Annotated in this window: 54 protein-coding genes, 5 tRNA genes and 1 rRNA gene (1 of these 60 cut by a window edge); 19 read left to right on the top strand and 41 right to left on the bottom strand. The window is 61.9% G+C overall.

Annotated features, from left to right (window positions below; genetic code table 11):
• The 13 genes from RTI28_RS07780 to RTI28_RS07720 all read right to left on the bottom strand — a co-directional run.
• On the bottom strand, positions 1–420 hold the beginning of the coding sequence (locus tag RTI28_RS07780) for an ArsO family NAD(P)H-dependent flavin-containing monooxygenase (RefSeq protein WP_316919917.1). Its footprint begins 663 nt before the window's first position; only the first 420 of its 1083 coding nucleotides appear in the window; it begins with the start codon at positions 418–420; its stop codon lies off the left edge, out of view.
• Positions 421–445: 25 nt separating this feature from the next.
• Positions 446–943, bottom strand: coding sequence for a cyclin-dependent kinase inhibitor 3 family protein (locus RTI28_RS07775; RefSeq protein WP_316919916.1), 498 nt, complete (start codon positions 941–943; stop codon positions 446–448).
• Between the two features lie 10 nt (positions 944–953).
• Complete coding sequence (arsH, locus tag RTI28_RS07770) at positions 954–1667, bottom strand: arsenical resistance protein ArsH (RefSeq protein WP_316919915.1); 714 nt, start codon at positions 1665–1667, stop codon at positions 954–956.
• Between the two features lie 23 nt (positions 1668–1690).
• Positions 1691–2161 (bottom strand): arsenate reductase ArsC, encoded by a 471-nt coding sequence (locus tag RTI28_RS07765; protein ID WP_316919914.1) that lies wholly within the window; start codon positions 2159–2161, stop codon positions 1691–1693.
• Positions 2162–2175: 14 nt separating this feature from the next.
• Positions 2176–3459 carry an arsenic transporter gene (locus tag RTI28_RS07760; RefSeq protein ID WP_316919913.1) on the bottom strand — a complete coding sequence of 428 codons (1284 nt, stop codon included), beginning with the start codon at positions 3457–3459 and terminating at the stop codon, positions 2176–2178.
• Between the two features lie 29 nt (positions 3460–3488).
• Complete coding sequence (locus RTI28_RS07755) at positions 3489–3845, bottom strand: metalloregulator ArsR/SmtB family transcription factor (protein WP_316919912.1); 357 nt, start codon at positions 3843–3845, stop codon at positions 3489–3491.
• A 108-nt stretch (positions 3846–3953) separates the two neighbouring features.
• Positions 3954–5198, bottom strand: a complete 1245-nt coding sequence (locus RTI28_RS07750; RefSeq protein ID WP_316919911.1) for a hypothetical protein — start codon at positions 5196–5198, stop codon at positions 3954–3956.
• Between the two features lie 9 nt (positions 5199–5207).
• On the bottom strand, positions 5208–8339 hold the full coding sequence (locus RTI28_RS07745; RefSeq protein ID WP_316919910.1) for an outer membrane lipoprotein-sorting protein: 3132 nt from the start codon (positions 8337–8339) through the stop codon (positions 5208–5210).
• An 84-nt stretch (positions 8340–8423) separates the two neighbouring features.
• Complete coding sequence (locus RTI28_RS07740) at positions 8424–9992, bottom strand: AMP-binding protein (RefSeq protein WP_316919909.1); 1569 nt, start codon at positions 9990–9992, stop codon at positions 8424–8426.
• 80 nt (positions 9993–10072) lie between these two features.
• A complete protein-coding gene (locus RTI28_RS07735) occupies positions 10073–10924 on the bottom strand; it encodes a phosphate ABC transporter ATP-binding protein (RefSeq protein ID WP_316919908.1) in 852 nt (283 codons plus the stop codon).
• Positions 10925–10926: 2 nt separating this feature from the next.
• Positions 10927–11796 carry a phosphate ABC transporter permease PstA gene (gene pstA, locus RTI28_RS07730; RefSeq protein ID WP_316919907.1) on the bottom strand — a complete coding sequence of 290 codons (870 nt, stop codon included), beginning with the start codon at positions 11794–11796 and terminating at the stop codon, positions 10927–10929.
• Positions 11793–12686 (bottom strand): phosphate ABC transporter permease subunit PstC, encoded by an 894-nt coding sequence (gene pstC, locus RTI28_RS07725; RefSeq protein ID WP_316919906.1) that lies wholly within the window; start codon positions 12684–12686, stop codon positions 11793–11795. Before pstC ends, pstA begins: the two co-directional genes overlap by 4 nt.
• 24 nt (positions 12687–12710) lie before the next feature.
• Positions 12711–13571, bottom strand: coding sequence for a phosphate ABC transporter substrate-binding protein (locus RTI28_RS07720; RefSeq protein WP_316919905.1), 861 nt, complete (start codon positions 13569–13571; stop codon positions 12711–12713).
• Between the two features lie 181 nt (positions 13572–13752).
• Between RTI28_RS07720 and RTI28_RS07715 the strand changes: the two genes are divergently transcribed.
• The 8 genes from RTI28_RS07715 (at position 13753) to RTI28_RS07680 (ending at position 20838) form a co-directional block, all read left to right on the top strand.
• Positions 13753–14601, top strand: a complete 849-nt coding sequence (locus RTI28_RS07715) for a ferritin-like fold-containing protein (RefSeq protein WP_316919904.1) — start codon at positions 13753–13755, stop codon at positions 14599–14601.
• 40 nt (positions 14602–14641) lie between these two features.
• Complete coding sequence (locus RTI28_RS07710) at positions 14642–15571, top strand: permease (protein WP_316919903.1); 930 nt, start codon at positions 14642–14644, stop codon at positions 15569–15571.
• 24 nt (positions 15572–15595) lie between these two features.
• A complete protein-coding gene (locus tag RTI28_RS07705; protein WP_316919902.1) occupies positions 15596–16024 on the top strand; it encodes a hypothetical protein in 429 nt (142 codons plus the stop codon).
• The gene (locus RTI28_RS07700) at positions 16021–17229 is read left to right on the top strand and encodes an SDR family oxidoreductase (protein ID WP_316919901.1); all 1209 of its coding nucleotides are present in this window, start codon (positions 16021–16023) and stop codon (positions 17227–17229) included. The genes RTI28_RS07705 and RTI28_RS07700 overlap by 4 nt, the downstream gene beginning before the upstream one ends.
• Positions 17216–18280: a hypothetical protein gene (locus tag RTI28_RS07695; RefSeq protein ID WP_316919900.1), complete on the top strand. Its 1065-nt coding sequence runs from the start codon at positions 17216–17218 to the stop codon at positions 18278–18280. The genes RTI28_RS07700 and RTI28_RS07695 overlap by 14 nt, the downstream gene beginning before the upstream one ends.
• Before the next feature lie 117 nt (positions 18281–18397).
• A complete protein-coding gene (locus tag RTI28_RS07690) occupies positions 18398–19081 on the top strand; it encodes a response regulator transcription factor (RefSeq protein ID WP_316919899.1) in 684 nt (227 codons plus the stop codon).
• A 206-nt stretch (positions 19082–19287) separates the two neighbouring features.
• A complete protein-coding gene (locus RTI28_RS07685; protein ID WP_316919898.1) occupies positions 19288–20163 on the top strand; it encodes a hypothetical protein in 876 nt (291 codons plus the stop codon).
• Between the two features lie 276 nt (positions 20164–20439).
• Complete coding sequence (locus tag RTI28_RS07680) at positions 20440–20838, top strand: hypothetical protein (protein ID WP_316919897.1); 399 nt, start codon at positions 20440–20442, stop codon at positions 20836–20838.
• An 87-nt stretch (positions 20839–20925) separates the two neighbouring features.
• Here the strand turns inward: RTI28_RS07680 and RTI28_RS07675 are convergent, their stop codons facing one another.
• The 4 genes from RTI28_RS07675 to RTI28_RS07660 form a co-directional block, all read right to left on the bottom strand.
• The gene (locus RTI28_RS07675; protein ID WP_316919896.1) at positions 20926–22377 is read right to left on the bottom strand and encodes a nuclease PIN; all 1452 of its coding nucleotides are present in this window, start codon (positions 22375–22377) and stop codon (positions 20926–20928) included.
• A complete protein-coding gene (locus RTI28_RS07670; protein ID WP_316919895.1) occupies positions 22377–24263 on the bottom strand; it encodes an SIR2 family protein in 1887 nt (628 codons plus the stop codon). The genes RTI28_RS07675 and RTI28_RS07670 overlap by 1 nt, the downstream gene beginning before the upstream one ends.
• A gap of 359 nt (positions 24264–24622) precedes the next feature.
• Positions 24623–24698 (bottom strand) — tRNA-Thr (locus RTI28_RS07665).
• Between the two features lie 56 nt (positions 24699–24754).
• Positions 24755–25171, bottom strand: coding sequence for a pilin (locus tag RTI28_RS07660; RefSeq protein WP_316919894.1), 417 nt, complete (start codon positions 25169–25171; stop codon positions 24755–24757).
• Between the two features lie 212 nt (positions 25172–25383).
• On the opposite strand from RTI28_RS07660, the gene RTI28_RS07655 reads away from it, so the two are divergent.
• Genes RTI28_RS07655 through yacG form a run of 4 tightly spaced genes read left to right on the top strand, consistent with a single transcriptional unit; the run spans position 25384 to position 28287 of the window.
• Positions 25384–26589: a type II secretion system F family protein gene (locus RTI28_RS07655; RefSeq protein ID WP_316919893.1), complete on the top strand. Its 1206-nt coding sequence runs from the start codon at positions 25384–25386 to the stop codon at positions 26587–26589.
• A 2-nt stretch (positions 26590–26591) separates the two neighbouring features.
• Positions 26592–27461, top strand: a complete 870-nt coding sequence (locus RTI28_RS07650; RefSeq protein ID WP_316919892.1) for an A24 family peptidase — start codon at positions 26592–26594, stop codon at positions 27459–27461.
• Complete coding sequence (gene coaE, locus RTI28_RS07645) at positions 27461–28084, top strand: dephospho-CoA kinase (protein ID WP_316919891.1); 624 nt, start codon at positions 27461–27463, stop codon at positions 28082–28084. The genes RTI28_RS07650 and coaE overlap by 1 nt, the downstream gene beginning before the upstream one ends.
• Positions 28081–28287: a DNA gyrase inhibitor YacG gene (gene yacG / locus RTI28_RS07640; RefSeq protein ID WP_316919890.1), complete on the top strand. Its 207-nt coding sequence runs from the start codon at positions 28081–28083 to the stop codon at positions 28285–28287. The genes coaE and yacG overlap by 4 nt, the downstream gene beginning before the upstream one ends.
• On the opposite strand, the gene RTI28_RS07635 is transcribed toward yacG, so the two are convergent.
• On the bottom strand, positions 28284–28967 hold the full coding sequence (locus RTI28_RS07635) for an energy-coupling factor ABC transporter permease (RefSeq protein WP_316919889.1): 684 nt from the start codon (positions 28965–28967) through the stop codon (positions 28284–28286). The two genes, yacG and RTI28_RS07635, sit on opposite strands and share 4 nt — an antisense overlap.
• Before the next feature lie 139 nt (positions 28968–29106).
• On the opposite strand from RTI28_RS07635, the gene RTI28_RS07630 reads away from it, so the two are divergent.
• The 3 genes from RTI28_RS07630 (at position 29107) to RTI28_RS07620 (ending at position 31467) form a co-directional block, all read left to right on the top strand.
• The gene (locus tag RTI28_RS07630) at positions 29107–29736 is read left to right on the top strand and encodes a DUF1780 domain-containing protein (protein WP_042127451.1); all 630 of its coding nucleotides are present in this window, start codon (positions 29107–29109) and stop codon (positions 29734–29736) included.
• A gap of 177 nt (positions 29737–29913) precedes the next feature.
• Complete coding sequence (locus RTI28_RS07625; RefSeq protein WP_316919888.1) at positions 29914–30087, top strand: DUF3094 family protein; 174 nt, start codon at positions 29914–29916, stop codon at positions 30085–30087.
• Between the two features lie 84 nt (positions 30088–30171).
• On the top strand, positions 30172–31467 hold the full coding sequence (locus RTI28_RS07620; protein WP_316919887.1) for an NAD(P)/FAD-dependent oxidoreductase: 1296 nt from the start codon (positions 30172–30174) through the stop codon (positions 31465–31467).
• A 43-nt stretch (positions 31468–31510) separates the two neighbouring features.
• Here RTI28_RS07620 and RTI28_RS07615 read toward each other — a convergent pair whose 3' ends face one another.
• The 8 genes from RTI28_RS07615 to rluD form a co-directional block, all read right to left on the bottom strand.
• Positions 31511–33535: a multicopper oxidase family protein gene (locus RTI28_RS07615; protein WP_316919886.1), complete on the bottom strand. Its 2025-nt coding sequence runs from the start codon at positions 33533–33535 to the stop codon at positions 31511–31513.
• A 247-nt stretch (positions 33536–33782) separates the two neighbouring features.
• A tRNA-Pro gene (locus RTI28_RS07610) sits at positions 33783–33859 on the bottom strand.
• A gap of 98 nt (positions 33860–33957) precedes the next feature.
• A tRNA-Lys gene (locus RTI28_RS07605) sits at positions 33958–34033 on the bottom strand.
• 5 nt (positions 34034–34038) lie between these two features.
• Positions 34039–34115 (bottom strand) — tRNA-Pro (locus RTI28_RS07600).
• A gap of 10 nt (positions 34116–34125) precedes the next feature.
• Positions 34126–34201 (bottom strand) — tRNA-Asn (locus tag RTI28_RS07595).
• Between the two features lie 293 nt (positions 34202–34494).
• Positions 34495–37059, bottom strand: a complete 2565-nt coding sequence (gene clpB / locus RTI28_RS07590; RefSeq protein ID WP_316919885.1) for an ATP-dependent chaperone ClpB — start codon at positions 37057–37059, stop codon at positions 34495–34497.
• A 125-nt stretch (positions 37060–37184) separates the two neighbouring features.
• Positions 37185–37925, bottom strand: coding sequence for a peptidoglycan editing factor PgeF (gene pgeF / locus RTI28_RS07585; RefSeq protein ID WP_316919884.1), 741 nt, complete (start codon positions 37923–37925; stop codon positions 37185–37187).
• On the bottom strand, positions 37922–38884 hold the full coding sequence (rluD, locus tag RTI28_RS07580) for a 23S rRNA pseudouridine(1911/1915/1917) synthase RluD (RefSeq protein ID WP_316919883.1): 963 nt from the start codon (positions 38882–38884) through the stop codon (positions 37922–37924). The genes pgeF and rluD overlap by 4 nt, the downstream gene beginning before the upstream one ends.
• Before the next feature lie 151 nt (positions 38885–39035).
• Here rluD and RTI28_RS07575 point away from each other — a divergent pair, with 151 nt between their 5' ends.
• Positions 39036–40052, top strand: a complete 1017-nt coding sequence (locus tag RTI28_RS07575) for an outer membrane protein assembly factor BamD (RefSeq protein ID WP_042127438.1) — start codon at positions 39036–39038, stop codon at positions 40050–40052.
• Between the two features lie 105 nt (positions 40053–40157).
• Positions 40158–40388: a PP0621 family protein gene (locus RTI28_RS07570; RefSeq protein WP_042127436.1), complete on the top strand. Its 231-nt coding sequence runs from the start codon at positions 40158–40160 to the stop codon at positions 40386–40388.
• A 15-nt stretch (positions 40389–40403) separates the two neighbouring features.
• Here RTI28_RS07570 and thiO read toward each other — a convergent pair whose 3' ends face one another.
• Genes thiO through pilV form a run of 5 tightly spaced genes read right to left on the bottom strand, consistent with a single transcriptional unit; the run spans position 40404 to position 43435 of the window.
• Positions 40404–41507, bottom strand: a complete 1104-nt coding sequence (gene thiO / locus RTI28_RS07565; RefSeq protein WP_316919882.1) for a glycine oxidase ThiO — start codon at positions 41505–41507, stop codon at positions 40404–40406.
• Between the two features lie 29 nt (positions 41508–41536).
• Complete coding sequence (locus RTI28_RS07560) at positions 41537–41947, bottom strand: type IV pilin protein (RefSeq protein WP_316919881.1); 411 nt, start codon at positions 41945–41947, stop codon at positions 41537–41539.
• Positions 41947–42438, bottom strand: a complete 492-nt coding sequence (locus RTI28_RS07555; RefSeq protein WP_316919880.1) for a hypothetical protein — start codon at positions 42436–42438, stop codon at positions 41947–41949. Before RTI28_RS07555 ends, RTI28_RS07560 begins: the two co-directional genes overlap by 1 nt.
• Positions 42435–43073 carry a hypothetical protein gene (locus RTI28_RS07550; RefSeq protein WP_316919879.1) on the bottom strand — a complete coding sequence of 213 codons (639 nt, stop codon included), beginning with the start codon at positions 43071–43073 and terminating at the stop codon, positions 42435–42437. Before RTI28_RS07550 ends, RTI28_RS07555 begins: the two co-directional genes overlap by 4 nt.
• 5 nt (positions 43074–43078) lie before the next feature.
• Positions 43079–43435 carry a type IV pilus modification protein PilV gene (pilV, locus tag RTI28_RS07545; protein WP_316919878.1) on the bottom strand — a complete coding sequence of 119 codons (357 nt, stop codon included), beginning with the start codon at positions 43433–43435 and terminating at the stop codon, positions 43079–43081.
• Positions 43436–43541: 106 nt separating this feature from the next.
• Here pilV and RTI28_RS07540 point away from each other — a divergent pair, with 106 nt between their 5' ends.
• Positions 43542–44045 (top strand): GspH/FimT family protein, encoded by a 504-nt coding sequence (locus tag RTI28_RS07540; RefSeq protein ID WP_316919877.1) that lies wholly within the window; start codon positions 43542–43544, stop codon positions 44043–44045.
• Here the strand turns inward: RTI28_RS07540 and ispH are convergent.
• The 6 genes from ispH to murJ all read right to left on the bottom strand — a co-directional run bounded on the left by ispH (position 44038) and on the right by murJ (position 51373).
• Positions 44038–44985 carry a 4-hydroxy-3-methylbut-2-enyl diphosphate reductase gene (ispH, locus tag RTI28_RS07535; protein WP_042127422.1) on the bottom strand — a complete coding sequence of 316 codons (948 nt, stop codon included), beginning with the start codon at positions 44983–44985 and terminating at the stop codon, positions 44038–44040. The two genes, RTI28_RS07540 and ispH, sit on opposite strands and share 8 nt — an antisense overlap.
• A gap of 14 nt (positions 44986–44999) precedes the next feature.
• Positions 45000–45437: an FKBP-type peptidyl-prolyl cis-trans isomerase gene (fkpB, locus tag RTI28_RS07530; protein WP_042127420.1), complete on the bottom strand. Its 438-nt coding sequence runs from the start codon at positions 45435–45437 to the stop codon at positions 45000–45002.
• Positions 45430–45945 carry a signal peptidase II gene (gene lspA, locus RTI28_RS07525; RefSeq protein WP_316919876.1) on the bottom strand — a complete coding sequence of 172 codons (516 nt, stop codon included), beginning with the start codon at positions 45943–45945 and terminating at the stop codon, positions 45430–45432. The genes fkpB and lspA overlap by 8 nt, the downstream gene beginning before the upstream one ends.
• The gene (gene ileS / locus RTI28_RS07520; protein ID WP_316919875.1) at positions 45938–48769 is read right to left on the bottom strand and encodes an isoleucine--tRNA ligase; all 2832 of its coding nucleotides are present in this window, start codon (positions 48767–48769) and stop codon (positions 45938–45940) included. The genes lspA and ileS overlap by 8 nt, the downstream gene beginning before the upstream one ends.
• Positions 48766–49716: a bifunctional riboflavin kinase/FAD synthetase gene (gene ribF, locus RTI28_RS07515; protein ID WP_316919874.1), complete on the bottom strand. Its 951-nt coding sequence runs from the start codon at positions 49714–49716 to the stop codon at positions 48766–48768. The genes ileS and ribF overlap by 4 nt, the downstream gene beginning before the upstream one ends.
• Positions 49717–49834: 118 nt before the next feature.
• Complete coding sequence (gene murJ, locus RTI28_RS07510; protein ID WP_316919873.1) at positions 49835–51373, bottom strand: murein biosynthesis integral membrane protein MurJ; 1539 nt, start codon at positions 51371–51373, stop codon at positions 49835–49837.
• Positions 51374–51625: 252 nt separating this feature from the next.
• Between murJ and rpsT the strand changes: the two genes are divergently transcribed.
• A complete protein-coding gene (rpsT, locus tag RTI28_RS07505; protein ID WP_009403531.1) occupies positions 51626–51898 on the top strand; it encodes a 30S ribosomal protein S20 in 273 nt (90 codons plus the stop codon).
• Positions 51899–52012: 114 nt separating this feature from the next.
• On the opposite strand, the gene RTI28_RS07500 is transcribed toward rpsT, so the two are convergent.
• The 4 genes from RTI28_RS07500 to rrf all read right to left on the bottom strand — a co-directional run.
• Positions 52013–54319: a PqiB family protein gene (locus RTI28_RS07500; protein WP_316919872.1), complete on the bottom strand. Its 2307-nt coding sequence runs from the start codon at positions 54317–54319 to the stop codon at positions 52013–52015.
• Positions 54312–54935, bottom strand: a complete 624-nt coding sequence (locus RTI28_RS07495) for a paraquat-inducible protein A (RefSeq protein WP_316919871.1) — start codon at positions 54933–54935, stop codon at positions 54312–54314. Before RTI28_RS07495 ends, RTI28_RS07500 begins: the two co-directional genes overlap by 8 nt.
• Positions 54922–55581 (bottom strand): paraquat-inducible protein A, encoded by a 660-nt coding sequence (locus tag RTI28_RS07490; protein ID WP_316919870.1) that lies wholly within the window; start codon positions 55579–55581, stop codon positions 54922–54924. Before RTI28_RS07490 ends, RTI28_RS07495 begins: the two co-directional genes overlap by 14 nt.
• Positions 55582–55732: 151 nt before the next feature.
• Positions 55733–55828, bottom strand: a 5S ribosomal RNA gene (gene rrf, locus RTI28_RS07485); the annotation flags it as partial.

The raw sequence follows: 55828 nt of genomic DNA, 5'->3' as shown, positions 1-55828 counted from the left end.
CGGAACATAGGGCTTGCTCCAGGTCCCCGTAGCGCTGATGACGGTACGGGCTTCCCAGTCGCAGTCCTTCGAGCGCACACGAAGTCCACGTGCGGTCCGCTCCACCGTCGTGACGCTAACGGGGCGAACGATAGGAAACCCGTAGCGCGCCTCGTACTGCTCCAGATAGCTGACCACGTGATCCCTACCGGGATTGCCTTCGATGACTGGTGGCATCGGCCATCCCGCGATCGAACTCCAGGCCGAGGGCGAGAACAGCGTCAGCGAGTCCCAGCCATGGCGCCAGGCCCCGCCCGCTGCCTCTTCGGCATCCAGCAGCACGAACGACAGCTTCGCCCGCTTCAGAAAATAGGCCACCGTCAGCGCGGACTGCCCGCCGCCAATCACGATGACATCGAGTAGTTCGCCGTCGGTGGCCATGGTTTCTCCCATCAGGCTGGAGCGTTCAGCCTTCGCCGAACTGGTTGATGTAGTTGAGGTGCGCAGGCTTCTGAATCGCCCGTGGACGCAGCTCCTGCACCCACGCAATGGCCTCGCGGCGCGGCATTCCGGACTCGATAAGCAGACGTGCAGCGAACAATCCGGTACGCCCGGAGCCGCCCTTGCAGTGGATGGCCAGGGCTTTGTTGGATGCGAGCAATGCGTCCAACTGGTGGCGAATCTCTCCCATTCGGGCCTCGAAGTTTTGATCCGGAGCCTGATCATCCTCGATCGGCAATTGGTACCACACCAACCCATGCTGCCTGGCCGCGACACCAAGCTCGGCAACGCCGTTTTCCTGAAGCTCTGTATCCGACATCAGTGTCACCAGCGCCATGGCGCCAGCCTGCTTCAGCGTCTCCAGGCTTTCAGCAAGATCGCTGGCCTGGGTGCCCGGGCAGGGTGTGAAAATCAGGCTGCCGGGGCTGTGCGGCAAGGACTTAAGCGAGTAAGGGTGTGACATGTCGTTTGCCTCAAATGGATCGCTGGTTGACGCGCCTGGACAGCTCCTCCGCCGACTCCTTGCGCTCGGAGTAGCGGTCCACCAGGTAGTCCTGGCGGTCGCGCAGCAGCAGGGTGAACTTCATCAGTTCTTCCATCACATCGACCAGGCGATCGTAGAAGGAGGACGGTTTCATCCGCCCGGCGTCATCGAACTCCAGGAATGCCTTGGGTACCGAGGACTGGTTGGGGATGGTGAACATCCGCATCCAGCGGCCCAACACGCGCAATTGGTTCACCACGTTAAACGACTGCGAACCACCACACACCTGCAGCACCGCCAAGGTCTTGCCCTGGGTTGGACGAACGGCGCCCATGGCCAGCGGAACCCAATCGATCTGCGCCTTGAACACAGCGCTCATCGAGCCGTGACGCTCGGGCGAACACCACACCTGGCCCTCGGACCATTGCATCAGCTCGCGGAGCTCCAGCACCTTCTCGTGGGAGTCCGGTGCGTCATCCGGCAACGGCAGGCCGGAAGGATCGAAGATACGGGCTTCGGCGCCGAACTCTTCCAGCAGGCGCGCAGCTTCCTGGACTATCAAGCGGCTGAACGAGCGCTCGCGGGTCGATCCGTACAGCAGCAGGATGCGCGGTTTATGCGTGGAAGGACCCTTCGGTTCCAGCCGCTCCAGCGACGGCAGGTCAAGCAGTTCTGGCTGGACATTTGGCAGGTGGTCGTTCATTTCGGTCTCCATTGATCCAGGGCCTACAGCGCGCCGATGCGGGCAAGCTCGGCTTTCAGTTCGTCCTGGCTCAGTTGCGGGAAAGGCAGCGCAATGAAGGCGCGAACGCGCTCATTGATCTTCGCCAAAGTGGTCTGGAAGGCTTCTTCGATTTCCGCCTCGCTCCCGGTAACCGCCGAAGGGTCGGCCAGGCCCCAGTGAGCCTTGAGCGATGGGCCGAAGAAGATCGGGCAGGCTTCGCCAGCAGCGCGGTCGCATACCGTGACGACGATGTCGGGAGGGGAGCTCTCGAAGTCGTCCGAGGCCTTGCTCGAAAGGCCAGCGGTGGAGATTCCGGCGGCTTCCAAGGTCTTCAGTGCCCGCTCATTGACCTTGCCGCTAGGGAAGCTGCCCGAGCTCACCGCTTCCATACCCTCGGGGGCCAGGTGATTGAACAGCGCTTCGGACAGGATGCTGCGGCAGCTGTTGTGGGTGCACATGAACAAGACTTTCATCAGGTATCTCCGGTTCAAAAGCTCAGGCGGATGGCCAATGCGGCCAGGGTGGCAAGCAGGATCGGCAGCGTCAGAACGATGCCGGTGCGGAAGTAGTAGCCCCAGGTGATGACGATGTTCTTGCGGGCCAGCACGTGCAGCCACAGCAAGGTGGCCAGGCTGCCGATGGGCGTGATTTTCGGGCCGAGGTCGCAACCGATGACGTTGGCGTAGATCATGGCCTCGCGCACGATGCCGGTGGCCTCGGCGGAGTGGATCGACAGGGCGCCTACCAGAACGGTGGGCATGTTGTTCATGACCGACGAAAGGCCAGCGGCGAGCAGCCCCGTCCCGAGAGACGCGCCCCAGATCCCGTAGCCGGCGAAGACATTGAGAATCTGCGTCAGGTAGTCGGTGAGACCAGCGTTACGCAGGCCGTAGACAACGAGGTACATGCCCAGCGAGAACACCACGACCTGCCAGGGCGCGTCCTTGAGCACCTTGCGGGTCGAAATCACGTGCCCGCGCGCGGCGATCAGGTAGAGGATCAGCGCACAGGCGGCAGCGATGGCGCTGATGGGCACGCCCAGCGGCTCAATGGCGAAGAAGCCGACCAGCAGCAGCGCCAGCACCCACCAGCCGGCAACGAACGTCGCCTTGTCGCGGATAGCGGCTTCGGGAGCCTTCAACTGGTCGAGTTCGTAGGTACGCGGCAGGTCCTTGCGGAAGAACCACAGCAGCATGCCCAGAGTGGCGGCGATGCTGACCAGATTCACCGGCACCATGACCGAGGCGTACTCGCTGAAACCGATGCCGAAGTAGTCGGCGGAGACGATGTTCACCAGGTTGGACACCACCAGCGGCAGGCTCGCGGTATCGGCGATAAAGCCTGCTGCCATGACGAATGCCAGCGTCGCGGCCGGGGAAAAGCGCAGGGCCAGCAGCATCGCGATGACGATCGGGGTCAGGATCAGTGCCGCACCGTCGTTGGCGAACAACGCCGAGACGGCGGCACCCAGCAGGATGATGAAGGCGAACAGCTTGCGGCTGCTGCCCTTCCCCCAGCGCGCCACGTGCAATGCCGCCCACTCGAAGAACCCCGCCTCATCCAGCAGCAGGCTGATGATGATGACGGCGATGAAGGTGGCGGTAGCGTTCCAGACGATCTGCCAGACCACGGGGATATCGGACAGGCTCACGACGCCCGCCAGCAGCGCCACGACGGCCCCCAGTGCGGCGCTCCAGCCCACACCCAGGCCTTTGGGCTGCCAGATGACGAGAACGATCGTCACCAGGAAAATCAGAAATGCGATCAGCATGACTACAACTCAATCAGCGAAGGGAAGGATCAAGCACAAGCCGCAGGGCTCTGCGGCCGCTCGCCCATTTCGGCGAGGCGCAGCGCATCGGGGCTCAACCATTCCTGGTTCGCATCGACCACGCCCTTCAGCATGGCGTCCACCCACTGCGGCAGTTCGGGATGCAGTCGGTAGTACACCCACTGGCCTTTGCGGCGATCCATCAGGATTCCAGCCTCACGCAACTGGGCCAGGTGCCGGGAGATCTTCGGCTGGCTCAGTTCAAGCGCGTGGGTGAGTTCGCAGACACAGAGTTCGCCTTCGCGGGCGATCAGCAGGGTCATCCGGGCCCGGGTGTCGTCAGCCAGGCATTTGAAAACGATGGGGGGAGTCAGGGCTTCCGGCATGTAGCCTCCTGGAGGCCGCCCACCGGGCGGCTGAAATATCTGGAAATCCGAATATATGCCAATTCAAATATATGGACAACCGGATATTTCTATCGCACCCATCGGGCCTCACCAGAGATAGCTCGCCTCCACGAACGTCAGCGAGTTCGTTCGCAGGTGCCCCAGGAATGAATCCTGCGGCCCCCGGAAAATGTCGAACCCGGTGCTAACCCGCCATGAGTCGGTCACCGCGTACTTCAGGCGGCCCCGGAGCATCCAGTCATTGCGGGGTTCGGTCCACACGGCGAACAGGTCCAGGTCGGCCTTCGAATCGAACAGTGGCCTGGCGTAGCGCAGCGTCAGCCCGTACTGGTCCCGATCCAGTTCGTTGCTGATCAGGGCCTGAGCCGCCTGCACCTGGGCCATCAAGGGATCGTTGGCGATGCTCGATACCGAGCGCAAATGCCGCCAGAAGCCTTGCAGGGAAACGGTTTCGCGATCACCGATGTACCACTCGGCGCCGCCGATCGCCGAGGTGTAGGGCTGCCGGCGTGCCACCGCCGGGTCGGACGACTGTTCGAAGTCCACCCAGGCGATTTCTCCCCGGTAGGCCATTTCGCCGCGAACAATCGTAAAGTCGCCGCCGACCATCCGCATGCGGGTTGCATGCTGACCGAGGGTCACGCCGGCAGGCGTGGCACTACGCACCGCGAAGGTTGGAAACAGGTCGTGCCCATCGATCACGCTGATCGACCAGTCCGCGTCCGAGCCCAGTACGTCGTACTTCACCGCCACCGTTGGGCGGACATCCGGGTCTTGCTCGCGGAAGGTCACGCCAGGCGTTTTCTCCAGCGGCACTTCGTTGAAGCGGAAGCCGTCCAGCACATGGACCTGCAGCTTTCCGGCACCGGCGGCGCAGTCCAGGTGCAGCCCCCAGTTGCCGGTGCGCTGATCCGTGGTCTCCGGGGTCAGGCGCCTGTAGTTGCTGGGAGACACCTGGTCGGTGGGGTTGATCCCATCGGCCCGCCCCCACATCACCAGCTTCTTGCCCAGTGCAGGCGCACACAGGGTTTCGCTGTTTTTCACATACAACTCGTTGACCCCGGCATCTTCCCGCCTGCCGTCCAGTCGCTCAGGGGACGACAGGGCCCAGACCTCGCTGCTGAAGGCCAGGCTCTCGCTGGCTTGCCAGTCGAGCTTGAGCTTGGCGCGATTGGAGGAAATCGTGTGGCGGTCATCCAGCATCCGGTTCGATGACCAAACCCCTGCCGCGACTTCGCCAGTGACTTCAGCCACGTCGGCGACGGCGCCCACCGAAAAAACCAGGGGCACGACGGCACCAGCCCACCAGCCGGGGGAAAAAGACCCGCTCATGTCCTCTCCTTAGCGCGAAGCCATGTTGCTCGCCGAGAAGAGGCTGTCGCTCAACGCCTCACCCACCTTGAAGTTGGAGAAGGTGATGGTGGTGGTATGACCGCTCTGCAGGTTCTTGCCCTCGGTCTTCATGGGCTGCCACTTGCCGTTGGCGGTATCCACCAACTGGATATCGGTGAAGGAGAACTGCTTGTACGGCGCCCCGCTGACGTCGGCCGCTTCCACATAGGTGGTCGCGAAGTTGTCCTTGCGGATCCAGGTCAGGCGCTTTGCGTAGCCAGAGTTGGTGCGCACGCTGTCCTCGGCGGGCAGCGACTCGATGACGTAGTGCTCGACGCCGTCACGGGTCTCCTGCCTGACCAGGGTGTGCTTCCAGTCACTGACCTTGTGCCCCATCACGTCGCCGTAGCTGAAGTCGGTCCCGATGAAGCTGTCCTTCTTGTTCGAAGCCACCAGACGTCGGACTCGCTTCATCGCCGGCAGGTAGACCCACATCTCGTCGTCCTGGGCGGTCCGCTCGACCAGCAAGGTAGTAGTCCCGCGAATGTCCGCAGGCGCTTCGAAGCGCACCAGGCGCATAGTGTCCTGTCCGTTGTCCTGAAGCTTCGAGGCCATGTTGGACTTGCGGGTCCGCTGGCTGCCGTCCTTGGTCTGCAGCACGAACTCGGCATCAGCCTTGGAGGTGCTAAAACGGGTGACCGCCGCGTTACGCTCCATGATCTCTTTCGCTTCCAGTTCCGCAGACCAGCCGACCTGCGAATACGTCAGGAAGCCGATGGCCGCCAGGATGATCAGCAGCACGGCGCCACGGTCACCGGAGCGGCGCTGGAAGATGAAGCCGGGTTTGAAGGCCAGGATGGCGCTCGGGATCAGGGTCAGGGTTGCGAGAACGCTCGCCAGCATCGCCAGCACGATAAAGGTAGAAAGCCACATATGAACCTTGTAGTCGTAAGAGAACATTAGGACGGCATACCCCCCGGCCACGGCGGTGGCGACGAACAAGCAGGCCTTGCCGGCGGTTTTCATCGCCATTTCCACGGCCTCGGGCAATGCCTTGCTCTGGGCCGTGTATTCGCTGATGCGGTAGATGAGGTAGATCGCGTAGTCGGCGCCGATACCAACTGCCATAGCCGAGATCAGCGAGTTGGGGATATTCAGCGGCACGCCGAAGTAGCCCATGACGCCAAACACCAGCGACAGCACCACCAGCAACGGCGACAGCACCAGCAGACCGGCGATCACCGAGCGGAACGCGATCACCGACACCGCGAAGATCACGCCGAGGATCTGGGCAATGTTGAGCAGCTTGCTGTGCACCATCACATCGGTGACCGCCAGGGTCTGCGCGACCTCACCGCCGAACGACACGGTGACATTGCCGGGGAAATGCTCGCTCGCGACCTGGCGCAGGTCGTTCACCAGGTGATCGATCTCGGCGTTGCTGTTGGTGCGCAACATGATCGCGATCTTTGCCCGCCGGTATTCGTAATCGACATGGGCCGAGAAGTCCTCCGGATCCCCTGACATCGAGTAGAGGAACAGGTACTGGGCAATCAGCTCGCGGTCATCAGGAAGTGGCGTAACAGCGCCCGTGTCGCCCGACGCCGCTTCGTGCATGCGCTGGAGGAAGTCGTCGATGGATAGCGTCTTGCCCACGATCGGGCGCTTCGCCGCGTCCGCCTGCAGGTAGCGGATCGCATCCAGCACCCGAGGGTCCTTCACCCCGTCCGCTTCGCCGGTATCGACCATCACGTAGAGCACGTTGGTCCCACCGGTCTGGGTGTTCAGCAGGTTGTCATCGCGTTGCAGGGGCAGCGAATCCGAGAAGAAGCTCTTGCTGGAGTTATCCACATGCACCAGCGGCCAGCCGGCAACCGCCACACCAATCAGCACCACGAAACCGCCGAGAATCCAGTTCCGGCTGCGAGGGGTCACTACCAGGTGAGCAATGCGTGCGCTGAGGCGATCCCAGATCCGAGGCTTGGTCTCGGTGTCGATCTGCGCTGCCGACGGCGGCTTGAGGCCGGCCCGCACTGCCGGGGTAAAGGTGAACTCCAGCAACACGGCCGCCAGGATGCCGATGCCGGTGAATATGCCGAATGCCCGCACGGTTTCCAGCTCGAACACCACCAGCGAGAAGAACCCGAGAGCCGCGACACCGCCAGCGATCACCAGCACCGGGCCGACCGCCGCCAGCGACTGGATCGTCGCCAGCCGGTTGGCCACCACAGGATCCATCTGCTGACCGTTCACCAGCTCGATGAAGCGTTCGTAGTAGCGCTTGAGCAACTGCACGGCATGTCCCGCCGCCACCGCGAGGATCAGGATCGGCGTCGGCGAGTTGAAGATGTCCATCGGGACCTTCATCAACCCCATGATCCCCACGCCCCAGACCACCGACAGCAGCGCCGTCACCAACGGCAGAACCAGACCCTGGCGAGTCCGGAATGCTTCGTAGTGCAACAGGCCGATGACCAGGACCGCGATCGGGAACAGCCAGTTGATCCGGTCGGCGAACACCTCCGCCTGATGCAGGAAGACAGGGTTGCCGCTCAGGGAGATCTCGATGCCCGGCGTGTTCTCCTGGCTCAGGATCTGGTGGACATCGGACAGCATCGCGCCGAAGCCGTTGGGGTTTTCCTTGAGCTCCAGCATGATCGTCGCGGTGCGCCAGTCACTGGAGATCACTGTGTCCCGGTACACCGGGTTGGCGTTGATCGCGGCCTTCAGTTCGTCGATCTGCGCCGTGCTGGACGGCAACTGGTCTCCCAGCAGCGGCCTGGCCTCGAAACCGTCGGCATTGCCACGAATGCTCTTGGCCTGCCGCGATGACAGGCTGAGCAGCGTCTGCTTGGTGACCGACGGCGCGGCATAGAGCTTGTCGGTGATGCGCTTCACCGCCTCCAGCACCTGGGGCTGCAGGGCGTCGCCCTGGGTCGGGGTCAGACCAATCACCACCAGGTACTTCGAGCCGAAGATCTTCTCAATGGTGTTGGTCGCTTTGATGTACGGGTGGCTCTGCGGCACCACGGCAGCCGGGTTGATGATGACCTGCTGCTTGGCGGCAAAGAACGCAAAGAACGCCGACAGCGCCAGCACGATGGCAATGACCCACCGCCGATGGTCCACCACCCAGGTCACGTACCGCTCCAGAGGCAGCGAGCTCTTCAGCCCGCTCGTATGCACAGAATCTACCGCTGCGGTTTTCGATATTTGCGTCATAAGTCAGGCATCAGCACGTGAAGGAAGGGTTGGGGCAACATCGCTTTCGTTCTGGGGAGCGATTTGTGCTTTGAGGAGGTGTTTCTGGACCTTCGCCGAGGCGGTGTAGGGGAACGCATCCACGACGGTGCACCGGGTCGGGCACCAGCCCTCGAAGGCTTGCGCCAGGACCGCCTGCAGTTCGGCAACAACGACGGCAGGCTCGGCATCGGACGCCGCGACCCAGGCCAGAACACTGCGACCGCTACCCGGCTCGCAGATCACCAGCGCCGCGTCCGCGACGCCTGGCACCTGTCTGGCCCGGTACTCGACCAGGGCGGAACTGAGGGGAGCGCCACCGACCAGCAGCGAGTCGCTCAGCCGATCGCTGACATCGAGCCCCGCATCGGCCTGAAGGGTCGCGAAGTCGCCGGTCGCCAGCCATTCGTCCCGCTCGGCGCCGACGGCTACCCAGTGCCCACGTACCATGAGCTCGCCGGTACCTTCAGCCACGCACACAGCATCGTCACCTCGCACCGCCAGCTCGATCCCGAACACCGGCTGGCCATGTCCCAGCGCAGTCGCGCTGCTATCGAACCGTTCAATGGTGGCCAGCGGCGAGGTCTCGGTCATGCCCCAGGCGTGACATACCTCGACGCCCAGTCGCTCCTGAATGAAGTACGCCACCTCGAACGGCAGGCGTGTTCCTCCGACTACAGTCCGGCGAAGGGTGCTGAAGCGCTGCCCAGTGACCTGCATGTAGCGAGCGAGCGCCAGCCAGTGAGCCGATACCGCACCCAGCACGGTGACCTGATGCTCTTCGATCCATTGGAACCATTGGGCCGGATCACGGGTTGGCGGAACCAGGATCAGCTCCGCGCCCACCATCGGACACACGAACGGAGCGCCCCAGGCGCTGGCATGGAAGTTTTGCATCAGCGGCATGACCCGGTCGGCGCCAGTCAGGCCCATTGCGTCCGGCAAGGCGCAAGCCCAGGTGTGCAGCAACGTCGAACGGTGCGTGTACTCGACGACTTTTGGCGTGCCAGTGGTGCCGGACGAGTAACAAACGTGGGAAAGAGTGTCCTCTGGAAACTGTGCCGACACATAGCCGGCCGCTCCCTCCGCATTGCGATGGGTCATCGACCGCACCGCAGATCCTGACAATAACCCCTGAAACGCCTGAACCGCGCCGGCAGTAGCGGCGTCATGCAGCACCAGCTTCGGGCGGATCTGTTGGAGGAAGAGCCCCAGGTCTTCGGGGCGATGTTGAGGGTTCAGCAGATGGGTGACCACGCCTTGGTCGAGTGCCCCGTAAAGCCAGGCCATCTGATCGAGCGAGCTCAGGCCAAAGCTGACGAGCGCATCGCCTGGCTGGAACCCGAGGGCATGGAGTTGCGCGGCGCAATCACGAGCGGAATCGGCAAGATCTGCGTAGTTCTGGCGTTCGACTGCGCCATCGAGAGCGATGGAAGTTACTTTCACTGCGGCGTGCACCCTTGCCGCATGCTTGAGCACATCATGGACATGGAGCGGGAGGATTTTCACTCTCGCGGTCGGGTATTGCACGGGTTTAGCAGAGATAGTGTTCATGCGGCCATGGTAGAAATCGCCGCGCTTTGCCCACAATGGAACCGATGTACCATGGCGTCCTGCCACGCCAACTGCTCGGTTCAGGCAAATTGCAGATAGGCCTGGGTCAGCTCGTGACGGGGTCGCTCGAACACCTCTCGCGCCTTGCCGCATTCGATCAGCCGTCCCACGCCCTCGACCTTCCAGAACACCGCCACCTGATCGGCCACCCGGCGGGCCTGACTCAGGCTGTGGGTGACCAAGACAATGGTTCGCCGCTGGGACAGGCTTGAGATGAGCGCCTCGATGGTTTGCGTCGAAATAGGGTCGAGGGCACTGCAGGGTTCATCCATAAGCAGCACCTCCGGCCCGAGTACCAACGCCCTGGCCAGGCACAGGCGTTGCTGCTGCCCGCCAGACAACGCCAGTGCCGCGCCATCGAGGCGATCATGCACCTCATCCCACAGGCCCACTTCCTTGAGCGACGCCTCGATCCGCGCATCTATCTCGTCCCGCGCCTTGATTCCATGCTGCCGCAGGGCGAACTCAAGGTTCTTGCGAATGGAGAAGGGAAACGGGTTAGGTCGTTGAAACAGCATCCCGACCTGGCGGCGCAACTGGGTCGGGTCCTTCAACAGGCGCTTGCCGTCCATCCAACTGAAGCTGATCGAGCCTGATACCGAGCACTCGGGAACCAGGTCGTTGAGGCGGTTCAGGCAGTGCAGCAAGCTGGACTTGCCGCAGCCGGAGGGACCGATCAGGGCCGTGACCGAGTTTCGCGGTACCCGCAGTTTCACTCCCTCGACGACCACCCGCTTGCCGTAGCTCACCGACAGGTCCTGAATCTCGATATACCCTTCGGCCGCGGTATTCAGATGCGTAACGGTACCAGCGGTGCTGGGCACGGCTCGCACAGAGGATTCGAGCGTTGCCGCCCCGGTCTTGTTGGTCATGGTCAATAACTCCCTGTCGTTGTGCCAGTCATGCGCCGCTGCATCCACCGGGTCAGGGCATGCACTGCGAAACTCAGCAATGCCAGGAGCAGAAGCAGCGCGAGGGCCGATCCATAGGCGTTCGGCGTGCCGCCGGGTACGTTGGTGGCCAGATCGTAGATATGAACCGAGACACTGCGCCCCGAGTCGAGCAAGGACTCCGGCATCCGGTCCGAGTAACCGCTGGTGAACAGCAATACCGCCGTTTCGGCCAGGGCCCTGGTCAGCGCCAGCACGATCCCGGCGCAAATCCCCGGTAGCGCTACCGGCACCATCACCCGCAACAGCACGGCCTGTCGCGACACCCCGAGTGCCGCACCACCCGCGCGATGAGCCGTGGCCGCCGCCTCCAGCGAAAACGCCAGCGAGCGTGCCAGGGTCGGAAGGATCATGCAGGCCAGGGTCAGGCCACCGGCCAGGATGGAGTAACCCAGCCCCAACTGCCGACAAAACAGGCTGAGACCGAAGAGACCGAACACCACTGACGGTACGCCGGCCAGGATGTCGAGGCTGCAGCGCACAACGGTTGCAGGCCAGCCACCGGGTTTGAATCCTTCGGTCAGCATCACTGCCACCCCGAACGACAGTGGCAACGCGGCCGCCAGGCTGACCAACACGATGCCCAGCGTCGAAACCAGGATCGGCGCGATGCCGCCGCCACGACCGGCATCGACCGGACTGGACGACAGGAACTCCCAGCTCAAGACCTGAAGGCCATTGCCGAACACTGTGAGCAGCGGCCACAGCAGCATCGCGATCGCCCCGAGGGCCAGGCCGTAAAGCAATGCCGTCCAGGCCAACTCCTTGAGTCGGGCCAAGCTGATCAACTTCATACGCCCATCTCCCGCTGACGTCGGCCAACCCATTCGCCTGCCGCCACCAGCACGCTGACCAGCAGCAACATCAGCAGGCCGGCCACGAACAGCGAGGCCCGGTGATCGCCCATGGCGTAGGGCATCTCCAGCGCGATGTTGGCCGTCAGCGCCCGAACGGGCTCGAACAACGAAGTGGGTACCTGCACGATATTGCCGCAGACCATCAGGACTACCATGGTTTCCCCGATGGCCCTGGCCGCGCCAAGCACCATGGCGGAGAAAATGCCTTGCCTCGCCGCCGGCACGACAATGCGCAGCAGGGTCTGATTCTCGGAAACACCCAGTGCCGCAGCGCCCTGCACATAGGCGACCGGGACCGTCTGGAGGGCTGACTGGGTCAGGACGGTAATGGTCGGGATGATCATCAGGGCCACCACCAGAACGCCAGCCAGCAGGCTGGCTCCCGGAGGGCTCCACAGGTTGATGATCGGCACGATGGCACTCACGCCCCAGAGGCCGTAGACCACCGTCGGCACGGCCGCACTGAGCTCCACCAGATTGCGCATCAACCGCGCCAGCCCGGTGGGTGCCTTGAACGTGGTAACCAGCGATATCGCCAAGCTCAACGGCGTCGCCACCAGCAGCGCTCCGACCGTCAGGTAGAGGCTGGCCACGACCATGGGCGTCATATTGAAACTGGCGTCCCTCGGCCACCAGCCTTCGTCGGTGAAAAACCGGGCGAAGCCTCCCTTGCTGATCAGGGGGAACGCCTCGCCTAGGAGAAACGCGACGATCAGGAACACGATCGCCGCCCCGAGCAAGGCCAGCATGGTCATTGACGACCAGAACGCCCAACCGCGCAGCGCCGACGGCGGCGGTGATATCGACTCAACGATAGGTAGTGTCATGAAGCGACCCTGGCCTGCCAGCCGTTATTTCACGACCGGGATGAAGTACATCCGGGTGACGAAGTCTTCGGCCTGCTTCGATTGCGCATAGGCCACGAAGTCCTGGACCTGCTCATTAAGCGGCGTCTTGTAGACCAGATTCAGGTCACGGCTGATTGCATACTGCCCCGAGGCCACGGAAGCGGTCGAAGGTACCTGGTCGCCCATGGGAATCAGGCGAATGGCCGCGCCTTGCCCGGCTTCGTATTCCGCTGAGCCGATGGAGACGTAGCCCACAGCGGCAGGCGATCCGGCGACGGTCTGAATGCCTTGCTGGTTGTCGCCGATGATGACGTGGGCCTTGATGTCCTTGTAGGAAATGCCGAAGAAGCTGCTGAAGATCTCCAGCGTGGAGCGGCCTTCGGCCTTGCTCACCACGGTGATAGGCGCGTCGTCGCCACCTACTTCCTTCCAGTTGGTGATCTGGCCGGTGTAGATCCCGATGACCTGCTCCTTGCTCAGCCCGGCAACCGGGTTGCTCTTGTTGACGATCATGCCGATGCCGTCCTTGGCAATCAGTGCATGCTCAAGATCCTGCTCATCGGGCTTGAGATCGCGAGACACCATGCCAAGCACGGCGGTACCGCTGCGCACATCCATGATGCCGCGTGAACTACCGCCCGCCTGCACCTCGATGCGAAGGCCCGGATGCTCCTGCTCATAGGCCTTGGCCAGTTCGCTGATTAGCGGCGCGATTGTGCTCGCGCCGACGACACTGACGCGCATCGCCTTGGTATCCGCCTTCGGCTCTGCCTCACGATTGCAGCCAGTCAGGCAAAGCAGCGCGCCCAGCATCCACACCGCAGGCACGCCAACGTCCCGGGCAGTCCAGGTTATTGTTTTCATCGATTTCCCCAAGCTCTTCCATGAAACGCACCGAATGACCGATGCGTCGTGATCTGACTCATGGTAGGGGGTAGCGGCCTGGGCTTTGAATAGAAGCTATGTACTATGGCCCGGCGCCAGCAGCCTCCCGACAATTGTCGCGGCAAGGGAATGCCCTTGAAGCCTAATGGGAGGACAAGAAATGCAAGAAGCATCTGTCGGCACTCAGCCAACTTCAAACGCCCCGATCGACCTGCGCTCCATCAGCCGCCGCGAAGTGCTCGGCACCGAGCACAACAAGAGCGACGGCTACTTCAACCTGCTGGCCTACATCGCCTCGAACGCGATCGCAGGCGAGATCATGGCGGTGGAAAACTACTCGGAAATGGTCCCGCTGATGCCAGACACCGAGAGCAAGATCGAGACCGTCAAGCAGGCTCACGAAGAGTCCAAGCACATCCAGATGCTCGCCAGCCTGGGCAAGCGCCACGACTACAACGTCATGCGCGAGATCGTCGAGCCGCAGTGGTTCAACATCCGCCGGCACTTCAGCACCGCCGTGCAGAACAAGGATCTGGCGGCCTGCCTGGTGATCCAGGACCTGATGACCGAGACCATGGCCATCGTGCTCTACCGCACCCTGGTACGTCAGGGCGACCCGGACACCGCAGCACTGGCCAACAAGATCCTCGACGACGAGCTGGAGCACCTGGAAATCGGCCTGGCGCGTATCCGCAGCCTGATCGCCCAGGACCCGGAAGGCGTCCACGAGAGCCTGAAATGGGCTCACCACCGCGTCATGCCAGAGCTGTTCAGCATGGTCAGCACCGGCTGTCACTTCCTCTGCGACCGCCTGAACATCGATTGCGCCTCCCTGTCCTTGGGCGACCTGAAGACCGACATCGACGAAATCCGCATCGAGGCGCTGGATACCTACGTCGAGACCCTCGACAAGGCCGACTTCGACCCGGTGGTAACCGCCGCCCTGATCGAATCGATGCAGACCTACGGCGGTACCCCGTCCTTGAACGCAGGGCTGGCCAACGCCTAAGCGTTGTTCCAGTCCGCCCATCAGTAACGGCGGAGCTTGTATGTCCGATAACACGACCTTAGCGCAGGGTGTTCGCGCCTTCTTCGAGTTCCTGCTCATGGATGGTGCCCTGCTCATCGGGCTTTTCCTGCTGGTCACCTGGTCCGTGGTGATGCTGCAGCAGAAGATGCCCTTTCAGGCGACCCAAGGCTCGCTGCTTGGCTCATCTGGCTGGCGTTCGGCCTTTGCCGCCAGCGTGGGCGGCGTGATTACCCCGTTCTGCTCGTGCTCAACCATTCCCGTGCTGAGCGGCATGCTCAGGGCAGGAGTGGGTTTCGTCCCGAGCTTCGCCTTTCTGGTGGCGTCCCCGGTGGTCAATGAAGGCGTCTTCATCCTGCTGTTCCTGACCGTCGGGTTCATCCCCGGGGCGGTATTCATCATCGCCGGCCTGGCCCTGACTTCGGCTGCCGGCGTGATCGCAGGCCGCTTGGGCATGGCCAGGCACGTCACCATCACCCCAGCCCCACAGAGCAGCGCAACCTTCCTGGGGCAGAAAGTCGCGGCCTGGCCCGGCTGGCAGCCAGCAAGCCGCTTCGCCTGGCTGGCCGCCAAACAGGAACTGCGCACCGTAGCGCCGTACCTGCTGGTCGGGCTGATGATCGGCGGCCTGATCTACGGCGCCGTGCCCAAGGACATGCTCATGGGCCTCGTCGATCGCTTGCCGGCCGCATGGCTCTATCTAGCCTGCGCACTGGTCGGCGTGCCGCTCTACATCTCGCCCATCGCGGCACTGCCCATCGGCTTCGCGTTGATCGAGAAGGGCTTCCCGGTCGGACCGCTGGTGACCTTCCTCGTGGCCGCGATCGGCACCAGCCCGCCCGAGGTGATGCTGCTGTTCAGGCTTTTCAGACTCCCGTTGGTGATAGCCCACACCCTGACCGTCGTTCTCTGCGCCCTGGCGCTGGGCCTGGCCGTCGCTCTCGTGCTGTAACCACTCAATCAAGAGGGACAAGACATGTTCGGTTTCTTCAACAAGGCCTCGGACGCAGATATCGCCCAGGTCAAACGCGCGCTGGGCAACGATGCCGTAGTGGTGCTCTCCGCCAGTTGCTGCATGCCCGGCACCAACGAAGTCGATGAGCAGATCGAGAAAGCCGCGCAGGCGGCTCTGGCTGCCGCCAAGCTCGACTGGCCGGTGCTGATAGTCACCGTGACCACGGCACAAACCATCCTGCCGAAGATCACCTCCGAACTGAATGCAGCCGAAGGCGCACTGGCCCAGCAGGTGTCCGAGCTGTTCATGGCCCACGGCCTGAGCGCATTCCCGATTGTCATCGTCGATCAGAAACTGCTGTCCTACGGAGGGGTTCCCGACCAGACGATGATCCAGGGCGCGTTGCCCGCTACCACGGCGCCCAACGTGGCAAGCGGAGGAGCCCGATGAACACCCCTCTCCAAACCGCACGCCATGGAGGGCGTGTTTTCCTCACTGGCGGTACCGGTTTTCTGGGAGCCTTGATGGCCGCCCAGATGCTCAGCGATGGATGGGCGGATCATCTGGTCCTGCCGTCCCGCCGTGAAGTCGAAACCGGCAGCATTCCCGAGGAGGTCCAGCGCGAGCTATTCGCCCTGGGCAAAAAACCGGACGACTTTACCGGGCAGATAACCACGGTTCACTGGCAAGGCGCCGAAACCGCCACGGTCGAGCTGCTGGAAAACACCCTACGCGCCGGCAAGGTGGACACCATCGTTCACTGCGCCGGGTGCCTGGACTACTTCGACAACGATGCCCTACAGGCGATGAATGTTGATTTCACCGAAAGACTGACCATCGCGGCCAAGCGTGCCGGGGTGAGCTTCTTCATTTTCGTATCCACCGCCTACTCGGCGGGTTACTCCGGTGCGCCAGTGCCCGAAACCGCTCTGAGCGAGCCGCCGAAAGACCCGACCAACTACACCCTGACCAAGCGAGCTGCCGAGCGGGTGGTTGCCGAATGTGGCATCCCGTTCCTGGTCGTCCGGCCGTCGATCGTCATCGGCAGCTCGGTGGACGGACGCTACAGCGGCAAGCGCTATGGCCTATATCAGCAATGGATGGGCATCGAACGGCTGCTGTCCGACCGGCATCACGCCGAGTTGCACACCGTTGCCACCGACCAGGCGCTCAACCTGCTGCATCAGGACGTCTTCCAGGCCAGTATCGCCAGCATCTTCCGCTGGGTGCCGGCGGGGGAATACGTGAACCTGGTGGTGGACGACCAGACCAGCCCTTCCATGCGCGACCTCTGGCGTGTCTTCTGCGAAGTCACCCGGCCCAACACCGTGATCTTCTACGACAGCCTGCAGGACGTGGACCTCAAGGCCATCAATATCCGCCAGCGCGGCTACCTGACCTTCGCCCAGACCAACCTGGAGATCGGCGCCTATCCATGGGCGTTTGATCGCCAATGGCTGCGTACCTTGCGTGAGCATGGATTGCATTTCACCGAAACCACGATGGAGACGCTGAAGGTGTGCCAGGACCGGTTCGTTCGCTCCTCCCAGCCCATTCAGCGCTACCTCGAACGCTTTGCTGCGGATCTGCCAGCAAGTACCGAGTTCCGTCACCACCTGGACACCTTGGACCTCGCCGCCAATGAACATGCTTGATACCGCAGCCACAAGGCTGGAACCCTGGCAGCGGGAGCTGATGCACATCGCGTCCGTGGTAGGCGAGGACCTCGACCGCGAGGCCAATGGCGCCGGCTCACCACACACGCTCTGGTGGGGCGGTGCGTACTCCGATCTGCTCGCCATGTGCGCCGATACCTTCCGTGGCGAACTGCGTATCGCAGATCACGAGCCGCGCTCCCTGCGCAAGGGTACGGCGCTGGTCGCTAATGCCCGTGTCGTTCGCCTCATGGCGCTGTCGGACCTGTCCCGCGATGCCGGCGTAATCGAGACGCTGCTCCAAGGCGCGGTACTGCGCGACATTGACGGCTATCTCGCCCTGGAGGAAAAGCTGCGCTTCGGGATCGAGCGTTCTCCTGCCGTAGCCACAGGTTGGGCCAGTCGGATCGTCATGGACTTCACCCTGAACCGGGTCAGCGCCGAAGCCGAGCAGCAACTGCTGGCCGAGGGCTTCCGGGCACTCAGCCTGACCGGCTCCGTTATCTGCGGAGTCCTGGTGAGTGACGAGCCATTGGCGTCCCTGCACAACGTCCGCTCCGCGCCAGCCGGTGCACCGCTCAGGATTCCATCCGAGACCGCTGTCATCGCTGCCTTCGAACGCGCGGGTTTCCACGGGATTACCCTGCACTGGTCGGCGACGGCCCACGAAGCCATCGACAGGATCGGTAATGCGGACGTCCGGATGTGCACGGTCCAGGCCTACAAGGGCAAGCAAGGGCCTTGCTGGGAACTGGGCCAGGCCGTCATGTACCGGGGGCCGTGGAGCGAAGTGCGTGACGACGATGGCCACGTGTATCGGCGCGGGGAGCGAGTCGCGGTGTGTGCCAAGACCTACGACCTCATGATGCGGGAGCCCTATGAAGGTTCGTTCCTCGGACTGCGCAGCGTGAACGAGCCGCCACTGGCTGAGGCGGTGCTGTTCGACTGCAATACGCCGGCAGTGAGAGATCCGAAAGTGACCAAGGGGCTGGCACCGTTTGAAGGGGCTCAAGCGGCAGCTTGCTGCTCGGGTTCAACTGGATGCTGCTGACGCCCTGTCAGTAGCGATTGTCGTGAGGGGCCGTATGGACCATATAATCCCCAACCGGCCCCCTCATACGCACCCACCAAGCGCTGACGGGGTCACAATCAGCAGGGAGTGCGGACTATGGAACATGTCGAAAACACCTGGCAGGGGCTTGAGGACTTTCTCCAGACAGCTCCGTTTCGGGATCTGGACATCGACTGTACTGCCGTAGGTATCGCCTCCGTCAAAGGTCCCACGGTCCACTTCAAGGAAATTCTCTTCCTCGAAGGAGAGATTCACGAAGACCCTGAAACCCTGCAAAGTCACTGCGCTTCTCTTGTTGCGCTCTGGGCTGCGGTCAAGGCCCCCTCCCTCATAGACCTCGGCCAGTGCTCCTGCATCGGTCGCCGCCTGCTGCTCCAGGAGCCGACCCTGGGCAGGCGCTTCGCCATTCACGCTACCGAGATAAACGACAGCACCCTGCTGTTTGCGGTCATTAGCTCGACGAAGCGCTGGAAGGATGTCGAAACGGTCAAATGCCTGATAACGGAGCTGGTGGCGCTTGCCGACCATGTGAGTGACAAGAATGACTTGAGGGCCGATGAGACCGAGTCCCAGCAAGACACCGGCCTGAACTGGTATCAGTTCACGAATCGCGAAGTGGACATCCTCAAGCTGGTCGCCGCTGGGCACAGTAACAAGCAGATCGCCCGCGAGCTGGGCTCAAGTCCTAACACGGTGCGGAACCAGATTCATGCGCTGTTCAGGAAGGCGGAGGTGACGAATAGGACTGAGTTGGCGTTGAGGGTTGCTGCGGCGACTTGAACTCCCGACGTCATCTCGAATTGAGCTCGTTTGATCCTTAGGGACCACAAGCCGGGCCTCCCCAAAAATCTGGTACTGCGACTCAACAATGGTTAGCATGGCAAGATGCCATCCTAGGCTGGCATGATGAGTAAGCGTCAATATTATTACGCTGAATTTTATCACCCCACAAACTTCGAGCCTTCTTAGAAGCACAGAGCTAACGAATGAATCAGCAGCCCAAGGATGAAAAAATTGAGACCGTCTTCGCAATCTCGTATGACGCAGAGGGAAGTGAGTTAGAAAACCACTCTATCGATGCTAGGTCTTTGGGCAATGCAATTCTAGGCATGGATGAACTCATCAAGTCCGCTGCGAAGATTGTGAGCAATGGCTCGTCTGAAGCGAAACTAAAAGTGGTCGCGCCGGCCCAAGAGGGATCTCTGGAGGTTGTTTTTGCAATTCTGGCAGACCCTTTAACTACAAAATCTCTGTTGGCTGGAATCGGACTAGTTACGACAGGGCTAGCTATCGGCACTGCAACAGCGATTAGCATCATCGAAAAACTGCAAGATCGAAAAATCGATCGTTACTCTGTAGACATTAATACTAAAATCGCGACCTTGGAGGTCGAAGGCGAAAAGCTTGAAATCCCCGAGCGAATCGCACAACTTGTAACAGACAAAACTGTGCGAGCAGCTCTTCACAAGGTAATCAAGGCCCCGATTGAAAACATACCTGGCGCACGGGTAAAGCTTATTGGGGAGAACAATAAGGTTGAAGTTGAAATCCCACCTGAAAAAGTAAGCTTGTTCGAACCTCTAAAAACTGGCTCACTCGAAGAAACGACCACGGAAGTAAATCAGGTAGTCGTGAAGTTCATTGCGCTAAATTTCAAAGGGAAAACTGGCTGGCGAATTCAGACCCGCGAAGGCTTTGAGTGTGCCGTAAGCATTGCGGATCAAGGCTTCATGGAAAAGGTTACCGCTAACGAAGAGGCATTCCAGAAGGATAAGCTTTACACGGTTGAACTTGAGCATGAGCAAGTCCGCAGGCCTGGCAATACCAAGAACACTTATACAATTAAGAGAGTCGTAAACTGAATAGCATCTGAGATAGCCAGCCATGTGGACGGAAAAGGACATATCAGAAGCAATACTTCTAGGAGCCCTAATATTGGGCTCCCCGCTTATCTATGCCTTCACCAAAAAGCTAGCATCTTACCTATTGAATAAATATATCCCACGAGATGCAGTGATCGACTACGTAGAGAACGGCTCTATTGTATGCACTTACCATATAAAAAGAGGGCTTTTCAAAAAAAGCCAGGTCTATCGACTAACTGCAGTAAATAACATCGATGACGAGAGGCACCAAGCATGAAAAACAGTGTGCTCTTTGCCTCCGCAGCAGGAATTGTCAACTCCATAGCTTTGAATCTGTGCAACTATTTCGCTAGCACACCAGAAACACTGCAGATAGCCAGTAACATATCACAGGTAATATCTCCATTTGTGGCGCTACTTTTTATTAATGCCTACACAAAAATCGATCACCCTCCAGCCTTGATACGTCAGGAAGCAGCTATCGCTGCAGCCATAAAAATCTGCCGAAACCATCTTCACGACAAGGATGCGACTGAAGAGTTCAAGGAGATGACAAGAAAGCAGCTAACTGAGTTAATGCTTCAACAGCAGAAACTACGAGTCGAATTTGAGAAGACTCACAGCTATTCCTCCAGCTTAGAACGCTCAGATAGTCCACAGTCCGCTGACTAGTCGGAAGCCAATTTAAAATCGCACTTGTCGCTTTCAGCAAGTGCGACTCCCGCTTTGAGAGTCACATATTTACCGACCAAAACCAGATCACATAAATAGCCTATATGGATATACGCTACCCGGCAGATCCGGGACATTTGCAATTGTTCTTGCAAGCCGCTGAGAATAACGAATGCTGACCGGAACAGGATCATAAAGAGCATCGTTATTCCAATCCATCTTTGTCAAAGCCAAGGCCTCGTGGGCAATAATTTCAAGGGGACCTTTTCCTGCATGTCTAGTTAGCTGAATCGGCTTAGGGATACTTTTTTTGCCTTGGTAGTAATCCCCATTTGTAGAGACTTCCGGAGCATTGCCTGCAACCCAGACAAGCGCCGAGTTTCCTGACCGAATAACCATAGTGCCACGGGGAACTGGGTAATTCGCAGGCTTGCTCAGGACATCAGCCCGATCAGAAGATATCAGCCATACGCCTCTCCAGCACGACGCTGTACCTACCTCGATGCACTCAATTTCCGGTATCCCAGCCAACGCATCAAATGCACCGTCGATTTCCTCTGGCCTGAACGCCGTAGTCTTGTGTATGACCAGTCGCTTCGGCAGATTACCGCCGTTTCGCCCTTGGTATAGACGCAAGCTACGAGCAAGCACGGAACGCATGTCATCACGGCTTAGAAACGGGTTGCGACGCGCCTCGCCAATATCCTCTACAGGGTCCCGTGCTTCGAAAGCCACAAATTGCATCCCGCCGCCGTCCATGTCGAAGACTTGGGAACAGCAGGTGACATAGTGAGCTTCACGCTGATCACCGCGCAGCGCGTAAGCAAGGCCGATATATGCAGTATCAGCAGGTATTCCCTTCAACGGGGCCAGCTTCCAAGGGGTACCCGATGCCTTTACGTAAAGGGCGATTGCAAGGCGCCAAGCAAGAGATGCCTTGTGCTGGAAGGTGAAAGCACGGTCGTTAATCACTTGGGTAGGAATGTTGTACTTAGCGCCGAGTCCTTTCAAAGCATCGTGCGCGTCAAAGTGCTTGCTACGACTGGCAGGAGCCCAAGCATCTGGAAGATGTACCAGTACGACGTCAAAGTCGTTTCTTACCATCTCCAATCGGCGAAGGGCGGCGTCCATGGCTAAGAAGAGCTTGGCCTGTGGGTCACCCTCTCCTGGCAACTGATCCATGGAGTCCGGCCATTTGATATGGGCTCCCTTGGGTGCCGATTCTAACCCCACCCGAAATAGCGTTTCAAAACCTGGATATGGTGGAACGTATTCTGAACGGTCACTTGGTCGGTAAGAGCCTCGTAGAGACGCCATAAGCTCGCCACGACGCTTGAACGCGCTTTCTGGGCCTACCGTTGCAATACGTATCCGTGAACTGTAGCCAGCAAAAGAGCCCTCAGAAAACGGACCGAAATTGAGAAGTCCTCTAAGCGGGTGCACATCTACTTGATCTACGTCCGAAGGCGAAAAAGACAGCAGCGGTTCCGCAAGAAGCGTGAATGGAGAAAGCTTCGATGCCTGAGCAGAACTGCCCATCATTTAGTCCTATCGAAGTACGAGTCATGATGGCCAGGCCGGCTCCAGCCAGTGATCTGGGAGATGGTAAATTCGGCATCAACTCCAGTGCCTTCGCTCAGTCCGAATGCTTGGACCTTCCCATCCACGCCCGACGCAAGGAGCTTTGCCCAGGCATCGATAATCGCTGCCCAGTGCCGATTATACTTTTGGGCCCAGCGCTCCCTCCGCCAGTCGCCTGCGGGATCTCCAACACGGTGTTCAGATGACCCACCCACTATGCGGCGATCATCGTCGGCCTGCTGCCCTCCCGCATAGGAAGTAAGTTCTTCCTTGGGAATATTCACAAAAGTGAATGGCTCAAAGCCACACCACCAGCGCTGCTCAATCAGTTCAAGCTTTAGGAGAACGCCTTCTTGGTATGGAAAGCCCAGCTTTGGCACATATCCCGCCAATGCGCCCCCATAGGCCGTCCGCAATAACGCAAGGTCCTGATCTCGTCGGCGAGTCCTTTCAGGATCCTCGCCCTCCTGACCACGCTTGACGACTAGTGAATGACCAGATCGTCTAAATTGGGGATTCAGCTGCCGATTCCGCGACAAAGCCTGAACCAGAGCGTCGTATAGAAGCCCACGCGCCCAGCTATCTTTCTCTACATCTAGATCAGCAGTTCCCGCTAACTGGGCCCCAAAAGGGGCTAGCGCAGCGATTAGCTCGTTATCCCTTCCAAACGCAACCAGTTCCCTACCACTGAAGGCTACGACTGCACGACACCTATGCTCCTTCAACAACGCTCTGACTTCCGAGATGCTGGCGGGTCTCGCCAAACTTATCCGGCGTGCTGCTGGAGGCAATGACTCGACTAGCAACGCTGAGTACCTCAATACCGGAAAAGTCCGGACTTCACTGGTTGACAGGTTCACAGGTACCAGTCGCTGAGCGTTTTGGCCCTGCATAACGTGATCAGTAAGCGTCTGAGGCAAATCAATTTGTTTGATCACCTCACCAGCCAATTCGTCAAAGGTCTTGCATTCGACTATCGCAACATCGACCCCAGCGACTAAGGCATTTTCCAGAAATCGGGTGACTGCGGGTAAAAGCCGTGAAGCTGAGGATGTCACCCAATAAAGCCCATTGGGGAATGGAGCGGTTTCCCGCAAAACAGAATCCAGGGCTTCCATGATCGAGGCATCACGACCACTGTATCCGACGACAACCATCCCAAAGCGCTTACTCGCCTCGACAAGCACGTGCCTCATATGCTCGTCTTGCTTTTCCAGCTCAGACCCAGTGTTCTTGATGGCAATGGACTGGTAATCACCGTGAAGCTTGGCCACCAGCGGCCAATCAGACTCGTTCAGGCATCGCATCGCACGCTCACTGGAGTCGATAGACGCTACGGTAGGCCTAGCCTGCTCCCGCGCAGGCAAAAGCGCATTGGCTGAAACAGCAGACTCTTCAATCAGCGGGTCGAAATTGGTGGTGAAAACACAATCCGCTTTACGCGCAGCGAGCAGCCCTCCAAGAACACGGTGGCCGAAACATGGGGTGCCTTTGGAGATCGCATCATCTATGTACTGCCTGCGATGCCTGGCTTGTGGGTATACCGCCTCGAACGCTGCTGCATACTCATTCGGATCACCGTCAGGCGGCAGGATCGACGTTCTGCTGAAAAAGTCATCAATGCGATCGATCCAAACAGGATCACCAGTGTCGATCTCCCGTTTCGAAAGGTTGTTTTCACGGCAAAAGATCTGGGCTTTGAAATCCCTGATCATTGCGTAACCCGTGGGGATCCCTGAAGCAGCTGATGCGCCTGCCCCGAGGAACCAAGCTACCAGATTGGGCCTCAACGCCAACGCAGTTGCGAAATGACTAGCCGAAATCGTCTGGATTGATTGCGTCACGAAGGTCGCTCGTTGAAAAAACTCATCCGTGTGCAGAGCGTTAGTGCCCTATTGCGATTTCAACATATAGAGAGCGGTGGAAAACGCTCTTCGCTATATCGTCAAACCGATAGGGGGAGCGTAGAAGGTCTCGTCGGAGTGGGCAAATCTCTACCGCCGCCAGCGGGCTAACAGGAAGAGAAAGTCACTTGCAGCCGGAAAGGGGTGCACCAAGTCGTCAGTTTGGTAGAGAACGCGAGAAGAAAAAGGGGCAGAAATCGCAATGTTTCCACAGCGATGGAATCTCATTTCCTGCTAGCCCCATGCTAGCCCGTTATGAAAACAAAAAAGGCCTGCATCGCTGCAAGCCTTGATTTTACTGGTGCCGGAGACAGGAATCGAACCTGCGACCTTCGCGTTACGAGTGCGCTGCTCTACCGACTGAGCTACACCGGCGTGGCGACAACGCTATCACTGCCGACACGCTTACGCAATTGACTGTTTCATAAAGACTATTGGGCCGTGCTGGTGCAGCCCTTGGGCGTGTGGTCGGCGCTGGCGTCGGTGCTGCAGGCCCAGCCAGTGGCGGAGCGGTTCAGGGTGAGGATCTTGCCCTGCACCGGGGCCGGGGCATCTCGCAGGGTGCAGACGAGGCTGCCGGTGCCGCTGGCGGCCACCGCCGAGGCGCTGATGGTGCAGTTGGCCGTGCTCTCCTGACCGCCAAGCTGGGTGGCGCTGGTGATGTCCTGGCCCTGGCCGAGACGGATTTCGAAAGCGCTCTTCAGGGCGCTGATCTCGGTCAGGCCGGCCGTGGTCTTGGTCCGCGCCTGATGGTCGGTGTAGAGAGGCAGGGCGATGGTCAGCAGCAGGCCGATGATGGCCACCACGATCATCAGTTCGATCAAAGTAATACCGCGTTGCACCCGCATGGGCGTACTCCCGTTTCACGATTGCGCAAGTCATTTCGGCCGGTGATACCGACAGGCGCGCCAGTAGGCCCGAACCGACATCTTTTGTCACCTCGCTGAACCGGGTCAGGCGGGATGGCTCGTCTACTCTAGTGCGGGCCAGGCAACGCTGCCGGCTGGAGCTGTAACGGAAATTGTGCTTGCCCAATCGCAACAAGGACGTCGCCACCATCATGAAAACCAGAACCTACAGCTGGCAGGGAGTCGACCGTAACGGCGCCCGGGTCAGCGGCCGCAGTGACGGGCAGAGCCCGGCGCTGGTCAAGGCCATGCTGCACAAACGCGGTATCCGCACCACCCGCATCCGTCATTCGCGTCGGCTCGCGGCACTCAAGCTGTCGCGGGACATCAACGCGGCGCAGCTCACTCAACTCAGTCGTCATCTCGCTACCCTGTTCCAGGCCGGCATTCCCCTGCTCCACGGCCTCGATATCATCGCCGACGGCAGCCGCCACCCGCGGATACTCCACCTGCTCGACGCCCTCAAGCGCGATATCAGCGCCGGCAACAGCCTGGCCGAGGCGCTGCGCAAGCATCCGCGCTACTTCGACACGCTGTACTGCAATCTGGTCGCAGTGGGCGAAGCCTCCGGGCGCCTGGACACGCTGCTCGACCAGTTGGCGACCTACCAGGAAAAACGCGCCACCCTGCGCGCACGCATGCGCAAGGCAATGATCTATCCGTTGCTGGTGCTGATGGTCGGGCTGGGCGTCTCGAGCCTGCTCCTGTTGCAGGTGGTGCCGCAATTCGAGGTGCTGTTCGCCGGCATGGGCTCGGAGCTGCCGGCCTTCACCCGAATGGTCATCGGCCTGGCGGACTGGCTGTCGGCACATGTGCTCGCCCTGAGCCTGGGTCTGCTGCTGGCGGCCATGGGCGTGCGCCAGGCCTTTCGCCACAATCCCCTGTTTCATCTCTGGCTGCTGCGCCTGGGCCATCGCCTGCCGGTGATGGGCACGCTGTTGCGGCATGCGGCGATGGCCCGTTTCGCCCGAACCCTGCATACCTGCTTCGCCGCCGGCATCCCCCTCGCGGAAGCACTGCTGCCAGTGGCCAGGGCCTGCGGCGATGCCCTGTACGAACAGGCCATACGCCGCCTGCGCCAGGATCTCGGCAACGGCCTGGCGCTGAGCACGGCAATGCGCGCCAATCCACTGTTTCCCAATCTCTGCGTGCAGATGTGTGGCATCGGCGAGACATCCGGCACGCTCGACGATATGCTCGATCGCATCGCCAACCATCATGAACAGGCCATCGACCAGTTGATGGAAAACCTGGCCAGCCTGCTCGAACCGGTCATCGTGCTGGTCCTCGGCCTGCTGATCGGCAGCCTGGTGATCGCCATGTATCTACCGATCTTCCAGTTGGGGGATGTGATCTGACCATGAGCCTGTGGGATCTCTTTGCCAGCCAGCCGTCGATCTACCTCGGTAGCGCCCTGCTCCTGGGCCTGCTCGTCGGCAGCTTCCTCAATGTGCTGGTGCATCGCCTGCCCTTGATGATGCAGCAGCGCTGGCGCGAGGAGGCCCGCGAAGTCCTGGCATTGCCGGAGCAACCCGTGGAGGGGCGCTTCGATCTTTTTCTGCCGTTGTCCCATTGTCCGCATTGCCGGCATCCCATCCGCCCGCGAGACAATATCCCGCTGCTTGGCTACCTGCTGCTGCGTGGACGCTGCGGCCATTGCCGGACGCGCATCAGCCCGCGCTATCCGCTAGTGGAACTGGCCGGTGCCGGCGCGGCGCTGTTCGCCGCCTGGCACTTCGGGGTCAGCGCCAGCGCGGCGGGCTTCATGCTGTTGAGCTGGGGACTCCTGGCCCTGAGCCTGATCGATATCGACCATCAACTGCTACCCGATGCGCTGGTCCTGCCCTTGCTGTGGCTGGGCCTGATCGTCAATGCCTTCGGGCTCTTCGTGCCACTGGACCAGGCCTTGTGGGGCGCGGTCGGCGGTTATCTGATCCTGTGGTCGGTGTACTGGCTGTTTCGCCTGGTCACCGGCAAGGACGGCATGGGCCATGGCGACTTCAAGCTGCTGGCGATGCTCGGCGCCTGGGGTGGCTGGCAGATCCTGCCGTTCACCCTGCTGTTCAGCTCGCTGCTCGGCGCCATCGTCGGCCTGATCCTGCTGCGCGCCAGCGGCAGACAGACGAGCACGCCGATTCCCTTCGGTCCCTATCTGGCCCTCGCGGGCTGGATCGCGCTGCTCTGGGGTGGTCAAATACCCACTTCCTATCTGCATTTCGCTGGATCCTGATGACAACGCCTGCCTTCACCCCCTGGATTCTCGGCCTCACCGGAGGCATCGGCAGCGGCAAGAGCGCTGCCGCGCAACGCTTCGTCGAACTGGGCGTGCACCTGGTGGACGCCGACCAGGCCGCGCGCTGGGTGGTCGAACCCGGCCGCCCTGCCCTTGCCAGCATCGTCGAGCGCTTCGGCCCCGGTGTGCTGCTGGAGGACGGCCAATTGAACCGCGCCGCCCTGCGCGCACTGATCTTCGCCGACGCGGAGCAACGCCGCTGGGTCGAGGCCCTGCTGCACCCACTGATCGGCCAGGAGATCTTCAGTTATCTGGCCAAGGCCGAGTCGCCCTACGCGGTGTTCGTCTCGCCACTGATGATCGAGTCCGGTCAGTACCAGCGCACCAACCGCCTGCTGGTGATCGATGCGCCGCAGAGCCTGCAGATCGAGCGCACCCTGCTGCGCGACCAGACCGACCCCGAGCAGGTCCAGGCCATCCTCAAGGCTCAGGCCAGTCGCGAAGAGCGTCTGCGCCACGCCGACGATGTGCTGGTCAACGATCGTGATATCGCCTGGCTGCACAGCGAGGTCGAGCGCCTGCACAACTTCTACCTGACTTTGCGAGGAGGCCGCGAATGAGCCAGCCCGTTACCGTTGATTGCCCGACCTGCGGCGCCCCCGTCGAATGGACCAGCGCCAGCACCTGGCGGCCGTTCTGCTCCGATCGCTGCAAACTGATCGACCTTGGCGCCTGGGCCGCCGAGGAGCACAAGATCCCGGTCGCTCCGGATGCCGAGGACGAACTGTTCTCCGGCGAATTCATCCCGCGCGAGCCGCATTAACGCTCGTCGTCTTTCCACGGGGCCTGCAGATAGCGGGTCCTGTTGAAGGTCTCCAGCCACTCCGGACAGAACACCACCAGCGCGCTGACCACCATGCCGTTGATGAACGCCTCGGGAAAGATGATCAGCCACAGATAGCCGATGAAGTCCTCCAGCCAGACCGGCATGGCGAAACGCCCGTCCAGCCACAGCACGCCCAGGCTCGCCAGCAGGCACAGCAACGCCGACAGCGCCGCGGCAAAGAATCCCGAACAGAAGATGTACACGAACAGATTGCGCGGCTGTGCCCGTTCGACGAGGATCGCGCAGCATTCGGTGACCAGCACCGGCAGGCCGATCAGCAGCACGCCATTGACCCCCATGGCGGCAAGGTCCTGGCGACCGAGGGCAATCAGGCCGAGTTGCGCAAGGCCGGCACCGAGCACCGCCAGCGGCCAGTCGAGCAACAGGGTCACGGCGGTCATGCCGATGAAGTGGAACGACACCCCCGTATCGAACTCCCGCCTGACCAGCCATAGCGCGAACAACGCGAACACGGTGCCGAAGAACAGGTGCTGGCGCCGGCTATCGGTGCACAGTTCGACCCAGGGCGCACGCGCCGCCGCCCATGCCAGCAGGGGCACGAAGAGCAGCCAGCCAAGGCTCAGGCTGAGATCCGACAGCAGGTGCGCGGCAATCACGACAGGCAGTCCTTCTTCGCGAGGAATGCTTGCAGTCTACACCCCGTCCGCCAGGCCGCCCTGCGCTGGCGCAAGCAAAACCGACCAGAATCAGCCACTTGCTCCGCGAATGTAATGATTGAGCGCTAAGCTTGTTCCCATGGACGACTCAGACTATCTGCGCCTGCTCACGATTCAGGCCGAACAAGCCAATGCGTTCCTGTCCAATGCCCGCAAATGGGAGCGCGAGCGTTGGGTCTGCCAGCGCCTGCTGCAAGGCTTGAACATTCCCTACCACAGCGAGGACTTCACCGCCGCCGGACAGGAGCCGCCGGATGTCTTGTTCCGCGACGCGGCGTTCGAGGTGTTTTTCGTGCTGGACGAGGGACGACGCCTCAACGACGAATGGCGCGAGGAACTGCAGCGGCGGCGCAGTGCGTTTTCCCTGGCGCAACTGGTCAGGCGCGAGGCGCGCCCGCGGCGCATCGGCGCGCCGGAGCTGTTGCAGCGCCTGGCGCCGACCTTGCGCAAGAAGGCGCACAACTACCGGGAACGCGGGCTCGACCTCGGAGAGCTGGACATCATTGCCTTCGCCAGCCTGAAACGGGAAACGCTGGATCTGAACAGTCATTTCCCGCCGCCTACCGAGTACCTGCGCCAGGGCTGGAGATCGTTGTCGCTGGTCGGACCGACCTTCGCCCGGGTCATCTTCGCCCATCCCGATGCGCCGGAGTTTCTGCGCAGCAACCTGGGACGCAGCATTGTCTTCGACGTGGGCATCAGTCTCTGACCCCGCGCTCGTTGCCGTACTGCCAACGCGGGATGGCATAAATCCCCCAGCGGTGATAAAAAGCGCAATCATTCCTGATTGAACCAGGCATTTGCCGGCAGGTACGCCAGTGGCAAACGGCTACAGTGAACGCTGTAGCTTTCCCACAGTCACAAGCGTCTATTTGCCGAGGCCATCATGACCAGCCGCCTGACCCCCGAAGACCAGCGACGTGTCGACCAGTACCTGCAAGCCCCCCAGCATCGAGTCGAGCGCCGGCCTTTCCGGCCATGGCTGCTCCTCGCTCTGGTGGTCGGCGTGACCATAGGTCTGGGCCTGTTGAGCCGCCTCCTGAGTATGTTGGTGCTATGAGCTGCCTCGCGCTCGCCCGCTCCGCCCGCCTCGTGCGGCCGGCCACTCAGGACCCGAATTCCGTAAACCTTATGAGATATCCCCATGACTCACCGTATCGTGATTGTCGGCGGCGGCGCCGGCGGCCTGGAACTGGCGACCCGCCTGGGCAAGACCCTGGGTAAGAAGGGCAGCGCCGAGATCACCCTGGTCGACGCCAACCTGACGCACATCTGGAAACCCCTGCTGCACGAAGTGGCCGCCGGCTCGCTGAACTCCTCGGAAGACGAGCTCAACTACGTCGCCCAGGCCAAGTGGAATCACTTCCAGTTCCAGCTCGGCCGCATGAGTGGCCTGGATCGCGCCGGCAAGCAGATCCAGCTGGCCGCCACCCTCGACGAAGAGGGCCGCGAGCTGCTGCCCGCGCGGACCCTGGGCTACGACACCCTGGTCATCGCTGTCGGCAGCAACACCAACGACTTCGGCACCCTGGGCGCGGCGCAGCACTGCCTGTTCCTCGATACCCGCAAGCAGGCCGAGCGTTTCCACCAGCAACTGCTGAACCACTACCTGCGCGCCCATGCCGGCGACCAGGCCAAGGAAAAGATCAGCGTCGCCATCGTCGGCGCCGGTGCCACCGGTGTCGAACTGGCCGCCGAACTGCATCACGCGGCCCACGAACTGGCGGCCTACGGTCTGGACCGGATCAAGCCGGAAGACATGCACATCACCATCATCGAGGCGGGTCCACGGGTCCTGCCAGCGCTGCCGGAGCGGATCAGCGTGCCGGTGCACAAGACCCTGGAAAAACTCGGGGTGAAAGTGATGACCAACGCGGCGGTCAGCGAAGTCTCCGCCGACAGCCTGAAGACCGCCAACGGCGACGTCATCGAAGCCGGCCTGAAGGTCTGGGCCGCGGGTATTCGGGCGCCAGCGTTCCTCAAGGACATCGACGGGCTGGAAACCAACAGAATCAACCAGCTGGTGGTACGTCCTACACTGCAGACCACGCTGGACGACAATATTTTCGCCTTCGGTGACTGCGCTGCCTGCCCGCAACCGGGCAGCGACCGCAACGTGCCACCACGGGCCCAGGCCGCGCACCAGCAGGCTTCGCTGCTGGCGAAGAGCCTCAAGGCACGTCTGGAAGGCAAGCCACTGGAGAGCTACGTCTACCGTGACTACGGCTCGCTGGTTTCGCTGTCGCGCTTCTCGGCGGTGGGCAACCTGATGGGCAACCTGACCGGCAGTGTCATGCTCGAGGGCTGGATGGCGCGGATGTTCTATGTGTCGCTGTACCGCATGCACCAGATGGCACTGTATGGCACCTTCCGCACCCTGATGCTGATGATCGGCAGCCGCATCGGCCGCGGCACCGAACCACGCCTGAAACTGCATTGATCTGAACCAGTCGGGGGCGCTTTGCGSCCCCGACTGGTTCAGATCAATGGTGGGCGTCACCCGCCTTGCCATCCAGCGAAATCCGCACGTTCTGCATCATGCCCTGGTCCTCGTGGTCGAGGATGTGGCAGTGCAGCACGAACTCGCCGATGTAGCGCTGGTAACGGGTCTTCACGTAGACGGTGTAGTACTTGTTGCTGTCCTTGTTCAGCGGCTTGACGAACAAGGTGTCCTTCCACACGCCCTGGAGACCGGCGTACTGCGTATCGCCATCCACAGGGTCCTTGGCACCCGGCGCACTGAGATCGGTACCGTCCGGCCCGATGATCTTCTCGATCTGGAACGGGTTGACGTGGATATGGAACGGATGCCCGGCCACCGCCGATTGCAGTACCCAACGCTGCGTATCACCCAGCTTCAGCTCGCGCTTGACCTGTGCCGGGTCGTAAGGCGCGGCATCGTCGGCAGTGGTGCCAACAGCGAACTGGGTCTGGCCATCCTTCTTGAAGATGTTGAACACCAGACGCTGTTCTTCCCCGACCAACTCGCTGTCCTCGATGGTGCGATGGGGGACGAAGCTGGCCAGCGACATGTCTTTCTGCAGATCAGCAACCACTTTGTCGCGAACAGTACCTTCCGGCATGTTCACCTTCGCAGCGGCGACCAGCGTATCGCGGATGTAGTTGTCGCGATTGGTCACCGGCTGTCCGCCTTCGGCATCGACGAAACCGAGCAACTGGTGATCGTTGCTGAGCTGGGTCACGCCACCCGTGGCCGGTTCGGCCAGGTCGAGCACGCAATAGCGGCCTTTTTCCGGGAACGCCACCAGCAGATCGTTGCGATACCCCGGTTGCAGGGTCAGCTGATCCTTGTGCTGCGCCTTGGCGTAGGTCAGCCCGTCGGCAGCGATCACGTCGTAGGGCAGCGCAGTGCCGCTGCAGTTCTCGGCGATGAAGTCCGCCGCCTTGGCCGCCGCCACGCCCTTGATGCTCTGCTCGACAGCACTGTCCTTGAGTTTGACGAAGCGCAGATTGACGGTATCGCGGACCCCGGCGTGCACGACGCGCCAGCGCTGGACCTCGCCAGTGCGAGCTTCGAAGGTCGGCTGCACCTGGCCGTTGACGCTGGTGTAACGGCCGGAGGTCTCCCAGTCACCCGGTCCGAACTGGTCGTAGGACTCCACTACACCCACCTCGCCCTTGTTGCAGCTCCAGTCGACGACGTCCTCGCCCTTGTCGTTCTTTTTCTTCTTGATCGGACCATGACCGGCGGCTCCGACGCAGGCATAGGGGATCTGTTGCAGAACCAGCAGGCGCTCGACGAAGTCCTGACCGGCAATCGGCTTGAGCAACGTATCGATGTCGCCGTTGGACGCTGCCGTCGGCAGGCGATCGCCACGAATGATCAGGGCGCCAGCCATGCCGCTACCCACCTGCAGTGCGGTGGAGCCATGCAGGTGCGGGTGGTACCAGAACGTACCGGCCGGGTGATCGGAGGGAATGTTGTATTCGTACTGGAATTTCTGCTGCGGCTTGATCTTCAGCAGCACGTTGTCGCTGTTACCCGTCGGGCTGACCCACAAACCATGGGAATGCAGGTTGGTGCCGTTGAAACAATGCGGGGTGTTGACCGGCAGGCCACTGACCTGGCAGCTCGGGTCTGTCGGCAGGCGGTTATCGAGATTGATCCGCACGGTATCGCCCGGCGTGACCTCGATGGTCGGTGCGACGAAGGGTGTGCGCGGATCGACGTCAGTACCGTGGTAACTGCGCAGATACACCGGCACCTGCTGCTGGGTGGCCGGGTCGTAGATGAAGTTGTTGGTGTATTCGATGGTCAGGTCCAGCAGCCGCTCATGGCCTGCGTGCGGATTGAGCACGGCATTGGCCGGCGCCGTCGATTTCATCAACAGGGTGCCCCGGGCTTCCTTGAGGGTCGGCGCGAGTTGCTGAATGGACGGCGGGTTGCTGAAGGTCCGTGCCTGCTCTTGTGCCTGGACCGTTGCCCCGGCGCACATCAGCGCCAGCGCACTGAGGCCGAATGGCCAGTTTCGGTGAAGTCCTGTCATGCCAATTGCTCCTGCAGCGTTTCGTCGGAAACGAAAATGAGGCGGGCATGGGCCAGACTCCCCGTCTGTCATGACCGCCATTGGCGCAGGGGAAAGCGCGGGTCATCGACCCGGGTCGGAAAAGGTTGTGGCTAAGTGCTATCCCTGCGCCGCCAACCCTAGTGAAAACAGGGGCCAGAGCGCAACAGAAAAAGATCGAGGCACAAACGAAAAAGGGCACCCTTGTGAGGTGCCCTTCTTCTGAAGATGGTCGGGGTAAGGGGATTCGAACTCCTGACATCCTGCTCCCAAAGCAGGCGCGCTACCGGACTGCGCTATACCCCGGTAAAAAAAAGGCACCCAGAAGGCGCCTTTTTCATTGGCTGGGCGCTAATGGCGTTCCAGCCTTTTAAGATTCGAACCCAGCGAACCGGACTCGAAAATGGTGGGTCGTGTAGGATTCGAACCTACGACCAATTGGTTAAAAGCCAACTGCTCTACCAACTGAGCTAACGACCCAAAAATGGTCGGGGTAAGGGGATTCGAACTCCTGACATCCTGCTCCCAAAGCAGGCGCGCTACCGGACTGCGCTATACCCCGGCTTGAAATTTGGCTCCGCGACCTGGACTCGAACCAGGGACCCAATGATTAACAGTCATTTGCTCTACCGACTGAGCTATCGCGGAACTATCAATTTCAGTACTGCAATTTCGAACGCTGTATCACTACCGCTTCGAACCCTTCGACCTTGTGCATCGCTGCGTTCATGTCTCTGAGGCGCGTCATTCTACAACCTTCAAAACCTTTGTCAACCCCCAATTTGCATTCAACTTACTGATTTGCAACTTGTTTTCAGATTTCCCAAAACGGCTGGAAAACCGGGATGACTTACAGCGGGGCGCACTTTACAAGCACTCGAAAGAAAATGCAAAGAAAAAAGGCCTCGAATTTCGAGGCCTTGTCTGCAGAGCGCGAAAACTCAGGCGAAGACGATCTCCTCGCCCTCCACTTTCGCCGTGATCGGGGTGCCAGGCAGGAAGCGGCCTGCCAGGATCAACTGCGCCAGCGGGTTCTCGATCCAGCGCTGGATCGCCCGTTTCAGCGGCCGTGCACCGTAGACCGGGTCGTAGCCGACAGCGATCAGCTTGTCGAGCGCCTCCGGACTCAGCTCCAGGCTCAGCTCGCGCTCGGCCAGACGGCTGCGCAGGCGGCCGAGCTGGATCTGCGTGATGCCGGCGATCTGCTCCCGGCCCAGCGGCTCGAACACCACCACTTCGTCGATCCGGTTGATGAACTCCGGCCGGAAGTGCGCACCCACCGCGTCCATCACCGCGGCACGCTGCGCCTCACGGTCGCCCACCAGGTCCTGGATCTGCGCCGAACCGAGGTTGGAGGTCATGACGATCACGGTATTGCGGAAATCCACCGTGCGTCCGTGACTGTCGGTCAGGCGGCCGTCCTCCAGCACCTGCAGCAGCACGTTGAACACATCCGGGTGAGCCTTCTCCACCTCGTCCAGCAGCACCACCGAGTACGGCTTGCGACGCACGGCCTCGGTCAGGTAGCCACCTTCCTCATAACCGACATAGCCCGGTGGCGCACCGATCAGACGAGCCACGGAGTGCTTCTCCATGAACTCGGACATATCGATGCGCACCATCGCTTCCTCGGTGTCGAACAGGAACTCCGCCAGCGCCTTGCACAGCTCGGTCTTGCCGACACCGGTCGGGCCGAGGAAGAGGAACGAGCCGCTGGGGCGGTTCGGATCGGACAGTCCGGCACGGGAACGCCGTACCGCGTTGGCCACGGCCACTACCGCCTCGTCCTGGCCGATCACCCGCTCGTGCAGCAGGTTTTCCATCTTCAGCAGTTTTTCCCGCTCGCCCTCGAGCATCTTCGCCACCGGAATACCGGTCCACTTCGACACCACCTCGGCGATTTCTTCCTCGGTGACCTTGTTGCGCAGCAACTGGTTTTCGGACTTGCCGTGCTGGTCGACCATCTGCAGGCTGCGCTCCAGGTCCGGGATCACCCCGTACTGCAGCTCGGCCATGCGGCTCAGATCACCCTTGCGACGGGCAGACTCCAGTTCCTGGCGCGCCTGCTCGATCTTCTGCTGAATCTGCGCCGAGCCCTGGACTTCGGCTTTCTCGGACGTCCAGACCTCTTCCAGGTCGGCATACTCGCGCTCCAGCCGGGCGATTTCCTCGGTGAGCTTCTCCAGGCGCTTGATCGCCGCCTCGTCGTCCTCTTTCTTCAAGGCCTGGGATTCGACCTTGAGCTGAATCAGCCGGCGCTCGAGACGATCCAGCACTTCAGGCTTGGAATCGATCTCCATGCGGATGCGGCTGGCGGCTTCGTCGATCAGGTCGATGGCCTTGTCCGGCAGTTGCCGATCGGTGATATAGCGATGGCTGAGCTTGGCCGCGGCGATGATCGCGCCGTCGGTGATGGCCACCTTGTGGTGCACTTCATAGCGTTCTTTCAGGCCGCGGAGGATGGCGATGGTGTCTTCCTCGCTCGGCTCTTCCACCAGCACCTTCTGGAAACGCCGCTCCAGGGCCGCGTCCTTTTCGATGTACTGGCGGTATTCGTTCAGCGTGGTGGCCCCGACGCAATGCAGCTCACCGCGGGCCAGGGCCGGCTTGAGCATGTTGCCGGCATCCATCGAGCCCTCGCCCTTGCCGGCGCCGACCATGGTGTGCAGTTCGTCGATGAACAGGATGATCTGGCCTTCCTGCTTCGACAGTTCGTTGAGCAGCGCCTTGAGCCGCTCCTCGAATTCGCCGCGGAACTTGGCGCCGGCGATCAAGGCGCCCATGTCCAGGGACAGCAGGCGCTTGCCTTTCAGGCCGTCCGGCACTTCACCATTGATGATGCGCTGGGCCAGGCCTTCGGCGATGGCGGTCTTGCCGACGCCAGGCTCGCCGATCAGTACCGGGTTGTTCTTGGTGCGGCGCTGCAGGACCTGCACGGTACGGCGGATCTCGTCGTCACGGCCGATCACCGGATCGAGCTTGCCTTCCTCGGCACGCTTGGTCAGGTCGATGGTGTACTTGTCCAGGGCCTGGCGCGATTCCTCGGCGTTGGGGTCGTTCACCGCCTCACCGCCGCGCAGGTTGGCGATGGCGTTTTCCAGGGCCTTCTTGCTCACGCCCTGTCCGAGCAGGAGCTTGCCCAGCTTGCTGTTCTCGTCCATGGCGGCGAGCAGTACCAGTTCGCTGGAAATGAACTGGTCGCCCTTCTGCTGGGCCAGGCGATCGGCCTGGTTGAGCAGGCGCGCGAGGTCCTGCGACATGTTGACGTCGCCGGTGGGGTTCTGGATTTTCGGCAGTTGGTCGAGCTCTTTGCTCAGGGCCGCGCGCAGGCTGGGGATGTCGAAACCGACCTGCATCAGCAGCGGCTTGATCGAACCGCCCTGCTGGTCAATCAGCGCCTGCAACAGGTGCGCGGGCTCGATGGCCGGATGATCCATGCCCACGGCCAGGGATTGGGAATCGGAGAGCGCCAGCTGAAGTTTGCTGGTCAAACGGTCTATACGCATGGGTTACCTTCCTTTAATGGGCAGGCCGGAGCGATGGACACACCTGATGAAGAAAAGCCTGCCTGAGATACCACAATAGATGTGGATCATTCTGGAAGATTCAAGCGTAGACGGGTTGATTCAGGTCAGCGGGTGGCAAGCCAGATCAGCGAGGCGAAGCGGCCGGTGGTGGCGGCCCGACGATAGGAGAAGAAGCGCGGGTCGGTAACGGTGCAGTAACCGCCACCGTAAACGGCGTTGACGCCACGGGCAGCGAGACGGATACGGGCCAGGGCATAGATGTCGGCGATGAACTTGCCCGGCTGCGCGCCCGGCACGAAGGCAGCATCGGCCTGCGGGTGAACCGCGATGAACGCCTCGCGCACCTCGGCCCCGACTTCGAACGCCTGCGGGCCGATGGCCGGGCCGAGCCAGACCAGTACGTCGGCCGGATCCAGCGCCAGGGTATCCAGGGTCGCCTCCAGCACGCCGCCAACCAGTCCGCGCCAGCCAGCGTGAGCCGCGGCAACGCGGGTACCGGCACGGTCGCAGAACAGCGCCGGCAGGCAATCGGCGGTCATCACCGTGCAGGCGATGCCCGGGGTGTCGGTCCAGCTGGCATCCGCTTCGGCAATCACCTGGGGATCGGCGTATGCCACTGCCAGGCCATGTACCTGCTTGAGCCAGGCCGGGCGCGCGGCGCATTCGGCGGTCAGGCGCCGACGGTTCTCGGCGACTGCGTCCGGCGCATCGCCGACATGGTCACCGAGGTTGAACGTTTCGTAGGGAGACTGGCTGACCCCGCCCGCCCGCGTGGTCACGCAGGCACGCACTCCGGCCGGCGCTGGCCAGTCCGGAATCAGCAGGCTGGGGCTCAGGTCGCTCATCCGATGAAGGCCTCGCGGTCCTGCTTGAGCAGGGACAGCAGCCAGACGAAGTCATCCGGCAGCGGCGATTGCCATTTCATGCGTTCCCCGGTCACCGGGTGCTCCAGTTCCAGGAACCGCGCATGCAGGGCCTGGCGCGGGAAGGTCTTGACCGCCTCGACCATGGTCGGGCTGGCCGCCGGCGGAATGCGAAAACGCCCGCCATAGACGGGATCGCCGACCAACGGGAAGTTGACGTGAGCCATGTGCACGCGAATCTGGTGGGTACGCCCGGTTTCCAGCTTGACCCGCACATGGGTATGGGAACGGAAGCGCTCCAGCACGCGGTAGTGGCTGACCGCCGGCTTGCCGCCCTCGGTCACCGCCATGCGCTGGCGCTGGCCGCCGTGACGACCGATGGGCGCATCGATCTTGCCGCCCGCGGTCACCACACCGACCACGATGCATTCATAGATGCGGCTGACGCTGCGGCTCTGCAACTGGGCGACCAGGCTGGTCTGCGCCTGCAGGGTCTTGGCCACCACCATCAGACCGGTGGTGTCCTTGTCGAGACGGTGGACGATGCCGGCGCGCGGCACGTTGACGATGTCCGGCACGTGGTGCAGCAGCGCGTTGAGCAGCGTGCCGTCGGCATGCCCCGCCGCCGGGTGGACCACCAGACCGGCGGGCTTGTTGATCACCAGGATCTGGTCGTCTTCGTAGACGATGTCCAGCTCGATCGCCTGCGCGACCCACTCGCCCTGGGCCTCCTGCTCGGCCTGCAGGGCCAGCACGGAACCGTTGTGGACGATGTCACGCGGCCGCATGACGTTGCCGTCGACGGTCAGCAGGCCTTCTTTGATCCAGGCGGAAAGGCGCGAGCGCGAATGCTCGGCGAACAATTGGGCGGCGACCTGGTCGAGGCGTTGACCGCCCAATTCGGACGGCACCTCTGCGCTAAGTTGAATGATCTCGGACATGCTCTGACAAGGCGACGGCACAGCCTTTGGTTTCGGCTGCGCGCTTGTGGTTAAATACGGCGTCTTTTACCCCGGGTGTGCTCCGCGGGGTGCTCATCATAACAGGACGGCCGTGCCCAAGACAGCGGCCGTCATAGGGACGCAAGCCGCCATGCAAGTGAAACACCTGCTGCTGATCGCCATCCTCGGACTCACCGCTGCTTGTTCTTCGAAGGAAGTCGTCGACGAAAACCTGAGCGAAGCCGAGCTGTACCAGCAGGCGCAGGCCGACCTGGACAACAACAGCTACACCAGCGCCACGGCCAAGCTGAAGGCCCTGGAGTCGCGCTATCCGTTCGGCCGCTACGCCGACCAGGCGCAGCTGGAGCTGATCTACGCGAACTACAAGAATGCCGAGCCGGAGGCCGCCAAGTCCGCCGCCGAGCGTTTCATTCGCCTGCATCCCCAGCACCCGAACGTCGATTACGCCTACTACCTGAAAGGCCTGACTTCGTTCGACCAGGACCGCGGTCTGCTGGCCCGTTTCCTGCCGCTGGACATGACCAAGCGCGACCCGGGTGCCGCCCGCGACTCCTACAACGAGTTCGCCCAGCTGACCAGCCGTTTCCCGAACAGCCGCTACGCGCCTGATGCCAAGCAGCGCATGATCTACCTGCGCAACCTGCTGGCTTCCTACGAAATCCACGTCGCCGACTACTACCTGACCCGCCAGGCCTATGTCGCCGCCGCCAACCGTGGCCGCTACGTGGTCGAGAACTTCCAGGAAACCCCATCCGTCGGCGACGGCCTGGCGGTGATGGTCGAGGCCTATCAGCGCCTGCACCTGGACGAACTGGCTGCCACCAGCCTGGAAACCCTGAAGCTGAACTACCCCGATCACCCGAGCCTGGTCGACGGCCAGTTCGTACCGCGCCAGGAAGAAGCCGACAACCGCGGCTGGCTGTCCCGCGCCACCCTGGGCCTGATCAACACCGCGACGCCGCTGCCACCGGGCGAAACCCGCGCCAACCAGGACGTGATCAAGCAGTACGAAGACGCCAAGGAAGCCATCCCGGAAGAACTGCTGCCGAAAGATGGCGACGCCGTGCAGGAAGAGAACCACGAAGCCGAAGGCAACAACGATGACCGCTCCTGGTTCAGCTACATGACCTTTGGCGTGTTTGACTGACCGCGCCGAAAACGAAAAAAGGGAAGCTTGGGCTTCCCTTTTTTATTGGCCGCGGATCAGCGCTCTTCTACACTGGCGCATCTTCGTCGAAATAAGCTGGACACCATGGTTCGTCTACTTTTCTGGATTGCCCTGATCGCCGCCGCCTTCTGGCTGTGGCGCAAGTTCAAGGCCGGCAACGCCGCCTCCTCCACCCCGTCGCAGGACACCACACTGAAGATGGTGCGCTGCGCCCATTGCGGCGTGCACCTGCCGAACGACCGCGCCCTGCATCGCGGCAACGAGTGGTATTGCAGTACCGCCCATCTGGAACAGGGCCCCAGCGACAAGCACTGAGGCCTCCGGCGTCGCTCAGCGTGCCTGCAGGCGACCCGCGGGTGCGTAGGGCGCCGGGTCGATGATCGGTTCACGACCAACGAGCAGATCGCTGAACAACTGGCAGGACGCTGGCGCCAGCACCAGACCGTTACGGTAATGCCCGCAGTTCAGCCACAGCCCCTCGCAACCCGGCACGCGGCCGATGTACGGAATCCCCTCCGGCGAACCGGGACGCAGCCCGGCCCAGTGCCCCACCGGCTCGGCATCGGCCAGCGCGGGCAACAGCTCGATCGCGGAGGCGCGCAGGCTCTCCAGCGCTTCGGCGGTCGGCGTCTTGTCGTAGCCGGCATGTTCCAGGGTGCTGCCCACCAGGATGTGGCCATCACGCCGCGGAATCGCATAACGGCCTTTGGCCAGGACCATGCTCGGCAGAAAATCCTCGGCGCACTTGAACAGGATCATCTGGCCCTTGACTGGCTCCACCGGCAAGTCGAAGCCCAGCGAGCGCAGCAGATCACCGCTCCAGGCACCGGCGGTCAGCACCACTTCATCAGCCTCGATGGTGCCCTCGACGGTCTGCACACCGCTAATCCGCTCGCCTTCGCGGACGAATGCGGTGATCGCGCAATGCTCCTTGAGGGTGACATTGGGCAGCGCCTGCAGCGCTGCCTTCAGCGATTTGAGCAGGCGCGGATTACGCACGTTGGCAACGCCAGCCATGTACACCGCGCTCTCGAAACCCGGACCGAGCACAGGCACCGCGGCATAGGCCTCGGCGACCGCCACCTTGCTCAACGGCCGCCCTTCCCGCTGCGCCCAGGCAAGGGCGTCGGCCTCGTCATCCAGATCTAGCCAGTACAGGCCGGTGACATGCACCTGCGGATCGATCCCGGTGCTGGCATGCAGCCGCTCGCCAAGCTGTGGATAGAAGTCCTGCGACCAGTGTGCCAGGGCCGTCACCGCCGGACTGTAGCGCCATGGGTAGAGCGGCGAGACGATACCGCCGCCGGCCCAGGACGATTCGCCGCCCAGGTCGCCCTTGTCACAGACGATCACCCGATCGACCTCCGCGGCCAGATTGAATGCCGTCAGCAGACCGATCACACCGCCACCCACAATCACTACTTGCTTGGTCATCTGTAGATCCAGTACCCGAATGAATGACTTCAGCCGCCCCAGCAGTCCCTCTCGGCTGCCGCGCCGCGTCCTGGATTGGCGCGCACGCCACGGTGATCGAGTTCGAAATCGCCACAGGCATCGAAGGCCATCGCGCCACCAGGGCGCCGGGTGGCACTCAGCAGGTAGCTGTCGGCTTCGCGCCGGGCATGCAGGCTGTAATGGACGTTGCCGTCCGGCAGCGGGACCGTGGCCGCGTCGCTGTCGAGGTAGCGACCGGTCCGGGAATGGTGCCGCTCCAGGTGCTGCGCGCTTTCGTACAGGATCCCGGCTATTTCCGTGCGCGCGGCCTTGCGGACCATTTCGCTGTAGCTGGGGTAGGCAATGCCCGCCAGCATGCCGACCAGGGCCACGACAATCAACATTTCAATCAGGCTCAGGCCAATCTGCGTGCGCTGCATCAAGACTCCCGGGAAATCTCGCGCCAGGCGATCCGCCGGGCAGGCCCATCATTCGGTGGCAACGGCAAGGCCACGACACTTTCCAGTACCACCCGCGCCTGACGCTCCTCGGCTACCGCAGTGACGCGAAACAGGGTGACCGGCAGCCCGTCCGCCATGCCCCGGGCACGCTCGGTCCGGCCCAGGTTCTGGATCAGGTAGCGTCCGGAACCCTGGTGCTGCCAGGGGAGCGCCGCGCCGGGGGTCGTCACATCGAAAGGTGGCAGGCAAAAGCCGCATGGCTCAGGGGCAGCGCCAGGCAAACGGGCCTCGCCAGCGCGCAGGAGGCTTTCGGCGGTTTCCAGTGCCTGCAGCGATGCCAGCAGGTTACCGACCATGCGGGTCTGCTGCGTACTCGCCTGCAGCGCCAGCAGGCCAAGCAAGCCCAACAGTGCGACGAGCATGACGCTCAGCGCGAGCACCGCGCCGCGCTGCCTGTTCATGCCGCTCATGGACGCGGGTTGCGCAAGGCAACCACCAGTTCGTAGGTCTGGGCCCGCACCCGCTGTCCGGGATCGCCCAGGGTCAGGCCGAGCTTGATCCGGTCATCGTCCCGGCGGACCTCGAACCGCTGCACATTGTCGACCAGTACCGCGTTGGCACCACCACTGCGCAACTGCAACTGACCCGCGTCGAGCCGGTAGCGCTGCTGGCGTACGGGAATCGCGAACATGCCCGGACCCGGGCTGGCAGTCCCCGCGACGACCTGCGCCCGGGCCAGGCAGTCGGTAAGCAGGGTCCAATCATGCCGCCCACCCAACTCGCCCGCCTGCGCGCTGACCAGGGTCAGGCTGCGCAGATTGCCATCGCTTGCCACTTCGAGCCCGACCGGCTGGGCGAACACCCTGGCCATGGCCACATCGGCGAAGGTCATCGCGTCCTCTCGCAGGCAGCCAAAACTACCTGCCATGCGGATATCCCGGGCCAGCCGATGCAAGACCAGGTACGCATCCTCCTGCAAGCGTGCGGCCGCCTGCTGCGCCTGCCAACCGTGCAACGCGCCGATGAAGATCCGGCTGCCGCCCAACAGAAGCAGCAATCCGAGGCTCATGGCGAGCAACACTTCGAGCAGACTGAATCCCGCCATTGCCCTCACCATGGCACCCCCAGCTCGATGAGCCGTGAACCGCCCCCCGCCCGCTCATCGCTCCAGCCCACCGTCACCTGACGCCCACCCTGACGGAGTTCGCCCCGCCCGGCAGCGCCGGCGAAGGCCTCGATCTGCCGCTGGAACTCGAGCTGGTCGGCGCCATCGACACCGCGTGTCGAACGCGCCCGCTCCAGCATGCCGTGGGCAATCCAGGCCGCCTGGCTGGCCATGCGGGCGCTATCCGTCCCTTGCAGCGAACGCATCTGCAGCCCCGCCGCGCCTATCAGTCCCACCGCTATCAACACCTGTGCCACCAGCACTTCGAGCAGACTCAGGCCCTGTTGCCCCTTCCTTGTCATCCCCATCTCCCGCGAATTTTCCTCGACCTGCTGCCAACCCGGCCGACTCGACGCCGGTCAGGCCATGCAGGAACCTAAGCGAAGCACTTCCAGGGAGGAATGCACGATGAAGCAACAGGGAGTAACACTGATCCAGATGCTCTTCGCCGTAGGGCTGTTGGCCTTACTGACATCGCTCGGAACATCGACCTACAGCCGAATGAGCCACGACCTTCAGCAACAGGCCATCGCGGAGAGCCTCGCCCAGGCCCTGCGCGCCACACGCAGCGAGGCCTTGCTGCGTAACCAGGTGGTCATGCTGCGAGCGATCGAGGGTGACTGGAGCAAGGGTTGGCAAATACTGCTGGAGCGCAGCGACATGCCGTTGTTACGAGAGTATTCGACGAGGGGAAACATCAGGGTGGTGGGCAATCAACCGGTCGCGCAGCGAGTGCGCTTCTCGGGGCTGGGGGTGCCCCTGCGTGAAAGTGGCGCTTTCCTGTCCGGGACGCTGCAAGTGTGCGCGGCGCCCGGTCAGGACAGGCTGTATCAGGTCGTGCTGTCACCCAGCGGGCGAGTCCGCGTGCGTCATGCGCCCACGAACAAGCCCCTGTGCGAACGCCTCAACTGACGTTACGGACCCGCAGTTCCTTGGGCATGGAGAACGTCACATTCTCTTCACGCCCATCCAGCTCTTGCGCGCCACTGGCACCCCAGTCGCGCAATTGCTGGATCACACCACGTACCAGTACCTCCGGTGCCGAGGCACCGGCGGTGATGCCGATCCGCTCGACCCCATCGAACCAGGCGCGCTGCAGATCCTCGGCACCATCGATGAGGTAGGCCGGGGTGGACATACGCTCCGCCAGCTCACGCAGGCGGTTGGAGTTGGAGCTGTTCGGGCTGCCGACCACCAGTACCACATCACACTCGTCAGCCAGTTGCTTGACCGCGTCCTGGCGGTTCTGGGTGGCATAGCAGATATCGTCCTTGCGCGGCCCGCCAATGCTCGGGAAGCGCGCGCGCAGGGCGTCGATGACGCGGCTGGTGTCGTCCATCGACAGGGTGGTCTGGGTGACGAACGCCAGCCTCTCGGGGTTCCGTACCTGCAATTGGGCGACATCTTCCTCGTCTTCGACCAGGTAGATGGAACCGCCATTGCTGGCATCGTACTGCCCCATGGTGCCCTCGACCTCCGGATGCCCGGCATGGCCGATGAGGATGCACTCCTTGCCGTCACGGCTGTAGCGCGCGACCTCGATATGCACCTTGGTCACCAGCGGGCAGGTGGCGTCGAACACCTTGAGGCCACGACCGGCCGCTTCCTGGCGCACGGCCTGGGAAACGCCGTGGGCGCTGAAAATGACGATGACATCGTCCGGCACCTGGTCCAACTCCTCGACGAAGATGGCGCCGCGGGCGCGCAGGTCTTCGACGACGAACTTGTTGTGCACGACCTCGTGGCGGACGTAGATCGGTGGCCCGAAGACCTCCAGCGCACGATTGACGATTTCGATCGCCCGGTCCACGCCAGCGCAGAAGCCACGGGGGTTGGCGAGTTTGATCTGCATGAGGAACTCCCGGCTCAGATGGCCTTCACCTCGAGGATCTCCACCTCGAAGCTCAGGGTCTTGCCAGCCAGCGGATGGTTGAAATCGACGGTCACCTGGGCGTCGTCGAAGGCCTTCACCACACCCGGCAGCTCGGCGTTCGCGGCATCGTTGAAGATGACCAGCAGGCCTTCGGACAGCTCCATGTCCTGGAACTGCGAGCGTGGCATGACCTGCACGTTCTGCGGGTTGGGCTGACCGAAGGCATTCTCCGGGGCAACGGTGACATTGCGTTTGTCACCGGCCTTGAAGCCGAAGATCGCCGCTTCGAAGCCCGGCAGCAGGTTGCCGTCGCCGACCTTGAACACCGCCGGAGCCTTGTCGAAGGTGCTGTCGACGGTATCGCCGTTTTCCAGATGCAGCGCGAAGTGCAGGGTGACTTCGGTGTTCTGGCCGATACGGGTGTCACTCATGGACAGGTTCTCCGGACTTTTTGCTCTTGAACATATCCAGCGCGAGCATCACCGCACCGACGGTGATGGCGCTGTCGGCCAGGTTGAAGGCCGGGAAGTACCAGCGGTTCTGCCAGTGAACGAGGATGAAGTCGATCACGTGGCCGAGCACGATACGGTCGTACAGGTTGCCCAGGGCGCCGCCGAGGACCAGGGCCAGCGCAACGGCCAGCCAGGTTTCGTTGCGGCCCAGGCGCTTGAGCCAGACCACCAGCACCGCGCTGACCACCAGGGCGATCAGGGCGAACAGCCAGCGCTGCCAGCCGGAGCTGTCAGCCAGGAAGCTGAAAGCGGCGCCGGTGTTGTAGGCCAGGGTCCAGCTGAAGTAGTCGGGAATGACCACGATCTGCTGGTACAGGCTCAGCGAACCCTCGAAGTAGAACTTGCTGGCCTGGTCGAGGACCAGGACCAGCAGGCTCAGCCACAGCCAGGCAAGGCGTCCGAAACGCCCCGCAGCCACATTAGGCATAGTGACGCACCTCGCCGCTGCCACTGATGTTGTCGACACAGCGTTCGCAGATTTCCGGATGCTCCGGGTTGGCCCCGACATCGGCGCGGAAGTGCCAGCAACGGCCGCACTTGGCGTGACCGGACTTGACCACCTTCAGCTTGAGGCCAGCCACTTCGGTGACCACGGCATCGGCCGGCGCTTCGACGAACGGTGCGACGCTGGCGGCCGAGGTGATCAGCACGAAGCGCAGCTCGTTGCCCAGCTTGCCCAGGTCGTTGCCCAGGGCCTCGTCGGCGAACAGGGTCACTTCGGCCTGCAGGTTGCCACCGATGGCCTTGGCCGAACGCTGGTTCTCCAGTTCCTTGTTGACCGCCGCCTTCACCGCCATCACCCGATCCCAGTAGGCCCGATCCAGCTCGGTACCTTCCGGCAGTTCGCTCAGGCCCTGGTACCAGGTATTGAGCATCACCGACTCGTTGCGCTCGCCCGGCAGGTACTGCCACAGCTCGTCGGCGGTGAAGGCCAGGATCGGCGCGATCCAGCGCACCAGCGCCTCGGCGATGTGGTACAGCGCGGTCTGGCAGGAACGCCGGGCGACGCTGTTGGCGCCGGTGGTGTACTGACGGTCCTTGATGATGTCCAGGTAGAAGCCGCCCAGCTCCTGCACGCAGAAGTTGTGGATCTTCGAGTAGACGTTCCAGAAACGGTATTCGCCGTAGTGCTCTTCCAGTTCGCGCTGCAGCAGCAGGGTACGGTCGACAGCCCAGCGGTCCAGGGCCAGCATGTCGTCGGCCGGCAGCAGGTCGCGGGCCGGGTCGAAGCCGGACAGGTTGGACAGCAGGAAGCGCGCGGTATTGCGGATGCGGCGATAGGCATCGGCGCTGCGCTGAAGGATCTGCTCGGACACCGCCATCTCGCCGGAGTAGTCGGTAGCGGAAACCCACAGGCGCAGGATGTCGGCGCCCAGGGTGTCGTTGACCTTCTGCGGCTCGATGGTATTGCCCAGCGACTTGGACATCTTGCGGCCGTTTTCGTCGACGGTGAAACCGTGGGTCAGCAGCTCGCGATACGGCGCGTGGTTGTCGATGGCGCAACCGGTCAGCAGCGACGAGTGGAACCAGCCGCGGTGCTGGTCGGAACCTTCCAGGTACAGGTCGGCGCGCGGACCGGTCTCGTGGCCGATGCTGTGCGAGCCACGCAGTACGTGCCAGTGGGTGGTGCCGGAGTCGAACCAGACGTCGAGGGTGTCGGCGATCTTGTCGTACTGCGCGGCCTCGTCACCGAGCAGCTCGGCGGCGTCCATCCTGAACCAGGCTTCGATGCCTTCCTGTTCGACGCGCTTGGCCACTGCTTCCATCAGCTCGACGGTGCGCGGGTGCAGCTCGCCGGTCTGCTTGTTGAGGAAGAACGGAATCGGCACGCCCCAGTTGCGCTGACGCGAAATGCACCAGTCGGGACGGTTGGCGATCATCGAGTGCAGACGCGCCTGGCCCCAGGCCGGCACGAACTTGGTCTCTTCGATGGCTTTCAGTGCGCGTTCGCGCAGGGTATCGCCGTTGTCCGGCTGCTTGTCCATACCGACGAACCACTGCGCGGTGGCGCGGTAGATCAGCGGGGTCTTGTGGCGCCAGCAGTGCATGTAGCTGTGGCTGATGGTCTCGGTGAACATCAGCGCGCCCACTTCGGTCAGCTTCTCGACGATATGCGGGTTGGCTTTCCAGATGAACTGGCCACCGAAGAACTCCAGCGAATCGACATAGACACCGTTGCTCTGCACCGGGGTCAGGATGTCGTCGTTGACCATGCCATAGCGCTTGCAGGTGACGAAGTCGTCCTCGCCATAGGCAGGCGCGGAGTGAACCACACCGGTACCGGCGCCCAGTTCGACGTAGTCGGCCAGGTAGACCGGCGACAGGCGGTCGTACAGTGGATGGCGGAAGTTGATCAGCTCCAGGGCCGAACCCGGCGCGGTGGCGATCACCGAACCTTCCAGCGAGAAGCGTTTCAGGCAGGACTCGACCAGTTCCTCGGCGAGGATCAGCAGTTTGTCACCGACGTCGACCAGGGCGTAGGCGAACTCCGGATGGATGTTCAGCGCCTGGTTGGCCGGAATGGTCCACGGGGTGGTGGTCCAGATCACGATGGACGCCGGCTTGGCCAGCGCCGACAGGCCGAACGCGGCAGCCAGCCTGGCTTCGTCGACGGCCTTGAAGGCCACGTCGATGGCCTGGGATTTCTTGTCGGCGTATTCGACCTCGGCCTCGGCCAGCGCCGAACCGCAATCGAAACACCAGTTGACCGGTTTCAGCCCCTTGAACACGAAGCCGTGCTTGACCATCTCGGCCAGGGCACGGATCTCGCCGGCCTCGTTGGCGAAGCTCATGGTCTTGTACGGGTTGTCCCAGTCACCCAGCACGCCCAGGCGGATGAACTCGGCCTTCTGCCCTTCGATCTGCTCGGCGGCGTAGGCACGGCACAGTTCGCGGGTCTTGTCCGCGGTCAGGTGCTTGCCGTGGGTGACCTCGACCTTGTGCTCGATCGGCAGGCCGTGGCAGTCCCAGCCCGGGACGTACGGGGCGTCGAAGCCGGACAGGGTCTTGGAGCGGACGATCATGTCCTTGAGAATCTTGTTGAGCGCGTGACCGATATGAATCTTGCCGTTGGCATAGGGCGGGCCGTCGTGCAGGACGAACTTCGGACGATCCTGGCCAATTTCGCGCAGCTTCTGGTACAGGCCAATACTGTCCCAGCGCTGCAGGATCTGCGGTTCGCGCTGTGGCAGGCCGGCCTTCATCGGGAAGGCGGTGTCCGGAAGGTTTAGCGTGGCTTTATAGTCGGTCATTTCAGGCTCTTCGTTAGCGGTTGAGCGTGCCAATGGGCACGTGCGGCGGCGATATCCGCATCGATCGCCGACTTGAGCGCCTCCAGGGAGGCGAAGCGCTGCTCGTCGCGCAGCTTGTGGTGGAATTCCACCGTCAGGCGCCGGCCATAGAGATCACCGGCGAAATCCAGCAAATGCACTTCCAGGTGAGCGCTGCCGTCGCCGGCAACGGTCGGGCGCACGCCGATGTTGGCGACACCCGGCCACACCTTGCCATCGACCTGCGCACTGACCAGGTACACCCCGCTCAGCGGCACGCGGCGACGCTTGAGTTGTACGTTGGCAGTCGGCGTACCCAACTGCCGGGCCAGCTTCTGGCCGTGCAGGACCCGCCCGCGGATGCGGAACGGCCGCCCCAGCAGACGCTCGGCCAGGGCGAAATCCGCGGCGGCCAGGGCATCACGGACCTGGGTGCTGCTGACCCGCAGGCCATCCAGCTCGACGGTCTGCGCCGCCTCCACGGTGAAGCCGTGGCGCTGGCCGGCGTTCTGCAGGAAGACGAAATCACCCAGACGGTCGCAGCCGAAACGGAAGTCGTCACCCACTTCGAGATGCTTCACGCCGAGGCCGTCGACCAGGATGGTCTCGACGAACTCGTCGGCGCTGAGCTTGCTCAAACGCTGGTTGAAGGCCAGGCACAGGACCCGGTCGACGCCTTCGGCGGCGAGCAGGGCGACCTTGTCCCGCAGTCGTGCAAGTCGCGCCGGAGCGCTTTGCGGGGCGAAATACTCGCGCGGCTGTGGCTCGAAAATCACCACGCAGCTGGGCACGCCCAGCTCCGCCGCTCGCTCACGCAGGCGCGCCAGGATGGCCTGGTGACCGCGGTGAACTCCGTCGAAGTTGCCGATAGTAGCAACGCAGCCCCGGTGCCGGGGGCGAAGGTTTTGAAGGCCTCGAACCAGCTGCATAACGCGCTTCTTGCTCATAAAGTGGTCGATTATAACCACACCCGGGCGCTGACGACAGGCAGCAGCGCGATGCCGGGACGCCGATTGTGCAAAACCGACGCCCGGCCCGCGCCGTCCGTCAGTGCAGCGCCTTGCGGGCGAAGTCCCGGGGGCGGAAGCCGAACAGGAACAGGCTGCCGAAATAGGTCACGATGCCAGCGCCGATCAATGCGCCGAGGCGCAGGAAGCGCATCAGCATCTGCCCGTCCGCCCAGAGCGGCATGAAATGCATGCCGACCAGCAGCACGGCGGACATCAGCAGTACGGCGACCACCAGCTTGACCAGGAAGCCGGTCCAGCCCGGCTGTGGCTCGAACAGGCGCTGCTGGCGCAGTTTCCAGAACAACAGCCCGGCATTCAGGCAGGCACCGACACTGATCGCCAGGGCCAGGCCGGCATGCTGCAGGGGGCCGATGAAAACCAGGTTGAGCAATTGCGTGGACACCAGGGTGAAAATGGCGATCTTCACCGGCGTACGGATGTTCTGCTGGGCATAGAAGCCGGGCGCCAGGACCTTGACCATGATGATGCCGAGCAGACCCACCGAGTAGGCGATCAGCGCGCGCTGGGTCATCTGCGCGTCGAAGGCACTGAACTTGCCGTACTGGAACAGCGCCACGGTCAGCGGTTCGGAGAGGATCGCCAGGGCCAGGGAACACGGCAGCACCAGGAGAAAGCACAGGCGCAGGCCCCAATCGAGAATCTGCGAATACTGCTGGCGATCCTTGTTGGCGTAGGTCTTGGCCAGGGTCGGCAGGAGGATGGTGCCCAGTGCCACACCGAGTACCCCGGATGGCAGCTCCATCAGGCGGTCGGCGTAATACATCCAGGACACCGAACCGGCCACCAGGAACGACGCGAAGATGGTGTTGATGATCAACGAGATCTGACTGACCGATACCCCGAGAATCGCCGGCAGCATCTGTTTCAAGACTCGCCAGACCCCGGTGTCGCGCAGGTTCACCCGCGGCAGTACGAGCATGCCGATCTTCTTCAGGTGCGGCAGTTGATACAGCAACTGCAGCAGGCCGCCCGCCAGCACGGCCCAGCCCAGGGCCATCACGGGCGGATCGAAGTACGGGGTCAGGAACAGCGCGAAGAAGATCATCGCAACGTTGAGCAGGGTCGGCACGAAGGCCGGGACCGAGAAGCGGTTCCAGGTATTGAGGATCGCGCCGGCCAGGGACGACAGCGAAATCAGCAATATATAAGGAAAGGTCACCCGCAGCAGGTCGGTGGTCAGCTGGAATTTCTCCTCGCTGTCGACGAAACCCGGCGCCGTGGCCCAGACGATCCAGGGCGCAGCCAGCACGCCCAGGGCGGTGACCAGCGCCAGGACCAGGGTCAACAGGCCGGAAACGTAGGCGATGAACGTCCGCGTGGCCTCCTCGCCTTGCTGGGTCTTGTATTCGGCGAGGATTGGCACGAACGCCTGGGAAAACGCACCTTCGGCGAAGATCCGGCGCAGCAGGTTGGGCAGCTTGAAGGCGATGAAGAAGGCGTCGGTGGCGACTCCGGCGCCGAAAATCCGCGCCAGGATGGTGTCACGGACAAAACCCAACACCCGCGACACCATGGTGATGGAGCTGACCGCAGCCAGGGATTTGAGGAGATTCATCGAAAGTTTTTCACGCCGTTTGATGAAGTGCAGGCCGAATGTCATCCGGATATGCAATAATGCGCGCCGCGCAAAACAGGCAGCGCAAAAGCTCCCGAGTTTACAGGTCGTGCACCAGAAGGGAATCATCCCGATGGAGAGATTGACCACTGGGCGGAACCCCGTCCATGGCCTTGACAACCGGTCAACTCATCGGCATGATTCGCGGCCTATTTTGTTTGCTATTTACCAAGTCTTTCGAGGAGCTCGACGGTGGCCAACTCACCTTCCGCCAAAAAACGTGCAAAACAGGCTGAGAAGCGTCGCAGCCACAACGCCAGCCTGCGTTCCATGGTCCGCACCTACATCAAGAATGTAGTCAAGGCCATCGACGCAAAAGACGCCGAAAAAGCGCAAGCTGCTTACATCCTGGCTGTACCTGTAATCGACCGTATGGCCGACAAGGGTATCATCCACAAGAACAAGGCTGCTCGCCATAAAGGCCGTCTGAATGGCCACATCAAGGCGCTGAAAGCTGCTGCCTAAGCGACAAGCTTGTTGTTGAAAAACCGACCTTAGGGTCGGTTTTTTATTGACCGCGATTCGTTGCTGCAGCACCAAAGAAAAAGGCCCGGGTGATCACTCACCCGGGCCTTTTTTCTATTTACCGAGAGGTATCTTCGGCGCCCATTGCAGCCACTCCTCCTCCGCCTTGTCGAACAGGGCGAAGGTCTGTTGCGGCAGCGCCGGCTTGCCCATCTGCTCGCCATCCGGCGTGGCAAAGGCGATACCGCCCTGGATCAGGGTTTCAAGGGACTCAGTGCGGATCGTCGCGCCCTTGATCAGACCGAACTCGAAGCCGAAGCCACTACTGTTCCAGAAGCGGCTACCACCACGCACCAGAGACGCATAGCGTGGCTCGATCAGGACATGGATCAGCACCCGGTCGGCGGTCTGGCCCAGTTCGAAGCCGGTAACCTTGCCAACGGGAATCTCGCGATAGGTAACCGGCACCCCCGCCTTGATCGAACCACGCCGCGCCGCGCTCAACGTCAAGGCCAGGCCTTCGGGCGGACCAATGACCTCGGGCGCCTCGGGCAAGGCGGTGAAATCACGTTGCGGCCCTTTGTTGACCGCCGCCGGTTGCACCTCCAGGTACTGACCGGTGACCAGTGTCGCCAGGTTCTCGGTCTTGACGATGCCCAGCGCCGGCTTGACCACCCAGAACTGCGTACCAACCCGGGCGATGCGCTCCGGCACCTCCGTGATACGCGCCTTGAGCAGCACGGATTGCAGATCGGCACTCAGGTCGACGCCTTCCACCTTGCCAATATCCAGCCCCTTGAAGCGAATCGGCGTTCCCACTTTCAAGCCATCGGCATCTGCCACCCTGATGGTGATCGGGATACCCGAGAGGTTCGCCGCTTCCTGATTTTCGTGCAGACGGAAAGTCGGAATACGCCGTTTGAGCGCAACGTTCGGCGTTGGCGTATCGAAGGAGATGCCGCCCGCCATCAGGCTCTGCAACGATTCACTCTTGATCTGGATACCCGACAAACTTCCCGTCAGGGTGATGCCACTGGCATTCCAGAAGCGTGTGGAACCGTTGACCAGACCAGCGTACTCCGGCTCGATGTGTACACCGATCAGCAGGCGCTTCTGGTGTTTGCGCGAGAACTGGTAGCTCTGCACGGTACCGACCTTCACCTGGCGATAGAGAATCGGACTGCCGACCTCCAGCGAACCGAGGTTGTCACTGAACAGCACCAGGTGCAGGCCCGGCGCTTTCAGATCGAGGGGTGGCGCCTTGGCCCTGGCTTCGAACTCACGCTGTGGTGCCGCGCCCTTGTCGCCAGGACGCACGGCAATGTAGTTGCCTTTGACCAGGGCCTCCAGGCCAGTGATACCGGCCAGGGAAATCGATGGCTTGACCACCCAGAACTGGGTGCCCTGGACCAGGTAGTCTTCCGCCAATGGATCGAGGGTCAGCTCGGCCATGGCGCTGTTCAGATCGGATTCGACCTTCAGCGCCTTCAATGTGCCAACCTGAATCCCCTTGTACATCACCGGCGTACGACCCGCCTGCAGGCCTTCGAAATCGCTCAGTTTGACCTTCACCCGGATACCGGCCTGGGCCGCGTCGAAGTCCTCGAACAGACGGAACGGCAGGCTCGGATCAGTGGGCGGGCTGTCCTTGCGATGCTCCGGGGTAGCGAACGCGATACCACCGGCGACGATACTGGCCAGCGACTCGCTGTGGATCTTCACCCCGGACAGGCTGGCATCGACACTGACACCGCTGGCATTCCAGAAGCGCGTATGTTTACGCACCAGGGATGCATAGGCCGGTTCGATGAAGACCTTGATCTCCACGGTGCCCTGATCTTCAGCGAGGCGATAGCTCTTCACCCGGCCGACCTGGATCTGCTTGTAGAACACCGGGCTATCACGGTTCAGTGAGCCCAGTCGATCGGCCTTGAGGGTCACGTGGAGGCCCGGCTCGCTATCGGACAGCGGCGGCGCCTCCGGCAAGGCGACGAAGCGTTTGGTCGGCTCGCCATCGCCGGGACTGACCGCAATGTAGTTGCCGGAAACCAGAGTCTCCAGACCGGTGATACCGGCCAGGCTCACACTGGGCTTGACCAGCCAGAAGCGGGTGTTGGTCAACAGGTGCGGCTCCGCCGCGGGATTCATCTCGATGGTGGCGATCACCCCGGTATTGCTGCCCTCGGCATCCAGCACCAGGTGCTTGACCTTGCCCACCGGCATGCCCTTGTAGACCACTTCGGTCTTGTTGGCGACGATACCCTCGCCGCTCTGGAAGCGGACCTCGATGTTCACGCCGGAATCCCGGTAGGCTTGCCAGCCAAGCCAGCCACCGATCACCAGCGCGATCAGGGGCAAAATCCAGATAGCCGACCAGTTCGAGGCTGGGCGGGTTCTCGCCGTAGGCAAATCATCACTCATGGTCGTCGTCCGACTCCGTGTTATCCCAGATCAGTCGGGGATCGAAAGTTACTGCTGCGAGCATCGTCAGTATCACCACACTGGCAAAGGCAACCGCCCCCAGATTGGCCTCGACACTGGCGATGCGCCCGAAATTCACCACTGCCACGAGAATGGCGATGACGAAGATGTCCAGCATCGACCAGCGCCCGATGAACTCGATGAAACGATACATCAGGATACGTTGGCGAGCAGACAAGGGTTGATGACGCTGCACTGAATAGAGCAGCAAAGCGATGCCGACCAGCTTGAAGGTCGGCACCAGGATACTGGCGATGAACACCACCGCGGCAATCGGCAGCATGCCGTGCTTCAACAGGGTGATGACACCGGACATGATGGTGTCAGGGCTACCCTGGCCCAAGGCACTGACGGTCATGATCGGCAGCACGTTCGCGGGAATGTAGAGAATCGCCGCGGTGATCAGCAGCGCCCAGGTCCGGACGAGACTGTTCGGCCGACGCGCATGCACGATGGCACCGCACCGTGTACAGGTTTGCGCCGTGGCGCCAGGCTCTTGCCGGTTGAGCTCATGACACTCGCAGCAAATCAGGATTCCGGCATCAATCGCCCGCATGTGGATCTTCTCCTGACAATGCCACCCAGATCTGGTGTGGCGACATCACCACCTCCAACCACACCTGGACCAGCAACAGACTGATAAAACACAACAGACCCAGGCCAAGGCTAAGCTCCGCCAGGTCCACCAACTTGACGATCGCAACCAGCACCCCCATGAAGTAGACCTCGAGCATGCCCCAGTCGCGAAGGTGGTGATAAATACGATAGAGCAGCAATCCATAGCTCCTGCCGATATTCCAGCGAATGCTCAAGAGCACCGCAAACTGGCACAGCAGTTTGAGCAACGGGATAGCCATGCTGCAGAGGAACACCACCACCGCAACGCCACGCATGCCGGAGTCATACAGACCCAGCACACCGCTCCATACCGTGTCGTTGGCGCTTTGCCCCAGCAAATGGAGCTGCATGATGGGCAAGAAGTTCGCCGGGACGTAGAGCATCAGAGCAGCCAGCACCAGGGCCAGACTGCGATGCACTACGTTGTGTCGGTGGGCATACAGCTCATAGCCACAACGCGGGCAATGAGCCTTCTCATCCCGCTTGAGCACCGGCTTGCGCATCAGCAGGTCGCACTCGTGACACGCCACCAACTCATCCAGCGGCAGGTTCGCGAGGGGCCGGGAATCAACAGGGTCGGACATAGGAAAATTCTGAGTAACGGCGTCGGGCTCTATTCTAGTGCTCTTGCTCTGATTTGTGGGAACGCCACGAGAGCCGGCACCGAAAAGGAAGTGATATCACGCAAAGACAAAACCCCTACCTGCATCAGCAGATAGGGGTTTCGGAATTGAATCTTGACGATGACCTACTCTCACATGGAGAAGCTCCACACTACCATCGGCGATGCGTCGTTTCACTGCTGAGTTCGGGATGGGATCAGGTGGTTCC

This window comes from Pseudomonas sp. zfem002 (assembly GCF_032621685.1).
GTDB lineage: Bacteria > Pseudomonadota > Gammaproteobacteria > Pseudomonadales > Pseudomonadaceae > Aquipseudomonas > Aquipseudomonas japonica.
Note: the sequence above shows the minus strand (reverse complement) of the source record. Positions and strands in the feature narration are given on the sequence as shown.

What these genes read in the sequence shown, in the direction of transcription:
- RTI28_RS07540 (WP_316919877.1), top strand. Translation starts at nt 43,542, where the DNA reads ATGAAGCAACAGGGAGTAACACTGATCCAGATGCTCTTCGCCGTAGGG.
- RTI28_RS07740 (WP_316919909.1), bottom strand. Translation starts at nt 9,992, where the DNA reads ATGAACACTATCTCTGCTAAACCCGTGCAATACCCGACCGCGAGAGTG.
- RTI28_RS07750 (WP_316919911.1), bottom strand. Translation starts at nt 5,198, where the DNA reads ATGAGCGGGTCTTTTTCCCCCGGCTGGTGGGCTGGTGCCGTCGTGCCC.
- ispH (WP_042127422.1), bottom strand. Translation starts at nt 44,985, where the DNA reads ATGCAGATCAAACTCGCCAACCCCCGTGGCTTCTGCGCTGGCGTGGAC.
- RTI28_RS07615 (WP_316919886.1), bottom strand. Translation starts at nt 33,535, where the DNA reads ATGACAGGACTTCACCGAAACTGGCCATTCGGCCTCAGTGCGCTGGCG.
- RTI28_RS07650 (WP_316919892.1), top strand. Translation starts at nt 26,592, where the DNA reads ATGAGCCTGTGGGATCTCTTTGCCAGCCAGCCGTCGATCTACCTCGGT.
- RTI28_RS07675 (WP_316919896.1), bottom strand. Translation starts at nt 22,377, where the DNA reads ATGGGCAGTTCTGCTCAGGCATCGAAGCTTTCTCCATTCACGCTTCTT.
- RTI28_RS07555 (WP_316919880.1), bottom strand. Translation starts at nt 42,438, where the DNA reads ATGAGCGGCATGAACAGGCAGCGCGGCGCGGTGCTCGCGCTGAGCGTC.
- RTI28_RS07775 (WP_316919916.1), bottom strand. Translation starts at nt 943, where the DNA reads ATGTCACACCCTTACTCGCTTAAGTCCTTGCCGCACAGCCCCGGCAGC.
- RTI28_RS07690 (WP_316919899.1), top strand. Translation starts at nt 18,398, where the DNA reads ATGGAACATGTCGAAAACACCTGGCAGGGGCTTGAGGACTTTCTCCAG.
- RTI28_RS07755 (WP_316919912.1), bottom strand. Translation starts at nt 3,845, where the DNA reads ATGCCGGAAGCCCTGACTCCCCCCATCGTTTTCAAATGCCTGGCTGAC.
- pilV (WP_316919878.1), bottom strand. Translation starts at nt 43,435, where the DNA reads ATGACAAGGAAGGGGCAACAGGGCCTGAGTCTGCTCGAAGTGCTGGTG.
- thiO (WP_316919882.1), bottom strand. Translation starts at nt 41,507, where the DNA reads ATGACCAAGCAAGTAGTGATTGTGGGTGGCGGTGTGATCGGTCTGCTG.
- clpB (WP_316919885.1), bottom strand. Translation starts at nt 37,059, where the DNA reads ATGCGTATAGACCGTTTGACCAGCAAACTTCAGCTGGCGCTCTCCGAT.
- RTI28_RS07695 (WP_316919900.1), top strand. Translation starts at nt 17,216, where the DNA reads ATGAACATGCTTGATACCGCAGCCACAAGGCTGGAACCCTGGCAGCGG.
- RTI28_RS07490 (WP_316919870.1), bottom strand. Translation starts at nt 55,581, where the DNA reads ATGTCCGACCCTGTTGATTCCCGGCCCCTCGCGAACCTGCCGCTGGAT.
- pgeF (WP_316919884.1), bottom strand. Translation starts at nt 37,925, where the DNA reads ATGAGCGACCTGAGCCCCAGCCTGCTGATTCCGGACTGGCCAGCGCCG.
- ileS (WP_316919875.1), bottom strand. Translation starts at nt 48,769, where the DNA reads ATGACCGACTATAAAGCCACGCTAAACCTTCCGGACACCGCCTTCCCG.
- RTI28_RS07570 (WP_042127436.1), top strand. Translation starts at nt 40,158, where the DNA reads ATGGTTCGTCTACTTTTCTGGATTGCCCTGATCGCCGCCGCCTTCTGG.
- ribF (WP_316919874.1), bottom strand. Translation starts at nt 49,716, where the DNA reads ATGCAGCTGGTTCGAGGCCTTCAAAACCTTCGCCCCCGGCACCGGGGC.
- RTI28_RS07735 (WP_316919908.1), bottom strand. Translation starts at nt 10,924, where the DNA reads ATGACCAACAAGACCGGGGCGGCAACGCTCGAATCCTCTGTGCGAGCC.
- RTI28_RS07625 (WP_316919888.1), top strand. Translation starts at nt 29,914, where the DNA reads ATGACCAGCCGCCTGACCCCCGAAGACCAGCGACGTGTCGACCAGTAC.
- RTI28_RS07655 (WP_316919893.1), top strand. Translation starts at nt 25,384, where the DNA reads ATGAAAACCAGAACCTACAGCTGGCAGGGAGTCGACCGTAACGGCGCC.
- RTI28_RS07495 (WP_316919871.1), bottom strand. Translation starts at nt 54,935, where the DNA reads ATGCGGGCGATTGATGCCGGAATCCTGATTTGCTGCGAGTGTCATGAG.
- lspA (WP_316919876.1), bottom strand. Translation starts at nt 45,945, where the DNA reads ATGCCTAATGTGGCTGCGGGGCGTTTCGGACGCCTTGCCTGGCTGTGG.
- murJ (WP_316919873.1), bottom strand. Translation starts at nt 51,373, where the DNA reads ATGAATCTCCTCAAATCCCTGGCTGCGGTCAGCTCCATCACCATGGTG.
- rluD (WP_316919883.1), bottom strand. Translation starts at nt 38,884, where the DNA reads ATGTCCGAGATCATTCAACTTAGCGCAGAGGTGCCGTCCGAATTGGGC.
- yacG (WP_316919890.1), top strand. Translation starts at nt 28,081, where the DNA reads ATGAGCCAGCCCGTTACCGTTGATTGCCCGACCTGCGGCGCCCCCGTC.
- fkpB (WP_042127420.1), bottom strand. Translation starts at nt 45,437, where the DNA reads ATGAGTGACACCCGTATCGGCCAGAACACCGAAGTCACCCTGCACTTC.
- RTI28_RS07710 (WP_316919903.1), top strand. Translation starts at nt 14,642, where the DNA reads ATGTCCGATAACACGACCTTAGCGCAGGGTGTTCGCGCCTTCTTCGAG.
- RTI28_RS07620 (WP_316919887.1), top strand. Translation starts at nt 30,172, where the DNA reads ATGACTCACCGTATCGTGATTGTCGGCGGCGGCGCCGGCGGCCTGGAA.
- RTI28_RS07705 (WP_316919902.1), top strand. Translation starts at nt 15,596, where the DNA reads ATGTTCGGTTTCTTCAACAAGGCCTCGGACGCAGATATCGCCCAGGTC.
- RTI28_RS07630 (WP_042127451.1), top strand. Translation starts at nt 29,107, where the DNA reads ATGGACGACTCAGACTATCTGCGCCTGCTCACGATTCAGGCCGAACAA.
- RTI28_RS07560 (WP_316919881.1), bottom strand. Translation starts at nt 41,947, where the DNA reads ATGCAGCGCACGCAGATTGGCCTGAGCCTGATTGAAATGTTGATTGTC.
- RTI28_RS07700 (WP_316919901.1), top strand. Translation starts at nt 16,021, where the DNA reads ATGAACACCCCTCTCCAAACCGCACGCCATGGAGGGCGTGTTTTCCTC.
- RTI28_RS07575 (WP_042127438.1), top strand. Translation starts at nt 39,036, where the DNA reads ATGCAAGTGAAACACCTGCTGCTGATCGCCATCCTCGGACTCACCGCT.
- RTI28_RS07720 (WP_316919905.1), bottom strand. Translation starts at nt 13,571, where the DNA reads ATGAAAACAATAACCTGGACTGCCCGGGACGTTGGCGTGCCTGCGGTG.
- RTI28_RS07715 (WP_316919904.1), top strand. Translation starts at nt 13,753, where the DNA reads ATGCAAGAAGCATCTGTCGGCACTCAGCCAACTTCAAACGCCCCGATC.
- pstA (WP_316919907.1), bottom strand. Translation starts at nt 11,796, where the DNA reads ATGAAGTTGATCAGCTTGGCCCGACTCAAGGAGTTGGCCTGGACGGCA.
- RTI28_RS07760 (WP_316919913.1), bottom strand. Translation starts at nt 3,459, where the DNA reads ATGCTGATCGCATTTCTGATTTTCCTGGTGACGATCGTTCTCGTCATC.
- pstC (WP_316919906.1), bottom strand. Translation starts at nt 12,686, where the DNA reads ATGACACTACCTATCGTTGAGTCGATATCACCGCCGCCGTCGGCGCTG.
- coaE (WP_316919891.1), top strand. Translation starts at nt 27,461, where the DNA reads ATGACAACGCCTGCCTTCACCCCCTGGATTCTCGGCCTCACCGGAGGC.
- RTI28_RS07500 (WP_316919872.1), bottom strand. Translation starts at nt 54,319, where the DNA reads ATGAGTGATGATTTGCCTACGGCGAGAACCCGCCCAGCCTCGAACTGG.
- RTI28_RS07680 (WP_316919897.1), top strand. Translation starts at nt 20,440, where the DNA reads ATGAAAAACAGTGTGCTCTTTGCCTCCGCAGCAGGAATTGTCAACTCC.
- RTI28_RS07765 (WP_316919914.1), bottom strand. Translation starts at nt 2,161, where the DNA reads ATGAAAGTCTTGTTCATGTGCACCCACAACAGCTGCCGCAGCATCCTG.
- RTI28_RS07685 (WP_316919898.1), top strand. Translation starts at nt 19,288, where the DNA reads ATGAATCAGCAGCCCAAGGATGAAAAAATTGAGACCGTCTTCGCAATC.
- RTI28_RS07660 (WP_316919894.1), bottom strand. Translation starts at nt 25,171, where the DNA reads ATGCGGGTGCAACGCGGTATTACTTTGATCGAACTGATGATCGTGGTG.
- arsH (WP_316919915.1), bottom strand. Translation starts at nt 1,667, where the DNA reads ATGAACGACCACCTGCCAAATGTCCAGCCAGAACTGCTTGACCTGCCG.
- RTI28_RS07550 (WP_316919879.1), bottom strand. Translation starts at nt 43,073, where the DNA reads ATGGCGGGATTCAGTCTGCTCGAAGTGTTGCTCGCCATGAGCCTCGGA.